Source organism: Lysobacter sp. FW306-1B-D06B, assembly GCF_038446665.1.
Lineage (GTDB): Bacteria > Pseudomonadota > Gammaproteobacteria > Xanthomonadales > Xanthomonadaceae > Lysobacter_J.
This window is the reverse complement of record NZ_CP151802.1, coordinates 792,433-849,333: the sequence shown is the minus strand read 5'-3', so window position 1 is coordinate 849,333 and position 56,901 is coordinate 792,433. Positions and strand designations below refer to the sequence as shown.

Here is a 56,901-nt window from a genome sequence, read left to right as displayed (position 1 = left end):
GGTCAGCGCGCGGCGGCTGGTGGGGTGGCCGCTGGCGGGTCTGGACGGTGGCGAGGGCCGGTTGGCCGAGGCGATGGCCCGGCTCGATGCGGCCGACGCCCCGCTGCGCCTGCGCCGCAACCGCCTGCGCTACGCCGACGGCGAGGAGTGTTTCGCCGATGTTTGGCTGAGCCGACGCGACGACGGCGGCTGGTTGCTGGAGGCGCACCCGGTCGATGAGTTCCCCGGCGACGATCCGGCGCTGCTGCTGCCCTCGGCGCTGTCGGCTTCGCTGAAGGGACTGGCCCATGAACTTCGCAATCCGCTCGCGGGCCTCAAGGGTGCCGCGCAATTGCTCGCGCGGCGCATCGATGCCGACAACCCGTCGGGCGATTCGCGCGAACTGGTGGCGATGATCGGTTCTGAAGTCGAGCGCCTCACCGCGCTGGTCGATCGCCTGCTCACGCCCGCGCCGCCGCGTCCGCATGTGCCGCTCAACATCCACGCCGTGCTCGAACGCGTGCTGCGCCTGGCCGAGAGCGAGGCCGGTTGGGCGGTGCGCCTGGTGCGCGATTACGACCCCAGCCTGCCCGAGTTCGCCGGCGACGCCGACCGTTTGATGCAGTCGGTGTGGAACCTGGTGCGCAACGCGATCGAGGCCGGCGCCGCCAACGTCACGCTGCGCACGCGCGCCGAGCACGCGGTGCGCATCGGCGACGCGGTGCATCCGATGGCGCTGCGGCTGGACATCATCGACGACGGCCGCGGCGTGCCTGAGGAACTCACCGAGCGTCTGTTCCTGCCGCTGGTCTCCGGCCGCGCCGAGGGCAGCGGGCTCGGCCTGGCGCTGGCGCAGCAGGTCGCGCGCGAGCACCGCGGCTCGCTGGCGTACCGCTCGCGGCCCGGCCACACCGTGTTCACCCTGCTGCTGCCGATGCAGGTCGAGGAAGAAGCGACATGAGCAACGCCCGCGTCTGGGTGGTCGACGACGACCGCAGCGTGCGCTTCGTGCTGGCCACCGCGCTGCGCGAGGCGGGCTATCGCGTGGACGGTTTCGAGAACGCCCGCGAGGCGCTCGATGCGCTGGCGCAACGCGGCGCGCCGGACCTGCTGTTCACCGACGTGCGCATGCCCGGCGACGACGGGCTGGTGCTGCTCGACAAATTGAAGGCGCAGGCGCCGAAGCTGCCGGTGATCGTGATGAGCGCCTACACCGATGTCGCCAGCACGGCGGGCGCGTTCCGCGGCGGCGCGCACGAGTTCCTGTCCAAACCTTTCGATCTGGACGAAGCGGTCGAGCTGGCCGCGCGCACGCTCGCCACGATCGACAGCGCCGCGCCGCCGCAGCGCGACACGGCCGCCACGCAGGACGACGCGCTGATCGGCGAAACACCGGCGATGCGCACGCTGTTCCGCGCGATCGGCCGCCTGGCGCAGGCGCCTTTGTCGGTGCTGATCACGGGCGAGACGGGCACCGGCAAGGAGCTGGTCGCGCGCGCGTTGCACCGCGAGTCGCCGCGTGCACGCGCGCCGTTCGTCGCGCTCAACACGGCGGCCATTCCGGCCGAGCTGCTGGAAAGCGAGCTGTTCGGCCACGAAGCGGGCGCCTTCACCGGCGCGCAGCGTCGTCACGTCGGGCGTTTCGAACAGGCGCACGGCGGCACACTGTTCCTGGACGAGATCGGCGACATGCCGCTGCCGTTGCAGACGCGCTTGCTGCGCGTGCTGGCCGAAGGCGAGTTCTTCCGCGTCGGCGGGCGCGAACTCATCCGCGTGGACGTGCGCGTGATCGCCGCGACGCACCAGGATCTGGAAGCGCTGGTCGAAGCCGGCCGCTTCCGCGCCGACCTGCTGCACCGCCTCGACGTGGTGCGCCTGCGCCTGCCGGCGCTGCGCGAACGGCGCGAGGACGTTCCGCGGCTGGCGGAGCGTTTCCTGCATGCCGCCGCGACGCGTTTCGATGCGCCGGCCAAGCGTTTTTCGCCCGGCGCACTGGAACGCTTGATCGCCTACGACTGGCCCGGCAACGTGCGTCAGCTGGAGAACCTGTGCTGGCGACTGGCCGCGCTCGCACCGGGCGAGACCATCGCGCGCGAGGACCTCGACGACGCGCTTGCGGCCACACCAGGCCAGGACGCTGCGCAAACGGGCGGCGATGATGACTGGGATCGCCGCCTGTCGGCATGGGCGCGAGCGCAGCTGGAACTGGGGCGCGACGACATCCATGCGCAGGCACGCGAGCGCTTCGAGCGCGCATTGTTCGACGCCGCGCTGGAACACACCGGCGGGCGCCGTACCGAAGCGGCGGCGCGGCTCGGCCTGGGGCGCAACACGCTCACGCGCAAGCTCGGGCCGGGACGACGACGCCCTTCATGAGGCCATCACGCTGTTCACCGCTGGCCCACTCACCCATCGCTACGCTGCACGCCACCCCGATGCGCCCGCCGCGCATCCGGTTTCCCCATTCGCAACACCGCATGATCGCAAGGAGATGCCGATGAAGACCCCGCTGATGCCCGCCCTGCTCGCCACCGCCGTCGTGGCGCTGTCGGCCTGCAGTTCGTCGGCGCCGACGAAGAGCACGGCACCGGCGGCGCCGGCGGCGCCGGCCGCGCAGTCCACCGCGAAGGCGGCGACGGTCAACCTCGCTTCGGCGTCGGGCAGCCTGGTCAGCGGCAAGCTGAGCATCGTGCCGATGGGCGACGGCGTGCACTTGACGGGCGAGATCGGCGGTTTTTCGCCGGGCAGCACGCATGCCATCCACATCCACGAGAAGGGCGACTGCAGCGCGGTCGACGCCAGCAGCGCCGGCGGTCACTTCAATCCCTCCGCGCAGCCGCACGGCAAGGTCGGCAGCGGCGCGCACCACGGCGGCGACATGGACAACATCGTCGCCAACGCCGAGGGCGTGGCGCAGGTCAACGCGCATGCGCAAGGCGTGACGCTCGGCGGCGGCGCGACCAACGACGTCGCCGGCAAGGCGGTGATCGTGCACGCCTCGCCGGACGATTACCGCACGCAGCCCACGGGCAATGCGGGCGGACGCATCGCCTGCGGCGTCATCACCGTTACGCGCTGAGGCCAGCAAGAAGATGTGACGCGTGAGCGCCGGCCACGGGCCGGCGCCGTACACTCGGCGTTCCCCACTCCGGTGCCTCGCGCCATGTCCACGCTGCGCATCCGCCCCGCCCACGCCCACGATCGCGACCTGCTCGCACAGTGGGCGCAGGCCATGGCGCTGGAAACCGAACACAAGCACCTGGACGAAGCCACGGTGCGCGCCGGCATGGAGGCGGGCATCGCCGATCCGGCGAAGGCGCGTTACTTCATCGCGATGCAGGAATCGGCGGTGGCCGGCCGCGAAACCATCGCCGCACCGGCGGGCACGCTGATGCTCACGCGCGAGTGGAGCGATTGGCGCAACGGTGACTGGTGGTGGATCCAGAGCGTGTACGTGGCGCCGCCGTTCCGCCGCCAGGGCGTGTTCTCCGCGCTGTACCGCCATGTCGAAACGTTGGCGCGGCAGACGCCGGGCGTGGTCGGCCTTCGACTGTATGTGGAGCGCGAGAACACCAATGCGTTCAAGACGTACACCGCGCTGGGCATGGTGGATGCGGGGTACGCGATCCTGGAAGCGGAGTTCGCCAAGCGGCCGTGAGCGGCGCGATGCAAAAGATCGCGCCAACCTGCAAACCCTCCTCGTCGCTGAAGCAGACGAGGAAGTTTCGATCCAGCGCAACCTTCGCGTCGCCGCGACCGGCTATCCTCCGCGTTTACACGCTGAACACGCGTCCGGGCGCACGGTGCGCCGCATGAACCCTGCGGGCCCATGGCCCGACCACTTCCAAGGAGATTGACCATGATCCGCAGCAGCCTGTGCCTCGCCGTCCTTGCCCTGTCGCTCGCGGGCTGCGCGTCGACGACGCCGGCAGCGGGTCCTGCGGCGCCCAGTGGTCTGTGCAATGCCGAAGGTGCGCGCTGGGCGATCGGCTCGGCGGTCAACGACGACGTCGTCAACCGCATCCTGCGCGACACCGGCAGCCGCGACGCGCGCGTGCTGCGCCCGGGGCAACCGGCGACGATGGACTTCCGCGAGGATCGCGTGAACGTCGACGTCAACGACCGCGGCGCAATCACCGGCTTACGCTGCGGCTGAGGCAACGGCGCCACGCGCGCCGATCACGGAAACAGCGCATGTCGCGGCATCGTCATTCGATCGTGGTCCTGGCGCTGATCGCGCTGGTCGGCCTGTGGCTGTGGACCAAGCGCGCCGGCGACGGCGAACTGCGCGCGCCGAACGCGCCCGTCGCGACACAGCGCGCGGACGCGGCTTATCCCGCGTTCCTGCCGGCCGAGGCGCACGCGGCGCTCGACCGCATCGCCAGCGGCGCGACGCACCCGTACCGGCAGGACGGCAGCACGTTCCAGAATCGCGAAGGCCACCTGCCACCGCAACCGCGCGGCTACTACCGCGAGTACACGGTGCCCACGCCCGGCGCGGACACGCGCGGTGCGCGCCGCATCATCGCCGGTGGCGATCCGCCGGTGGAGTACTGGTACACCTCGGACCATTACCAGAGCTTCCGCCGCTTCGAATGGTCGCCACCGAAGGACGCGCGATGAACGCCGTGGACCTGCGCAGCATCCTCTCCGACCCCGAACACAGCGGCGCGTATTTCATCGACGAGCGCGACAGCGAGGGCATGGCGCAGACTGCGGACGCGCTCGGCTTCGCGGTGATGCGCGTGGACCTGGCCGGCTGCGAAGGCAAGACTGACCTGATGGCGCGGCTCGCGCAGGCCGGCGGCTTCCCCGACCTGTTCGGCGCGAACTGGGACGCGCTGTCGGACGTGCTGCGCGACATGTCGTGGCGTCCTGCGCCCGGTTACGTATGGCTGGTCGAGAACGCCGGTGCATGGCGCGAGGCCAACAGTGCCGACTTCGACACGCTGCTGGACATCCTCAACGAGGCCGCCTTCGAATGGTCGCGCGAAGAGGTCGCGTTCTGGGCGCTGCTGCCCTTCCCGGGCGATCAGCTGACGACGCTGGAAGACTGAGGCGCGCTGCTGGTTTGCTGGTTTGCTGTTCCCTTCTCCCATCGGGAGAAGGTGCCCTGGACTTGATCCAGGGCGGATGAGGGGGAACGGGGCGGGAACGCATGAACTCTCAGCGCCTCGCCGCACCGGCGCTCCGACTCATTCCCTTCGTTAGCCCTCACCCCAACCCCTCTCCCGGTGGGAGAGGGGCTTTCATCACCGCGCTTCGACCGCTTCGATCGAAGCCGCCGCGGGCACGCGCGCATACCGCCACGCAATGCCCACCGCCACCGCCAGCAGCACGCCGGCGATCAGGAACGGGGCGCCCGGCAGGTGCACCGGTGCGCGCGCATCGATGAAATAGCCGAAGCTGCCGGCGAACACGACCGGGCCGATGATGCCCGCCAGGCTCACCAGGCTCATCAGCGCGCCCTGGATGCGGCCCTGCACTTCCGGCCCGACCTGTCGCGTGATCAGCGCCTGCGTCGACGGCGCGGCCAGGCCCCATACGGCGGAGATCGGCAGGCCGATCAGGAACACCCAGCCCACGTCGGCGAACCCGTAGATCGCAAAACCCACCGCACCGCAGGCCAGGCCGAGAATCAGCGCGCGGCGCTCGCCCATCGCATGCACGACCTTGCCCACCAGCCCCGCCTGCACGATCACGTTGAGCACGCCGACGATGGCGAGCACGTAGCTCACTTCGCGCGGGCCCCACTGGTACTGGTAGTCGGCGAACAGCACGAACACGCTCGGGTACACGTAATGCGCCAGGTTGGCGATGAACACCACCGCCGCCAGACCGAACACCTGCGGGTAGCGCTTGAGCAGCACCAGCGATCCGAGCGGATTGGCGTGCGACCAGTCGAAGCGCGCGCTGCGGCGCTCCTTCGGCAGCGACTCGGGCAGCACGAACCAGCCGTAGCAGAAGTTCACCAACGCCAGCGCGGCCGCGAACCAGAACGGCAGGCGCAGGTCGATCTCGCCCAGTTGGCCGCCGATCAGCGGCCCGACGATGAAGCCCACGCCGAACGCGGCGCCGAGCAGGCCGTAGCTCTTGGCGCGCTTGTCGGCCGGTGTGATGTCGGCGACGTAGGCGTTGGCCGTGGTGAAACTGGCCGAGGTGATGCCCGAAATGACCCGGCCCACCAGCAACCACGCCAGCGACGGCGCCAGCGCCATGAACACGAAGTCCAGCCCCAGACCCAGGCACGACAGCAGGATCACCGGCCGCCGCCCGAACCGGTCCGACAACGCGCCCTGGATCGGCGAGGTGATGAACTGGATGCCGGCGAACAGGAAGCCGAATGCCGCCACCCAATACGCCGCATGCGCGGTGTCGCCGCCGGCGAACTGCTCGATCAGGTGCGGCAGCACCGGGATGATCAGGCCGAACGAGAGGACGTCGATCAGGATGGTGACGAAGATGAAGGCGAGCGCGGCGCGGCGGCGCGCACCCGTGGCGGGAGCGGTATCGGTCACGAGGGGCCGGGGGCGATCGGGAAGACGGGCAGTTTAGCGCGCTGGCCGCGCGCGCCTCTCTCCGCTGCGTCGACGCATTCCCTCTCGCCTTGCGGCGACCGAAGGGAGTGCAGAGCTGAGAGGAACAACGGCATCGTAGCCCGGGTAAGCGAAGCGCACCCGGGATCGACGTTCCGCAATCCTGCAACGTGCGGGTCCCCGGGTGCGGCCTTCGGCCTTACCCGGGCTACGAAAGGACTGCGTGCGCACCCATCGCGCGAATGGTTTCAACCGTTACCAAACGCCTCCGGATGTCGCGCACCATTCCTCGTCCGATCAATTACTTGTGCCTCCTGACGCGTCCTTGCGCGCGTCGTCCGCAAGACAAATTGCCGCATTGCACAAAGTGTGATTTATTCGGTAGAACCAGGGTGGTGAGGCAGGCCGGACCGCGCGAGCGGACCGTCTTCGTCGTCGCCGGAATCCCCGGTGTGGCGTGTGCCTCAGCCAGGTTCGTTGTCGTGTTTCGCACAGCAACCCAGCGGTGAATCCGCGTTGGAGTGACGATGCAGCAGCAGTACCGTCCCGGCCCAGTCGGTCTCTACGACCCGCGCGATGAGCGCGATGCGTGCGGCTTCGGCCTGATCGCGCAGCTCGACGACGCGCCCAGCCGCGCCATCGTCGATCGCGCGATCGAAGCCCTGGTACGCATGACGCATCGCGGCGGCATCGCCGCCGATGGCCTGAGCGGCGACGGCTGCGGCCTGCTGATCCGCCAGCCGGACGGCTTCCTGCGCGCGCTCGCCCGCGAGGCGAACATCGCGCTCGGCGCGCATTACGCCTCGGGCCTGGTGTTCCTGCCGCACGACGAGGCCGCCGCCGCGCGCGCGCGCGACGAACTGGGCGCGCAGCTGCAACGCGAACGCGTGAGCGTCGCCGGCTGGCGCCAGGTGCCGGTGGACCTGGACGCTTGCGGCGAACTGGCACGGCGCACGATGCCGCGCATCGAGCAGATCTTCGTCAAGCCCGCCGGCGCGTTCGATGCGGCGAGCTTCCAGCGTTCGCTGTTCCTCGCGCGCCGTCGCGCCGAACAGCAGCTGCGCGACCTGCCCGACTTCTATGTCGTCAGCCTGTCCACGGCGAGCATCGGCTACAAGGGCATGGTGCTGCCGAACCGGCTGGCGCAGCTGTATCCGGACCTGCAACGCAGCGACCTGACCGCCAGCGTCGTCGTCTTCCACCAGCGCTTCTCCACCAACACCACGCCGCGCTGGCCGCTGGCGCAGCCGTTCCGCCTGCTCGCCCACAACGGCGAGATCAACACCATCTCCGGCAACCGCGCCTGGGCGCAGGCGCGTGCGCACGTGTGGCGCACGCCGAACCTGGAGCTGACCGAGTTCGACCCGGTCGTCACGCTCGACGGCTCGGACTCGCAGTCGCTCGACAACATGCTCGAACTGCTGCAGGCCGGCGGCATGGACCTGCTCAAGGCGATGCGCATCCTGATCCCGCCGGCGACGCAGTCGCTGGAATACAAGGACGCCGACCTCGCCGCGTTCTACGAGTACTACTCGCTCAACACCGAGCCGTGGGACGGTCCGGCCGGCATCGTCACGGTCGACGGCCGCTACGCGGCGTGCACGCTCGATCGCAACGGCCTGCGCCCGGCGCGCTGGATGCGCACGCGCGATCGCCACTTTCTCATCGCCTCCGAAGCCGGCGTGTGGGAACGCCCGGCGGAGGAGATCGAAGCCAAGGGCAAGCTCGGCCCGGGCGAGATGATCGCGGTCGATCTGTATCTGGGCGAAGTCCTCGACAGCGACGCCATCGACCGCATCAACCGCGCGCGCGCGCCGTACAAGCGCTGGCTCAAGCAGGGCATGACCTACCTGCAGACCGAGCTGATCGATCCCGCGCTGGCCGCCGAACCGTTCGACACCGAAACGCTGACGCGCTTCCAGAAGCTGTTCCAGCTCACCCGCGAGGAACGCGAGCAGGTGCTGCGCCCGCTTGCGGAAACCGAACAGGAAGCCGTCGGCTCGATGGGCGACGACGTGCCGATGGCGGTGCTGAGCCAGCAGGTGCGGCCGCTGTACGACCAGTTCCGCCAGGCGTTCGCGCAGGTAACCAACCCGCCGATCGACCCGCTGCGCGAGGACTGCGTGATGTCGCTGGCGACGCAGCTGGGCCGCGAAGGCAACGTCTTCGTCGACGGTCCGGGCAACGTCAACCACATCCACCTCAACTCGCCGGTGCTGTCGCAGCGCAAGCTGCGGCAGATGCTGGCGATGGAGCAGTACGAACACGCCAACGCGCTGATCCACCTGCATTACGCGCCGGAGGAAGGCCTGAAGGCCGCGATCGAGCGCATCTGCGCCGAAGCCGAAGCCGCCACGCGCGCCGGCAAGGTGCTGCTGGTGCTGAGCGACCGCTATCCCGAACAGGACCGCCTGATGGTGCACGCGCTGCTCGCCACCGGCGCGGTGCACCAGCACCTAGCGCGCGTGGGCCTGCGCTGCGAATCCAACCTCATCATCGAGACCGGCACCGCGCGCGATCCGCACCATTTCGCCTGTCTGCTCGGCGTGGGCGCGACGGCGGTGTATCCCTACCTCGCCTATCAGACGCTGCACGACCTGGGCGTGCGCGGCATCCTCAAGACCAAGCACGGGCAGGTCGCGGAGATCGGCCGCAGCTACCGGCGCGGCATCAAGAAGGGCCTGCTGAAGATCATCTCGAAGATGGGCATCAGCACCATCGGCAGTTACCGCGGCGCGCGCCTGTTCGAGATCGTCGGCCTGGACCGCGAAGTCGTCGACCTGTGCTTCGCCGGCACGCCCTCGCGCATCGGCGGCGCGGGCTTCGCCGACCTGCATGCGGATGCGCAGGAACTGGCCGACCACGCCTGGAACGCCAACGCCCTGCCCGCCATCGGCGGCCTGCTCAAGTACACGCCCGGCGGCGAGTACCACCTGTTCAATCCGGACGTGGTGGTGAGCCTGCAACGCGCGGTCGCCACCGGCGAATGGAGCGACTGGCAACGCTACGCCGCGGCGGTGAACGAACGCCCGACGGCGGCACTGCGCGACCTGCTCGAAGTCGACACCTCGAACACGAACGCGATTGCGATCGACGACGTCGAGCCGGTCTCGGCGATCGTGCGCCGCTTCGACTCGGCCGCGATGAGCCTGGGCGCGCTGTCGCCCGAGGCGCACGAAGCGCTCGCCATCGCGATGAACCGCCTGGGCGGCCGCAGCAACTCCGGCGAAGGCGGTGAGGATCCGGCGCGTTACGGCACGGACAAGGTGTCCAAGATCAAGCAGATTGCGTCGGGCCGTTTCGGCGTCACGCCGGAGTATCTGGTCAATGCCGAGGTGCTGCAGATCAAGGTCGCGCAGGGCGCCAAGCCCGGCGAAGGCGGCCAGCTGCCGGGCCACAAGGTCAACGAGCTGATCGCGCGCCTGCGTTACGCGACGCCGGGCATCGGCCTGATCTCGCCGCCGCCGCACCACGACATCTATTCCATCGAGGACCTGGCGCAGCTGATCTTCGACCTCAAGCAGGTCAATCCGCAGGCGCTGGTGTCGGTGAAGCTGGTCTCGCACGCGGGCGTGGGCACGATCGCCACGGGCGTGGCGAAGGCCGGCGCGGACCTCATCACCGTGTCCGGCCACGACGGCGGCACCGGCGCCAGCCCGCTGTCGTCGATCCGCTACGCCGGCACGCCGTGGGAGCTGGGATTGTCCGAAGCACGCCAGGCGCTGATGTCCAACGACCTGCGCGAGCGGGTGATCCTGCAAACCGATGGCGGCCTGAAGAGCGGCCTGGACGTGATCAAGGCCGCGCTGCTGGGCGCGGAAAGCTTCGGCTTCGGCACCGCGCCGATGATCGCGCTGGGCTGCAAGTACCTGCGCATCTGCCACCTCAACAACTGCGCGACGGGCGTGGCGACGCAGGACGATGCGCTGCGCCGCGACCACTTCACCGGCCTGCCCGAACGCGTGGAGAACTTCTTCCGCCTGCTCGCCGAGGAAGTGCGCTTCTGGCTCGCGCAGCTGGGCGTGCGCACGCTGGGCGAACTCGTCGGCCGCACCGACCTGCTGCGTCAGCTGGAAGGCGACGGCGACCGTCAGCATGGCCTCGACCTGGCGCCGTTGCTGGCCGGCAGCGGTCTCGCGCACGGCGGCCATTGCGGCGCGCCGCAGCCGACGGCCGATGCGACGGGGCTGGCGGCGCAGCTCGATGTCGATCTGGCGGAGATCATCGCGAACAAGCGCGGCGGCGCCTACACCTACACCATCCGCAACACCGACCGCAGCATCGGCGCGCGGCTGTCCGGCCGGATCGCGCGCGTGCACGGCGATCGCGGCATGAACGACGCGCCGATCGCGCTGCGTTTCGACGGCAGCGCCGGGCAGAGTTTCGGCGCGTTCAACGCCGGTGGCCTGCACTTCGAACTGCACGGCGAGGCCAACGACTACGTCGGCAAGGGCATGGCGGGCGGCCGTATCGTGATCCGCCCGCCGCACGGCGCGCGCTACACCGCGCACGAGACGCCGATCCTCGGCAACACCTGCCTCTACGGCGCCACCGGCGGCGAGCTTTATGCGGCCGGCCGCGCGGGCGAGCGTTTCGGCGTGCGCAACTCCGGTGCGACGGCGGTCGTCGAAGGCGCGGGCGACCACTGCTGCGAGTACATGACCGGCGGCGTGGTGGCGGTGCTGGGCCGCACGGGTCTGAACTTCGGCGCGGGCTTCACCGGCGGCATGGCGTACGTGCTCGACACCGAGCGCGATTTCGTCGATCGCTACAACCACGAGCTGATCGACATCCTGCGCATCGCCTCCGACGGTTTCGAGAACCACCGCTCGCACCTGCGCGATCTGCTGGAAGCGCACGTGCAACTCACCGGAAGCGTGTGGGCGCGCAAGATCCTCGACGAGATGCGCGACTTCCTCGGCAAGTTCTGGCTGGTGAAGCCGAAGGCGGCGAGCCTGGAATCGCTGGCGGAGAATTTGAGGAGGGCGGCGTGATGTTCAAGAACCGCACTCGCTTTTGCCCCTCCCCCTGCGTGCAGGGGGAGGTTGGGAGGGGGTACGAGGCGCGCCAGCGCCGAGCTCGCCGCGATGCGGCTTCGCGCCCCCTCCCCAACCCTCCCCTGCAAGCTGGGGAGGGCGCTGAGATGCGGAGGAGTCTGTGAGCAAGATGGACAGCAAGAAGCCCGTGTTCGCCTTCCGCGAGACGCCCCGGCAGATGCCGTCGCGCATTCCGCTGGAGCTGCGTCGCAGCGGCGACTGGAGCGAGCTCTACGGCCGCTTCGGCGAGGCCGAGGCGAAGCACCAGGCCAGCCGCTGCCTGGACTGCGGCAATCCGTACTGCAGCTGGAAGTGCCCGCTGCACAACTACATTCCGAACTGGCTGGAACTGGCGCGCGAAGGCCGCCTGCACGAAGCCGCCGCGCTCGCGCACGAGACCAATCCGCTTCCGGAAATCTGCGGCCGCGTCTGCCCGCAGGACCGCCTGTGCGAAGGCAGCTGCACGCTCAACGACGGCTTCGGCGCGGTCACCATCGGCGCGGTGGAGAAGTACATCGCCGACCGCGCGCTCGCCGAAGGCTGGCGCCCCGATCTGTCCAAAGTGGTCGCGACCGGCAAGCGCGTGGCCGTCGTCGGCGCGGGCCCGGCGGGCCTGTCGTGCGCGGATCGCCTCGCCCGCGCGGGCATCGAGGCGGTGGTGTTCGACCGTTACGAACAGATCGGCGGGCTGCTGCACTTCGGCATTCCCAGCTTCAAACTGGAGAAGTCGGTGCTGCAGACGCGTCGCGAAGTGCTCGAAGGCATGGGCGTGACGTTCCGCCTGGGCGTGGAGATCGGCCGTGATATCGGCATGGATCGCCTGCTCGAGGAATTCGACGCCGTGTTCCTCGGCCTGGGCAGCTACCGTTACACCGACGGCGGACTGCCCGGCCAGGACCTGCAGGGCGTGCTGCCGGCGCTGCCGTTCCTGGTGCACAACGGACGCCTGGTGCACGGCGACGACGAAGCGCAAGGCAAGCCCATCGCCGGCTGGGAAGACCGCGTCGCCCTGCCCGACCTGCACGGCAAGCGCGTGGTGGTGCTGGGCGGCGGCGACACCGGCATGGACTGCGTGCGCAGTGCCGTGCGCCTGGGCGCCGCGCGCGTGAGCTGCGCCTACCGTCGCGACGAAGCGAACATGCCCGGCTCCGCGCGCGAAGTCGCCAATGCGCGCGAGGAAGGCGTGCAGTTCCTGTTCAACCGTCAGCCGCTGGAGCTGCTCGGCGAAGACGGACACGTCACCGGCGTGCGCGTGGCCGAGACGCGCCTGGGCGAGCCGGACGAGCGCGGCCGTCGCAATGCCGAAGCGGTGCCCGGCAGCGAATCGGTGCTGGCGGCGGACGTGGTGATCATCGCGTTTGGCTTCCAGCCCGATCCGCCGGAATGGCTGTCGGCGCAGGGAATCGAGCTGGAAGGCAACGGCCGCATCCGCGTGGCGAATGCGACGGGCGGTTGTGCGTCGCGGCGTTCGACGTCGGCGGCGCTGCCGTTCCAGACGACGAATCCGCGCGTGTTCGCCGGTGGCGACGGCGTGCGCGGTGCAGACCTGGTCGTGACCGCGGCGTATGAGGGTCGTGAGGCGGCGGTGGGGATTGCGAAGTTGTTGCTGGGGTAACGCGGGGCAGGTTGTATCGGCTCAGCCCGCGCCTTCACCTGGCAACGAACACCGTTCGTCCTGAGCGTAGGTGCCGCAGCACCGAAGTCGAAGGATGGACGGGGCGCAGCCTACACGCGCTCATGCCGATGCTTGCCACGCTCCCTGCGTGTAGACGAGAACCACGGGGCGGCGAGTCTGGGTGTAGCAGGCGAAGCGGCCTGCGTGGTGCTCGTCGAGGCGTCGTTCGAGATCGTCGGTGTGTCCGATGTAGAAGCTCGCGTCGGCACAGCGAAGGATGTACATCCAGAACATGAGGCTCGTCCTTGAGCTTGCCGGTCCGTCCATCCTTCGACTTCGGCGCTGCGCGCCTACGCTCAGGACGAACGGGGAAGGGCTGCAGGATGGAAGGATGGAGCGCTCAAGCGCTCAAGCGCTCAACGTCAGTATCCTTTCACCGTTCGTCCTGTGCGTAGCGACGAAGTCGCGGAGTCGAAGGATGAACGGGCCGACCGCCTCACGCCGCCAGTCAGCGCGGGCAGCGGACGCTTACCGCCCCGGCCCCACATCGATGAACTGCAGGAACTCCGCCCGCGTCCGCGCATCCTCGCGAAAACTGCCGAGCATCTTCGAAGTGATCATGCTTACGCCACGCTTGTGCACGCCACGCGTGGTCATGCACTCGTGCGAGCCCTCGATCACCACGCCGACGCCGCGCGGCTGCAATACGTCCTGGATCACCTGCGCGATCTGCGCCGTCATCTTCTCCTGCACCTGCAGGCGGCGGGCGTAGGTCTCCACCACGCGGGCGAGCTTGCTGATGCCCACCACCTTGCCGTCGGGCAGATAGCCCACGTGCGCCTTGCCGATGATCGGCGCCATGTGGTGCTCGCAGTGGCTTTCGAACTCGATGTCGCGCAGCACGATCATCTCGTCGTAACCCTCGACTTCCTCGAAAGTGCGCTTGAGGTAGTCGGCCGGGTCTTCGGCGTAGCCGCTGAACCAGTCCTGGTAGGCCTTGGCGACGCGCTTGGGCGTGTCGAGCAGCCCTTCGCGCGCCGGATCGTCGCCGGCCCAGCGCAGCAGCGTGCGCACGGCGGCCTCGGCCTGGTCGCGGGTGGGCTTGTCGTCATGCGCCATGGCACGGCCTCGTGATGGGGGACGGAAATGCTACTCCACCCGGCGCGAGCGGAGAAAAAAGACGCCGCCGGGCGGGATGAGGCCACGACGGCGCGAAAGGCTGCGAACAGCCGAGGGTCTGGATCCGAGCAACCGGCGACGCCACGCGTGAGGGAGGGGATCGCGTGGCGCCGCCGGCCGTCGGCAGGGGAACGGTCAGCGCGAGGCGACTTCCTCGCGCACTGGAACGCGCGTCGGCCAACCGCCGGCCAGCGCCTTGTACAGCGCGACCGCGGAACTGGCGCTGCGGGTGCGCCCATCGGCGAAGGCTTCCTGCGCGTTGAGCTGGGTGCGTTCGGCATCCAGCACTTCGAACAGGTCGGCGGCACCGGCCTCGTAGCGCACGCGCGCCAGGCGCGCGGCGGTGGCGCTGTCGATGGCGGCCTGCTCCAGATGCTGGTCTTCCACGCGCGCACGGGCATAACGGACCAGTGCGTTCTCGGTGTCTTCCAGCGCGAGCAGCACGGACTGCTGGTAGCGCGCCAGTTCGCCGGCGGCGTCGGCATCGGCCGCGGCCATGCGAGCACGCACGCGGCCGATGTCGAGGAACGACCAGTCGATGCCCAGCGCGACGAACCGCGTCTCGCTGTCGCGTTCGAACAGCGCGCTGCTGTCGATCGCCTGGCTGCCGATCAGTCCGCCGAGCGTGAAGCGCGGGAACAGGTCGGCCGTCGCCACGCCGATGCGTGCGGTGGCCGCATGCAGGCGGTGTTCGGCGGCGATCACGTCAGGGCGGTGGCGCAGCAGTTCGCCGGGCGAACCCGGATCCAGCCGCGACGGCAACGCCGGCAGCGGCTGCACGGGCGTGAGCTCGGCGATCAGCGAGTCGGGCGTCTGCCCGGTGAGCACGGCCAGGCGATGCATCGTCACCGCGACCTGCGCTTCCAGTGCCGGCACACGTGCGAGCGTGGCCTCCAGCTGCGCGCGGGCGCGAGACGTGTCGAACTCCGTGCCGCGACCGGCATCGAAGCGCGCGTTCACCAGGCGCAGCGTTTCGCGCTGGTTCTCGGCGTTGTTCTGGGCGACGCGCAGGCGTTCCTGCAGGCCGCGCAGTTCGACATAGCTGCGCGCGACCTCGCCGACGATGGCGACCTGCAACGCGTCCAGGTCCGACGCGGTGGCCCAGGCTTCGGCGCGCTGCGATTCCACGCCACGGCGCACGCGGCCGAACACGTCCAGCTCCCAGCTGACGTCGGCCTGCACGCTGTAGCTTTCGCCGTCGCGATTGTTGCGCGACACGCCCGGCGCCTGGTCGGCGCTGGCGCGCGAGTCGCTGGCGGTGGCGCTGGCCGTCACGGTCGGGAACCGATCGAGCTTGGCGTTGCGCAGCAGTGCGTTCGCGCGGTCGTAGCTGGCCAGCGCGATGCGCAGGTCGTGGTTGGCGGCCAGCGAATCCTCGACCAGCCGCGTCAGCAGCGGGTCGTTGAAACTGCGCCAGAACTCGTCGTCGGCCTGCGGCGCGGGCACCTGGCTCGATGGCGTATTGCCCGACGAGGTGTCGCCCGACGGCGCCTGCGCCGTGGACGATTCGACGCCGGTGGCGATATCCACCGCGCGCGCATCCGCAGCGGCTTCATCGCGCGCGAACTTCGCGGGCGTGTCGATGTTCGGCCGCACGTAGTCGGGGCCGACGGCGCACGCGGCGAGCAGTGCCGCCGCGACGCCGAGCGTGAGGGAGCGGATCACCATGGCAGCGTTTCTCCGAGGTAGACGAAGCCGCCGGTGCGGCCGTTGTCGTCCAGCAGCGCCATCTCGACGCTGGTCTTCGCGCCGGTGGGCACGTCGATCTCGCCTTCACCGGCGTTCATGTCGGTCTTCACGTAACCCGGATGCACGGCGTTGACCTTGATCGGCGTATCGCGCAGTTCGTACGCCAGGTGCACGGCGTAGGAGTTGATGGCGCTCTTGGATGCGTTGTAGGCGGGGATGATCTTGAAGTCGTAGATCGGCGAGGCCGGGTCGCTGTGCGCGGTGAGCGAGGCGAGCAGGCTGGAGACGATGACGATGCGCGCGGCCGGCGCCTTCTGCAGCAGCGGCAGCAAGGCGTTGGTCGTGGCGACCACGCCGAAGACGTTGGTGTCGAAGGTCTCGCGCCACGCGGTGAGCGACTGCTGCGACGGCTTCGTCAGGCTGCGGTCTTCGGCGATGACGCCGGCGTTGTTGACGAGGATGTCGAGCTTGCCGTGCTTGCGTTCGACTTCCGCGACGGCGGCACCAATGCTGGCTTCGTCGGTGACATCGAGCACGATGGCTTCGACCGGCAGGCCTTCGCCCTGCAGCTTCAGCGCGGCGTCGACGGCCTTGGCGCGATCGCGACCGGCCAGCAGCGTGTGCACGCCGGCCTGGGCGAGCTGGCGCACGGTTTCGAAACCGATGCCACGCGTGCCGCCGGTGACGAGGGCGACCTTGGAACCGTTGGAGGATGAAGCGGACATGGGGAACTCCTGTGGGGATCGCGCGGTGTGCGCGGAATTCGATGCCGGCACGGCGTTGGGCCGTGCCGGCGGTTGCGGATCAGAGGTGGGTGGACGCGTGCGCGACGGCGTGCGATTCGACGGTGGACGGGCCGTGGCTCACCAGCGGGCGGTTCGCCAGCTTGCGCAGCGCGACGTAGAACACCGGCGTCAGGAACAGGCCGAACAGCGTCACGCCGATCATTCCGGAGAACACGGTGATGCCCGTGGCCTGGCGGACTTCGGCGCCGGCGCCGTGCGAGAGCACCAGCGGCACGGTGCCGGCGATGAACGCGATGGACGTCATCACGATCGGACGCAGACGCAGGCGGCAGGCTTCCAGCGCGGCTTCGACGATGCCCTTACCCTGCATTTCCAGCTCGCGGGCGAACTCGACGATCAGGATCGCGTTCTTGCACGCCAGGCCCATCAGCACCACCAGGCCCACCTGCACGAACACGTTGTTGTCGCCGGTCAGGTAGACGCCCAACAGTGCGGAGAGCATGCACATCGGCACGATCAGGATCACCGCCAGCGGCAGCGTCCAGCTTTCGTACAGCGCCGCCAGCACGAGGAACGCGAGCAGCACGGCCAGCGGGAAGACGATCAGCGCCGCCTTGCCCTGCGTGGCCTGCTGGTAGCTCAGGTCCGTCCACTCGATGTCCATGCCGTTGGGCAGCACCTTCTGCGCCAGCTCTTCCAGCTTCGCCATCGCCTGCGCGGACGAGAGCTGGTTGACGTCGGCTTCGCCCAGGATGTCCGCGGCCGGATAGCCGTTGTAGCGGATCACCGGATCGGGGCCGAACGTCTCGGTCACCTTCACCATCGAACCGATCGGCACCATCTCGCCGCGATCGTTGCGCGTACGCAGGTTGGCGATGTCCTCGACGCTGTCGCGGAACGGGCCGTCGGCCTGCGCCACGACCTGCCAGGTGCGGCCGAACATGTTGAAGTCGTTGACGTACGCCGAACCCAGGTAGGTCTGCAGCGTGTCGAACAGCTCCGTCAGCGGCACGCCCTGCGCCTTGGCCTTCACGCGGTCGACCTCGGCGTCGAGCTGCGGCACGTTGGCCTGGTAGCTCGAGTTCGGGAAGCCCAGCCCCGGCGTCTGCGAACCGGCGCCCTGGAAAGCCTGCACCGCGCTCTGCAACGCGCCGTAGCCCAGATTGCCGCGGTCCTCGATGTAGAGCGAGTAGCCCGAACCGTTGCCCAGGCCCTGGATCGGCGGCGGCTGCAGCGAGAAGGCGAAGCCGTCCTGGATGCCGCTGATCTTCGCGCTGAGTTCGGCGTTGATCTCCTCGGCGCTGCGGTTGCGCTGGCCGAAGGGCTTGAGGTTGATGAAGGTCACGCCGTAGTTGGGCGTGTTGCTGAACTGCAACGGATTCAGGCCCGGGAAGGCGACGTCGTTCTGCACGCCTTCGATGGACATGGCGATCTCGCCGATCTTCTTCAGCGCCGCATCGGTGCGTTCGATGGAGGAACCTTCCGGCATCTTGATGCCGGCGATGAGGTAGCTCTTGTCCTGCACCGGCACGAAGCCGCGCGGCACGAGCTGGAACATCAGGCCCGTGGCCAGCAGCAGGCCGGCGTACACCACGAACACCGCGCCGCGACGGCCCAGCACCTTGCTCACGCCGTTCTGGTAACGCTCCGCGGCGGTGCCGAAGAAGCGGTTGAACGGGCGGAATATCCAGCCGAAGCCACGTTCGATGAAGCGGCTCAGTGCATCCTTCGGCGCGCCGTGCGGCTTGAGCAGGCGTGCGGCCAACGCCGGCGAGAGCGTCAGCGAGTTGATCGCCGAGATCACCGTGGAGATGGCGATCGTCACCGCGAACTGCTTGTAGAACTGGCCGGTCACGCCCGACAGGAACGCCATCGGTACGAACACGGCGCACAGCACCAGCGCGATGGCGATGATCGGCCCGGAGACTTCCTTCATCGCCAGGTGCGCGGCTTCCAGCGGCGTGTGGCCGTCTTCGATGTGGCGCTCGACGTTCTCCACCACGACGATGGCGTCGTCCACCACGATGCCGATCGCCAGCACCAGGCCGAACAAGGTCAGCGTGTTGATCGAGAAGCCCAGCAGGTAGAGCGCGGCGAACGTGCCCACCACCGACACCGGCACGGCGATCAACGGAATGATCGAGGCGCGCCAGGTCTGCAGGAACAGGATCACCACCAGCACCACCAGCAGCGTGGCTTCCAGCAGCGTGGTCACGACCGACTTGATCGAGTCGCGCACGAAGATGGTGGTGTCGTAGATCGACTTGTATTCGATGCCCGGCGGGAAGCGCTTGGCGGCTTCGTCCATGCGACGGATGACCTCGTCGCGGATCTGCAACGCGTTGGCGCCCGGCGCCTGGAAGATGCCGATGGCCGCGGCGTTCTGGCCGTCCAGGCGCGCGCGCATCGTGTAGTCGCCGGCGGCGAGTTCGATGCGGGCCACGTCGGACAGACGCACGACTTCACCGTCGTTGCCGCCCTTGAGCACGATGTTGCCGAACTCTTCCGGCTTCTCGAGTCGGCCGCGCGCATTGATCAGCGTGAGGAATTCCGACTTGTTCGGCATGGGCTCGGCGCCGAGCTGGCCGGCGGACACCTGGATGTTCTGCTCGCGCACGGCGCGCAGGACGTCGCTGGCGGTCATGCCGCGCGCGGCGACCTTGTCCGGGTCGAGCCAGATGCGCATGGCGTAATCGCCGCCGCCGAAGGGCTGCGCTTCGCCGACGCCGGGGATGCTGGCGAGCTGGTCCTTCACGTGCAGGCGCAGGTAGTTGCGCAGGTACAGCGTGTCGTACTTGCCGCTGGGCGAGGTGAGATGCACGACCATCAGGAAGACGGGCGACTGCTTCTGCGTCGTCACGCCCTGTCGCCGCACGTCCTCGGGCAGTCGCGCGAGCGCCTGGCTGACGCGGTTCTGCACGCGCACCGTGGCCTCGTCCGCGTTCACTTCCGGGCGGAAGGTGACGGTGATCGACAGCACGCCGTCGGAGCTGGCGACCGACTTGACGTACATCAGGCCTTCCACGCCGCGGATGGATTCCTCCAGCGGCGTGGCGACGGTTTCGGCGATGACCTTCGGGTTCGCGCCCGGGTAGACGGTGCGAACGACCACCGAAGGCGGCACGACTTCGGGGTATTCGCCGATCGGCAGCAGCGGGATCGAGATCAGGCCGGCGGCGAAGATCACGATCGACAGCACTGCCGCGAAGATCGGCCGGTCGATGAAGAACTTGGAAAAGTCCATGTGGGGTTCCTTGTGCGGCGGCTTCAAAACGATGTGTTCAGGCCGCAGCGGTCCTGGGCGATGCGTCACGGCGCATCGCCGATTGGGTTCTGCTTTGTCCCCCTCCTCTGCTCACAGGGGAGGGTTGGGGAGGGGTCGCGAGCCGCATCGCGGCGAGCTCGGCGCTATCGCGCCTCAACCCCCTCCCAACCTCCCCCTGCGAGCAGGGGGAGGGGCAGTCATGTCATGCCGTTACTTCATCGCTACTTGCGGCTGCGGTGCCGGCGCGCCCATCGCGATCACCTTCGGCTGCACCGGCATGCCCGGGAAGAAGACCTTCTGCACGCCGTGCACGATCACCTTGTCCGACGGCGCCAGGCCCGAGGTCACCACGCGCAGGCCATCGATCATCGGCCCGAGCTTGATGTCCTTGCGCGTGGCGGCGTTCTTCTCGCCCAGCACGTAGACGTACTTGCGGTCCTGATCGGTCAGTACGGCCTTGTCGTCGACCAGCATCGCCTTGAACTGCCCGGTGCCCTGCAACTGCACGCGTGCGTACAGGCCCGGCGTGAACATGCGGTCCGGGTTCTTCAGCACGGCGCGGGCGCGGATGGTGCCCGTGCTCGGATCAACCTGGTTGTCAACGAAGTCCACCGTGCCTTCATGCGGATAGCCCTGCTCGGTGGCCAGGCCGACGCGCACCGGGTTCTGCGTCGCCGCGCGCTCGCCCTTGCGGGCCAGTTCCTGGTAACGCAGGAAGCTCTGCTCGTCGCTTTCGAAGTAAACGAACACCGGGTCCTGCGAGACGACCGTGGTCAGCAGCGTGGTGTCGGCGCTGGCGAGGTTGCCCTCGGTCACCAGCGCGCGACCGGCGCGGCCGTCGATCGGCGAACGCACCGTGGCGAACTGCAGGTCCAGGCGCGCATTGTCGAGGGCGGCTTCGGCGGCGCGCACGGCGGCATTGCCCTGCGTGCTGGCGGCGCGGCGGGTTTCGAACTCCTCGCGCGAGATGGCCTTGGCTTCCACCAGCGTCTGCGCGCGCTTGTCCTGCATCTGCGCGAGGCGGGCCTCGGCGCGGGCGCGCTCGACGTCGGCTTCGGCCTGCGACAGGCGCGCCTTGTACGGGCGCGGATCGATGACGAAGAGCACATCGCCCTTCTTCACTTCCTGCCCTTCCTTGTACGCCACCTGGTGGACGTAGCCGGACACGCGCGGACGCAGCTCGACCGTCTCGATCGCGGTGACGCGACCGGTGAACTCATCCCAGCGACTGACGTCCTTGTTGAGCACCTGCGCCACGCTGACTTCCGGCGGCGGCGGCATGCCGGCGCCCGGGTCGGCCTGGCTGCTGCACGCGGTGGCGATGGCGGCCATCAACAGGCCTGTCGCCAGAGCGAGGTAGGGAATCCCGGTATACGACCGGGCCAATTCTTTCCGTGGGGAGGTCATGTCGAACGTTCCTGGTTGTTGTTATCTGTTGAGATCAGGTTCCTGAGCAGCGTGCGCGCGTCCTGTAGACAGCGTGATGGCAGCAGTCCTGCCTGCGCGCTCGGCGGCGCGGTCGCGTCGCCAGGCTCGGGGTCCTGTTGAATCGTCGAATCAGCGGACGCCGGATCGACATCCGCCGCGTCCATCGGCAACGGCAACGCCGTCACTTCGGAAAAGTTCACGACCGCCTGCGCCGGCTGCACGCCCTCGGGCTCGACCAGCGCCAGCGCGCGCTGGCCGACCGCGAGCGCGCTGGGCCACTGTTCGCAGGCGTGGGCGCGATTGAGTTCGGTGCACACGGGGCTGTCGATCGCCAGCAACTGCACGCGCACGCCGATCGTGCGGGCTTCCTCGTGCAGCACGCGCGCGAGCATGCGCAGCGCGGCGGTGGCGATGGAGCGGTGGCCGTAACCGGCCCACGGGCGATCCGCGCCCGGCCCGCCGATCAATACATAGGTGCCGGTGCGTCCGGCTTCGGACAGCAACGGCAGCAGGTGCCGCGCGGCGGCGAGGTGCGGGAGCAGGTCGTCGTCGAGCGTCTGGCGCAGGAACGCCGCCGGATGATCGAGCAGCCGCCCGCGCGTGTCGCTGCCGCACACGGCGGCCACGACACCGCCGATGGGGCGGCCCAGCTTGCGCAGGTCGCGCGCCAGGCGTTCGCCGTCGCCGTCGCTGCTGATCGAGCCGGCGACGACGCTGAGGTCGGCATCGGGGAACTTGCCGCGCAGGCACTGCAGGCCGGCCTTGTCGCGGGCGACCGCGATCACCGGCCGGCCGCTGGCCAGCGCGGCCTCGACCACGCCGCGGCCGACGCCACCGGTCGCGCCGAGCACGACGACGGCGGCGCGGGCGATGCGGCGGCTCTGGGCCGTGTTCTGGGCCGATGCCTTGGCGGCGGGCGTCTTCATTATCGGCCCCAATGTCCCGAATCCGGGATTTTTACTCCCGTGAGCGGGACGGTCTCCGGACGTGTCGCGGCGCGCAGGCCGGCGCTGACCACCGGCAGGACCAGCATCGCGCCGGGCAGCGCCAGCACGAACGCCAGCACCCAGGCGAGCAGCCAGAACTCGTCCGGACCGGCCGCCAGCCCCTGCTGGAGGGCGATCAGGGCAACGCCGACCAGGATCGCCATGGCGATCAGCATGACCGGCAGAAAGGCATATCGGGCTTGGCGGGGGGTGAGCATGGCGGCGGGGGTCGGGGGAGCGTGGGGCAGAGATTAGGCTTGCAATCGGCACTTGATTAGTCCGATTTGGAGGGAATAATTGTCCCGTCATCGGTCCAAATGCGACCGGGTGGTTTGCCCAGTCCGTCTGCCCTCCCCGTCCGCGCCCAAGGAACCCCCCACATGGCCCGCGATCTCAACGACACCCTGATCTTCGTGAAGGTGGTCGAGCACGGAAGTTTCATTTCCGCCGCCCGCGCCCTGCAGCTGCCCAAGACCACCGTCAGCCGCAAGGTGCAGGAACTGGAAACCCGCCTCGGCGCGCAGCTGCTGCATCGCACGACGCGCAAGCTCGGCCTCACCGAAGCCGGCAACATCTACTTCGAACATTGCCAGCGCATCTCGCGCGAACTGGACGAAGCCGAAAGCGCCGTCGGCCAGTTGCAGGGCGGCCCGCGCGGCTGGCTGCGCTTCACCGCGCCCTACTCCGTCGGCATCACCTGGATCGCGCCGCTGCTGGGCGAGTTCCACGCGCGCCATCCCGAACTGCGCGTGGACATGGTGCTGACCAACGAACAGCTCGACATCATCGACAAGGAGCTGGACGTCGCCCTGCGCGTGGGCAACCTGCCCGACTCCAACCTCATCGCGCGCAAGCTGGCCACGTTCCGCACGCAGGTCTACGCCAGCCCGAGCTACATCGCGCGCCACGGCGAGCCGCTGCATCCGGACGATCTGGTGCACCACCGCACCGTGGCGATGCAGAAGTCGCGCCGCAACGGCCAGTACTTCTGGTCGCTCAACGACGGCACGCGCACGGTGGACTATCGCGTCGATCCGGTGCTGGTCGCCAACGATCCCGGCCCGCTCAGCGGTGCGCTGCTGTGCGGCGAAGGCCTGATGCTCGCCGCCGACGTCACCGTGAAGGCGTATGCCGAGCAGGGTTACGTGCAGCGCGTGCTCGCCGGCTGGACCGGCCCGGACTACGAGTTCAACGCGGTGTTCCCCCGCGGTCGCGTGCAGTCACCGAAGGTGCGCGCGTTCGTCGACTTCCTGGTCGAGCGCCTGAACTTCGACGCCGACTACATGCAGGTGCTCTGCCCGAACGTGCGTGCGCGCTACAAGGCGGCGGAGAAGTCCGCAGCCGATGCGATCAACGCCGAGTTGGCGAAGGTCGCCCAGCAGCCCGCAGCCGCGGCCGCAGCAAAGGCCAAGCGCAAGGCGAAGGCGGAAGAGCCTGTGGCGGCTGATGCGCATGAGGAAGAAGAGGATTGATTCCGCCCCCTTCGGGGGCACCTTCTCAGCTCTGCACTCCCTTCGGTCGCCGCGAGGGGAGAAGGAAGAGCAGGGCGCGCGATCACCCCACCTGCAACCGCCACGCCAGCCCCGACACGCGCGAGGCATGCCGTACCAGCGCCGCGCGCAGCACGGGCTCGCTTGCGCACAGGTGCAGTTCGCTTCGCGCGCGGGTGACGCCGGTATAGAGCAGTTCGCGTGAGAGCGTGCGCGCATCCTGTCGCGGAAGCAGCAGCCAGACCGCGTCGAATTCCGATCCCTGCGCCTTGTGCACCGTCATCGCGAAGGCGCCGGTATGCGCCGGCAGCGACGCCGGATGGAAGCCGCGAACACCGTCGCTGCCGCCCGCGAACCAGGCCACCGGCACGCCCGTAGCGTCGTGCTGGACCACGCCGATGTCGCCGTTGAACAGTCCGTGGCGGTAGCTGTTTTCGGTGACCAGCAACAGACGCCCGTGGAAATACGGATCGCGCTGGGTGCCGGCGAGCGCGTCCTCGATGCGCTGGTTGAGCGCAGCCGCACCCTGCGCGCCTTCGCGCAGCGCGGTGAGCAGACGCAGGCCCCGCGCCTGTTCCAGCGCCTGCGCGGGATCGTTCGACGCCATCAGCGCGCGCCACGGGGCCAGCAGTGTTTCGCGCGACGCACCGGCGAGTGGGTCGTGCATGTCTTCGTGGAAGCGCACGCCGGCCAGACCGTCGCGAAGCAGCGCGATCGCGCGATCGGCATCGCCCACGCGCAGTGCATCGGCGAGCGGCGCCAGATCGAGCGACTGCGCCTGGCGGTAACCGCGCTGCAACTGCACGCGATGCCCTGCCAGGGCGCCGCCTTCCGACGCGCCTTCCGGCAGCGGACCCAGCAACGGCGCCAGCGCGCGCGTGAGCGACGCCGGCAACGCATCGCCCTCGCCCGCCGCGTCGGTGATCGCGGCCAGCACGTCACCGGCCTCCACCGAAGGCAACTGATCGCGATCGCCCAGCAGAATCAGGCGCGCGCCGTCGGCCACGGCTTCCACCAGCTTGCACATCAGCGGCAGATCGACCATCGAGGCTTCGTCGACGACGATCACGTCGAACGGCAGCGGATGATCGGCGTCGTGGCGGAAGCGCGGGCTGTCGGGAATCGTGCCCAGCAGCCGATGCAACGTACTCGCCGAGTGCGGCAGTGCGTCGCACCATGCCGGATCGATGCCGTCGAGCGCATGCAGGTGCCCGGCGGCGGCGCGCAGGCTCTCGGCCATGCGCTCGGCGGCGCGGCCGGTGGGCGCGGCCAGCGCGATGCGCGGCGCCGGCTGGCCGGACGACATCGCCTGCGCGATCAGCAGCAACAGCACGCGCGCGATCGTCGTGGTCTTTCCGGTGCCCGGCCCGCCCGTCACCAGCAGCAGCGAACGCAGCAGCGCCAGCGCGGCCGCGCGTGCCTGCCGATCCACGTCGCGCGCATGCGGGAAGAGGATGGCGAACAGCGGCGCGAGCGCATGCAGGTCTGCTGTCTGCGGCGTGGCGGCGGCGATCCGGCGCAGGCCTTGCGCGAGCCTGCGCTCGTACTCGCGATAGCGGCGCAGGTAGAGCAGGTTCTTCTCCAGCACCAGCGGCGCCTGCTCACTGGCCTGTGCATGCGAGGGACTGGCAACCCAGCGCGATGCGCCCAGCACTTCGCGCCACTCCTCCGCATCGGGCCATTCGACGGCGGCGTCGCATACGCGCTGCGGGTTTGACAGATCCAGGCCCGCATGCCCGTGCGCGATCGCCGAAGACGCCAGCGCCGCGGCGACCAGCACACGGTCGTCCGCGTCGCCCGTGTCGCGCCCCAGGCGGCGCAGGCTCTGCGCCAACGCATGGTCCACGGGTCGCAGCGCGCCCTGGCGCAGCAGTGCGTCGAGCAGGCTCATGCGAATGCCTCCTCCGGCGTGGCCACGCCGTGACGGAACAGGCCATCAAGCCCGTCGATCAGCGCGCGCGACGGACGCCATGCGTGCACCCCGGGCGAAGCCGCTGACGAAGCATCCAGGCCCCGGCAGAACAGATAGCGGATGCCGCCGAAGTGCGTGTCGTAGTCGTATGCCGCGCCCATCCGGAACCGCAGCCAGCGGTGCAGCGCCAACGCATAGAGCAGCGCCTGGAGCGTGTATTCGCTGTCGTCCATCGCGGTGGCGAGCGTGTCGCGATCGTAGGCGGGCAGGCGGTTGGATTTGTAGTCGAGCACGTAATACCGGCCGGCGTGCCCGTAGACCAGGTCGATCTTGCCGGTCATGAGTCCTTCCAGCCGCTGGCGGTTGCCGAAGGCGTGACGCTCGCGCAGCAGCTCGTGCTCGTGCAGCAGTGCGAGCAGGCGCGCGACCGGCGTTGCATCGAGCGCGAAATGGAATTCCATTTCGGCCAGGCGCGCATCGTGCGGCACTTCGCACAGTCGCGTGCCCTCGGGCAGCGCGACGGTCAGCGTATGCCCCACCAGCGGCGCCAGGACCGCGACGCCGTCGTCGATGTCCTCGTCCGCATAGCCTTCGCCATGCAGCGCATCGACCAGCGGACGGCGTTCGTCCTCCGGCATTCCGGTCGACAACCATTGCGACCAGGCGCCAAAGTCCACCCGCTCCAGCGCGCCGTGCAGCACGTTGCCGAAGCGGCTGCCGCTGAAGCGCGCGTCGCCGTCGAAGGTGGCGATCACCGGTTCGTCCTGCGCGCCGCCCTCCTCCGCCACCGCACGCGGCGCGGCTTCCACCGCGCCGGTGGCTTCGTTGGCGAGCTGGGTGAAGCTGTAGACCCACCAGTCGCGCGGCACGACGCGGCGCGCGCTGCGGGCGGGCGGAACGGGTTCGTCGCGCTCCCGCGCCAATGCGGCCGGCAGGCGCAGCGGCAAGCTCGGGCGCTGCACGTCGATGGACGCGCCAAGGCGCTGTTCGAGCGCGTCCACATCGCGCAGCATCGGCTCCAGCGGGCTCAACGTGGCATTGGCGAACGGGCCGGTCGCGAGCCACAGCGCATGCCGCGCACGCGTCAGGCCGACGTAGAGCAGGCGCGCGTCCTCGCCGCGTTCCTCGCGATCGTGACGTGCGCGCGCGTCGCTCCATGCGGCGGTGTCCGACGGCGTCGCATCGCTGCGCAGTTGCAGCACGCGGCCGGTGCCGTCGTGGAATTCGCACAGATTGCCGCCGCGGCCTTCGCGTCCGATCGCAACGAAGGGCAGGAACACGAACGGATACTCCAGCCCCTTGCTCTTGTGCAGCGTGAGGATCTGCACGCAGCGCGCGTCGGATTCCAGGCGCAGCTGCTGCGTCTCGTCGCTGTCGTCGTACTCGGCGATGCGCGTGCGCAGCCAGTCGACCAGGCCGTGTTCGCCGATGGCGCGCGTGTCGGCCTCCTGCAGCACTTCGGCCAGTTGCAGCGTGTTGGTGAGGCGACGCTCGCCGTCGGCCAGGGCCAGCAATCGCGGCGCGTGTTCGGCGGCGACGTCACCGAGCATCGCCAGTGGCCCGTGCCGGCGCCAGCGGTCGCGCCAGGCGAGCGCGCGCAGCTGCCAGTGCCGATGCAGGGCGGCATCGTCGTCGAATCGCGCGAGCGTGTCGGCATCCAGACCCACCAGCATCGTCGCCAGCGCGCCGCGCAGGCGCGCGTCGTCGTCCGGACGCAACAGCGCTTCCAGCAGCGCTAGCACGTCGTGCGCTTCATCGGTGGAGAACAGGCTGCGTCGACCGGCCGCCACCGCGGCGATGCCGGCGCGCGACAGTGCATCGCGCATCAGCGTGGCCTCGGCGTGGTTGCGCACCAGCACCGCGATGTCGCCCGATTCCGGCGCGCGTTCGCGGCCGCGCTCGTGCAACCGCGCGCGGCCTTCGCGTGCGTCGTGCAGCAGCGAGAGGATCGCCGCCACGCAGGCTTCTCCCGCGAGTTCGCGCGCCTCGCCCACCAGCCACTGCGGCTTGCGACGGCCATCGTCGGGCGGCGGGAGCACGCTGATTTCCAGGGCCGGTGCGGTGCGGCCGTCGCGCTGGAAGTCGGCATCGCTCACCGCGCCGCCGGCTTCGACGTCGCGGAAGCGGATGCGTTCGTCCTCGAAGGCGCCCTCGCCCGCCTGCTCGTACAGTGCCGCGATCGTGCGCAGCAGCGAAGGACGCGAGCGGAAGTTGCGGTCCAGCGCCGGTGCGCGCTGCGCGCGATCGGCGGCGGCCAGGTAGGTGTGCACGTCGCCACCACGGAAGCGGTAGATGGCCTGCTTGGGGTCGCCGATCAGGAACAGCGCGGGTTCGGCGGCGTCGCCTTCATGCGCGTCGGCCGCACCGAAGATGCGTTCGAAGATCGACCACTGTCGCGGGTCGGTGTCCTGGAATTCGTCCACCAATGCGAACGCGTACTGCGCGCGCAGGCGCTCGACCAGTTGCGCGCCGTGCGGGCCATCGAGTGCGTCGGCCAGGTCGGCGATGAGGTCATCGAACGTCTGCTCGCGGCGCAGGCGCTTGATCGCGGCCAGCCTGCGCGCGGCTTCCTCGCGCACGCGGTGCACGAGTTCGACGCGACGCGAGGCGAGCCAGACACCGCGTTCGCGTGCCGCGTCCAGATACACCTCCACCGCCGCGAACAGCGGCGATTGCGGCGGCTGCAGCGGCGGGCCCTTCTTCGGCTTGTTGGTCTTGTCGGCCAGCATCGCCGGCGTCAGGCGGTCGAGGCGTTCGTGGATCGGCGCGGCGGGATCGTCCTGCAGGCACCATTGCGCCAGCGATTGGCGCAGTTCGGCGATCAGCGTGCGCTTGTAGGTCGTGCCGTTGAGGATCCTGGCGTCGATCGCCGCTTCGATCGAAGCGCAGGCGTCGTGCCCGTGTGCGTGGAACGCGGCGCGCAGGGCCTGCGCGGCGTCGCGAAGGCGCGGCAGCGGGTCATCGGACGGCGGCGGCGGCGCGGGCTGCAGGCGCGGCACGTACAGCAGCTTGCGCAGGTCGCCGGCGAGTTCCTCCGGCGTGCGCCATTGCGCTTGCAGCAGTTCGGCATCGGTGCGCTCGGCGCCGAGCGAACGCCACAGGTCGGTGGCGACGGCATCGACGAGTTCGCGTTCGCTGCCGGTGAGTTCCGGCGCCAGCAGCGGCTGCCCCGCTTCCAGCGCATGCTCGGCGAGCGCACGCGCGCAGAAGCCGTGGATGGTGAAGACCGCGGCCAGGTCCATCTCGCGCGCGGCCTGGCGCAGGCGGCGTGCGAGTGCGAGCGGGTCCTCGACGCGCGCCTGGCGCTCGATCAGCGTGCGCGTCACCGCCGCTTCGCTGTCGTCGTCCAGCGTGGTCGGCATGAGCGCGACTTCGTTCGCCAGCCGCGCGGCCAGTTCCAGGCGCAGGCGCAGGCGTTCGCGCAGTTCCTGCGTGGCGGCCTCGGTGTAGGTGACGGCCAGGATCTGGCCGACGCGCAGGCCGCGTTCGATCACCAGCCGCGTCACCAGCGTGGCCAGCGTGAAGGTCTTGCCGGTGCCGGCGCTGGCCTCGATCAGGCGCACGCCGTCCAACGGCAGGTCGAGGAAGGCGTCGTGCGTGGCGGTTTCGCGGCTCATGCGGCCACTCCGCTGCGACCGTCGGCGACACGTCCGTGCACGAGCGCGTCGAACAGCCGCGTGGCCAGCGCGCGGAAGCGCAGGCCGTCGCGGTCGTCGAGTTCGCCGGCGAACGGATCGCGCCCGCGCAAGGCGAGTTGCACGCCGGGCGTGTTGCCTTCGCCGAAGACCTTGCGCTCGCGGTCGCCCTGCCAGGCTTCGCGCGCGACCTTCCATGCCGCCTGCTCGGCGACTTCATCGCCGTGGGGCATGTCGTACCAGCGCCATGCGGATCGCGCCTGCAAGGGCAGCGGTTCGCGCATGCCCTCGCGGTACAGCGCCAGCAGCTCGCGCAATGCCGCGCGCGCCTGCGGCACCGGAATGGGCGCACGCGTGCGCACGAAAGGCCCCTCCTCCCACAGTGCGAGTTGCGCCAGCGGGCGCGCATCACCCAGCGCGGACAGCACCAGCCAGTCCAGGCCGTGCGCGATCTGCGCCGGTCCGTGCAGCGTGTCCAGGCGCGTGCGCAATGCGCCTTGCGGATAGAGGCGGTCGAGATGGCCGTAGAGGCGGACACCGTCGACGTCGAGCTCGAACGCACGCGTGTCCGCGTCGCCCTGCCGCCACTGGCGCAGCGCTTGCGCGAAGGGCTGCACCTGCGCCTTCAGCGCGCCGAGCAGGCGTTCGCCCAGCGGACCCGATGGCAGCAGCGCGCGTGCGCGCAATCGCGCGGCGAGGTCGTCGGTGTCGTGGTCGGCGCAAGCGTCGAACACGACCTGTTGCAGCTTCCAGCGTTCCAGCCCGTTCGTCGGTGCGGACAGCGGATCCAGGTCATCGAGCGCATCCACTTCGTCCGGCAGGCGCAGTCCCATGCGCTGGCGCAGGAATTGGCCCGGCGGATCGGCGAGGAAGCGCCGCAGCGCGATGAGCGGCAGCTCCGCCGGTGCCTCGATCGCGGGCAAGGCCTCGCCGAACCACGGCGCGGGCGCGCTTCGCGGCGCGCGCAGGGCGTCGGCGGCGGGATGCCACGGCGCCAGGTAGCTGAAGTGCCGCGGCTCCGCGCGTTCGCCGAAGGCTCGCGGCGAGAACGGCTGCAACGGATGGTGCAGCACCAGGTCCGCGCGCGCGGAGGCGTCGTGGTGGTAGTGCGCGGCCGCGTCGAGCAACTCCGACACCAGCACCGACGGCTCGCGCGCGCTGCCGTCGCGCGGGTCGGCACCGAGCCAGCTCAGGTGGAACACCTCGCCCGCCGAGGCGAACAGCTGCAGGAACAGGAAGCGGTCGTCCTCACGCAGCGAGCGGTCGCCGAAGCGGCGCGCGGGCGTGGTGAGTTCCTGCGTCATGCGGTTGAGGCCGCCGGAGGCGTCGCGGCGCGGGTAATCGCCGTCGTTCATGCCCAGCAGGCAGATCACGCGGAACGGGATCAGCCGCATCGGCACCATGCGCGCGAAGCTGACGCCGCCGGTGAGCAGCGGCGCGCGCGTGTCGGATTCCGACAGCGCGGTGCGGAAGTAGGCGCGGGCGACGTCCGGCGCCACGGGCCGGTCGAACTCGGCCTGGCGCGCGCTCTGCGCGAAGGCGTCGACGTGGCGGCGCAGGCGCTCGATCGCGCGCTGGTCGCCGACCGAGCGCGGGTGCTCGGGCAACAACGCGTCGAGCAGCGCGAACAGCGCATCGCGCCATTGCGGCGGCGTCATTGCGCGGCCGAGCAGGCGTTCGTTGCGCGCGAGCACGCGCAGCACGCGGATCAGCGCGTCGAGTGCGTCCAGCGCGCTGCCTTCCAGTTCCGTCCACGGCGCGACGCCGGCGAGGTCGTCGTCCAGGCCGGTGGCGTGGCCGAGCAGCAGCCGGTCGAGCGCGAAGCGCCAGGTGTAGGCGTCGTCGGCGGGCGCGTCGTGGCGCGCACGGTGGTCGGGGTCCAGGCCCCAGCGCGCGCCGGCTTCGTGCAGCCACAGGCGCAGGCGCTCCAGGCCGGCGGCGTCGAGGCCGGCGGCTTCCATCAGCGCCGGGGTGGCGATCAGGTCCAACACTTCGCTCACGCCGAAACGCGCGTCGGGCAGTGCGAGCAGGCGCAGGAAGACGTCGGCCAGCGGCTCGCCCGCCAGTGGGCTCAGGTCGGCCAGCGCATAGGGAATGTAGTCGCGCGTGCCGCCCAGGCCGCCGAACACGGCCTCGATGTGCGGGCGGTACGGATCGATGTCGGGCGCGAGCACGGCGATCTCGCGCGCCTGCAGCGGCGGGTCGAAGCGCGGGTCGTCGAGCAGCGCGCGCAGGCGGTCGTGCAGCACCTGCACTTCGCGCAGACGCGTGTGGCAGGCATGCGCCTGCAGGCTGGGATCGTCGCGATCCACCGACTTGCGCCACGGCCGCGGCGCGCGCCGGTGCAGCAGGTCGCGTTGCAGGCGGCCGAGCAGGCTGTCGCGTTCGGGCGCGTCGTCGGGCAGCGCTTCCGGGTCCGCGTAGCGCTCCTCTTCGGCCGAGGCGTGCACCACGTCGTAGCCGCCGAGCACGGCCATGAAATCGCGGCCGGCCGCGCCCCAGTTGGACAGCAGCGGGTTCTCGTCCTCGCTCTCGGCGGGGTCCTCGCGCAGGCGTTCGGCCCAGCTCGGCAGGTCGCCCCAGTAGCGGCGCGAAGGCGTGGGGACGTGGAAGTGCAGCGTGCCCACGCGCGCCTGCGTGGCGATCACGCGGAGCACGTCTGGCGAGATGTTGAGCGTGGCGAAGGCGAACAGGCGCGCGGGCATGCCGGCCGGCAGCGGCGCGTCGGGCGCGGCGAAGCGCGCGAGGTAGTCGTCGATGCGGCGCGCGCGATGGCGGCGGCCGGCGGCGATGCGGCGCCACAGTTCGGCCTGGGCCTCGTGCGGCTCGCGGCCGGCTTCCCAGTCCAGCAGCCAGTCGCGGCGCCAGGCCTGGTACTTCTCGAAGATGGCGGCGAGTTCGCCGGCCAGCGCCCACGGCTTGAGGGCGTCGTCGCCCGACAGGTACGCCCGCAGCGGCGCGAACGCCCGCCCGCCCAGCGCGGCCGGTTCGCTCAACTGCGCGTACAAACGCCACTGGAGCGCGGCGGCGTCGAGGTCGTCGCTGGCGCCGGGCACGTTGGCGTCGAGGGTCTCGCGCACGAACTCGCCCGGCGTGAGGAAGCGCAGGTTCGCGGCAATGCCGTGGCGCTGCGCCAGCGTCGACTGAAACCAGCGGCGCATCGCCACCTGCGGGATCAGCACCACCTCGGGCGCGAGCAAGGCCTGGCCCGGCACGGGCTCGCGCAGCTGGTTGGCGAACAGCTCCGCCAGCACGTCCAGTGCATTGGAGTAGTAGAGGCGGAAGTCGGAGCGGCCGGGCATCGCCGGTATCTTGCCGGAGTGCGGTCGCGCACGACGAGACGCGTTCTTTAAGGCGTCCCCAAAACCTCCTCGCCATGCTGGCCCTCGCCGTGCAGCGCCGACCCTGCCGATCGTCAGGCGGGCAAAGTGCAGCGAACCTGCGACAATGCCGGTCTTCCGGTTCCCATTCAGCCCTAACCGGCCATCCTGCCAGGCTTCACGGCAGCCGGCCGAACACGCCCCGCGCATGACGAACGAAACCCCCATCGTCAGTCTTCGCCAGCTCCGCCTCGATCGCGGCGGACGCACCGTGCTGCGCGACATCACGCTGGACGTGCCGCGCGGCAGCATCGTCGCGGTGCTGGGCCCCTCGGGCAGCGGCAAGTCCACGCTGCTGGCTGCGCTGACCGGCGAACTCGAACCCACGTCCGGCTCGGTCGAAGTCTTCGGCCAGCCCGTGCCGCAGGGCCGTCGCGCGCTGCTCGAGCTGCGCAAGGGCATCGGCGTGCTGCTGCAGGGCAACGGCCTGCTGACCGACCTCACCGCCGCCGAGAACGTGGCCCTGCCCCTGCGCGCGCACACCAAGCTGCCCGACGCGGTGATCCGCCAGCTGGTGCTGATGAAGCTGCATGCGGTGGGCCTGCGCGCGGTGGCCGATTCGTTCCCGCGCGAGCTCTCCGGCGGCATGGCGCGTCGCGTCGCGCTGGCCCGCGCGCTGGCGCTGGATCCGCCGCTGATGATCTACGACGAACCGCTGACCGGCCTGGATCCGATCGCCTCGGGCGTGGTGATGGAGCTGGTCCGGCGCCTCAACGACACCCTGGGCCTGACCAGCATCGTGGTCACCCATCACGTGCACGAGACCCTGCCTGTCGCCGACCACGCCATCGTGATCGCCAACGGCGGGATCGTCTTTTCCGGCACGCCGGACCAGCTGCAGGGCAGCGACGACCCGTTCGTGCGCCAGTTCCTCAACGGCGAGCCCGACGGCCCGATCGCCTTCGACGCCGCGCCGCGCAACTCGGAGGCCGCCTGATGCCCTTCGTCGCCGCCACCCGCTCCCTGGGTCGGGCCGGGCTGTTCTCGCTGTCCGTGCTGCGGGCGTCCAAGCCGACCGCCGACTTTTGGCGCGAGCTGATTCGCGAGATTTACAAGATCGGCGCACGTTCGCTGCCGATCATCGCCGTTGGCGGCGCGTTCGTCGGCCTTTCGGTGACGCTGTTGGGCTATCGCGCGCTCGAGACCTACGGCGCCACCGCCCAGGTCAGCGCCCTGCTCGGCCTGGGCCTGTACCGCGAACTGGGCCCCGTGCTGACCGCCCTGCTCTTCGTCGGCCGCGCGGGCAGCTCGATCGCCGCCGAACTGGGCCTGATGCGCGCCACCGACCAGATCACCGCGCTCGGCCTGATGGCCATCGACCCGGTCGGCAAGGCCGTGGCGCCGCGCTTCTGGGCGGCGGTGATTTCCGTGCCGCTGCTCACCGCGTTCTTCATCAGCTTTGCCATCGCTGCCAGCTACTTCGAGTCGGTCCACGTGATCGGCCTGGACAACGGCACTTTCTGGCAGGTGCTCAAGGACAGCGTCGACTTCGCCGACGACTTCGTCATGGCCTTCGTGAAGGCGGCGGTGTTCGGCGGCATCTCGGCGCTGGTCGCGGCCTACGTGGGCTACCACGCGGAGCCGACCATCGAGGGCACCTCGGTGGCCACGACCCGCGCCGTGGTGAATGCCTCGCTGCTGGTCCTGATGTTCAATTTCGTGATGTCGGCCTTCCTGTTCCAGTAGCCGGGATTCGGGATTGGAGATTCGGGATTCGTAGAAGCCCGCTCCAGCCTGGTCCGTCACCCTCGCTCTTGCGAATCCCCAATCCCGAATCCCGAATCCCGCCATGACCGTCCGAGCCCCAAGAATCGAATTCGCCGTTGGCGCCTTCCTGCTGCTGGCCCTGGCCTCGCTGCTGGTCCTGGCGCTGGCCTCGACCAATGGCCGCTGGGGCGTGGGCGGCGACACCTACGAGGTGACGGCCCGCTTCTCGACCATCGGCGCCCTGCGGCCCAACGCGCCGATCAAGATCGGCGGCGTGGCGATAGGACATGTCGCCAAGATCGACGTCGATCCCGTCAAGTTCGACACCGTTGTCACCCTGGCGATCAACAAGCGCTACGACAAGCTGCCGGCCGACACCGCCGCCAGCATCCTCACCAGCGGCCTGCTGGGCGAGAGCTACGTGAACCTGGCGCCGGGTGGCGATCCCGAGAACCTGAAGCCCGGCGACGAGCTCTACCTGACCCAATCGGCGGTGGACCTGATCCAGCTGGTGGGCAAGTACATGTTCAGCGGCGGTGGCGCGAAGCCTGCCGACAATGCCGGCCAGGCTCCGGACCCGAACGCCGGCGTTCCCGATTACCTCCAGGGCGAAGCCGCCCCCAAGGAAGAGACCAAGACCCCATGAAGCGCATCCCCCACCGCTCCTTGACCGTTTTCATTGCCGCCGCCCTGGCCGTCGCCGCGCCGGGCGCCGTGCTGGCCCAGGCCGCCGACGCGGCGGCCCCGGCCGCCGCGAGCGCCGCCCCGGCCGGCTCGCCGAGCCAGCTGGTGCTGAGCAATTCGACCCGCATCCTGGCGACGCTGGAATCGCGCCGCGCCGAGTTCACCCAGAACCGCGCCGCCCTGCGTGACTTCATCGCCAGCGAGTTCAACGCGATGTTCGACCGCGACTACTCCGCCCGCCTGGTGCTGGGCGTGCACGGCCGCGGCGCGTCCGACGCCGAAGTGAAGGTGTTCGCCGACGCGCTGGCCGACAGCCTGATGCAGCGTTACGGCTCCTCGCTGCTGGACCTCAACACCAAGCTCAAGGTGCGCGTGAAGTCGGAAACCCCGCTGCGCGGCGGCGCCATCGTCAAGGTGTCCAGCGAGTACCTGCGCCAGGGCAACGAAGCCGTGCCGGTGGACTACCTCATGCGCAAGGTCGGCACGCAGTGGAAGGTGTTCGACGTGATGGTGGAAGGCGTCAGCTTCGTGCAGACCTTCCGCAACCAGTTCGACGCGCCGCTGAAGCAGAAGTCGATCCCGCAGGTCGCCGCCGACATCAAGGCCGGCAAGCTGCAGGCACAGGCGGCCAGCAACTGACCATGGCCGCTGCGACGGTCCGCCAGGACGGTGACACCCTCGCCTTCGGCGGCGTGCTCGAGCGCGCCGCCGTTGCCTCGTTGTGGTCGCAGCTGCGCGCGGCGAAGGCGCGACGGCTCGACCTGAGCGCCGTGGAATCGGTCGACAGCGCGGGACTGGCGCTGCTAGCCGAGCTCAGCGCGCGCCTGGGGATCGTCGAAGTCGTCGGTTCGCCGCCCGGTCTGTCCGAACTGCGCAGCGCGTACCGCCTGGATTCCACGCTCGCCTTCGCCGGCTGAGCCGCGACACTCCGTTCCGGTCGTGGCCGCGGGCCCGGCCGGCCGAGCATTTCCCGAGCCTTTACACTGCGACCCATGCGCCCCCACGCACCCCTCATCGCATTCGTGCTCGCCGCCGCGCCGCTGCTCGGCCAGGCGCAGATCATTACCCGTCCGCTGTCCGGCGCGCAGAGCGAGGAATTCGATCGCTGCATGAAGGCCGCCGGCACCGACGCCGCGGCCGCGCGCAAGTGCGTGGCCGCAACCATCGACGGCGAGACCGGCCGACCGCCGGCCGAGGCCCAGCCGCCGGCGACGCCGACGCCACCGCCGACGGATGAAACGCAGCCGCCCGCCACGCCGGCCGTGCCGCCGCCGTCCGAACCCGTGCCGCCTCCGGTCCCGCCGACCGAGCCGGCCACGACGCCGCCGACGGAGCAGGTGACGCCGCCCGATGCACCGGTGCCGACCGACATCCCGCCCACGCCCGTCGATGTGCCCGAACCGGGCGCCGACGTGCAGGGCGAACCGACCCAGGCCGAGCGCGACTTCGACGACATCTACGGCCAGTACGGCGATCCGAACCTGCCCACGCCGATGGCGCCGCCTGCGGTCTACGACCCGTGGGAGCGCTACAACCGCGGCATGCACAAGTTCAACAATGCGGTCGACCGCACCGTCGCGCGTCCGCTCGCGCGCGGCTACGTGAAAGTGGTGCCGCGCCCGTTCCGCCTGGGCGTCAGCAACTTCTTCAACAACCTCGGCCAGCCGGTGTCGGCGATCAACGCGCTGTTGCAGGGCAAGCCGAAGCAGGCGGGGCAGTCGCTGGGGCGTTTCCTGCTCAACTCGACGCTGGGCATCGGCGGCATCTTCGACCCGGCGTCGGACGCCAAGCTGCCCAACAAGAGCGAGGATTTCGGCCAGACGCTGGGCATCTGGGGCTGGAAGAACTCGCGCTTCGTCGAACTGCCGCTGTTCGGCCCCCGCACGCTGCGCGACAGCTTCGGCATGGTCGGCGACGCGCCGCTGAGCCCGCTGCGCCAGGTCGAGGCCGACCGCGTGCGCATCCCGCTGCAGGGCCTGCAGCTGGTGGACGTGCGCGCGCAGCTGCTGGCGACCGACAGCTTCCGCGAAGGCGCCGAAGACGACTACACGCTGGTGCGCGATGCGTGGATCCAGCGCCGCAACTACCAGATCTTCGGCGACCGCATGCGCGATGAAGACCAGTCGCTGCCGGATTACCTGCGCGACGACACCAACCCGCAGGTGCCGGTGGATGCGATGCCGGTGATGCCGACGGACGGCAGCTGAGTGCGGCCCTTACTGTCGCGATGAAATGCGAAAGCCCCGGTGGAAACGCCGGGGCTTTTCTCTTGAGGACGGGCTTGTGCAGCGCGGCCGCGGCGGCTCGCTTACACCGTCATTCCATCTACCGTCACCGCACCTACCGTCATCCCGCGAAGGCCGGGATCCAGGCCGTCACGCTTTCGGACTTCTGTACGGAATGACGGGAAGGGCAGGGCGCAGACGGATGCCGCGCCTCAATCGCCCGATCCCGACCGCTCCAGCGTCAGCGGAAGCACCTGTTCGTCCGGCGCCAGTTCGGCCGACAACGCCTTCTTCCCCTTCACGCCAAGCTCGACGAGTCGGCGCGCGCGCGGGATCACCGCATGCGTCGATTCCGACAGCTTGTTGCGCGCGTTGACGAAGGAGGTGTTGGCTTCGTTGAGCTTGCGGCCCACCTGGTCGAACTCCGTCAGGAAGTTCTGCAACGCGTCGAGCACGCGGCCGCCAGCGTCGCTGATGTCGATGGCCTGGCGCTGGATCTTGTCGCGCGTCCACAGGCGCTCGATCACGCGCAGCACCGCCATCAACGTATTGGGCGAGGCGAACACGATGCCGCGCGCGAACGCGTCCGTCTGCAGCGCAGGATCGGTGCCCAGCGCGGCCGACAGCGCGCCTTCGATCGGCACGAAGGCGACGGTGACTTCCAGCGCCGAATCGCCGACGGCCTTGGGGTAGTTCTTGTCGGCCAGGTCCTTCATGTGCTGGCGCAGCGCGACCGCGTGGCGCCGCAGCGCGTCCTCGTGCTCTTCCGGGGTCTGCGCGTTCATCGCCTGCTCCCAGTCGATGAGGTTGACCTTGCTGTCGACCACGATGCGGCGGTCGCCGGGCAGGCGCACGACCACGTCCGGACGCAGGCGACGGCCTTCGTCGTCCTCGCTGGAGGCCTGGCGATCGTAATGCGTGCCGTCTTCCAGCCCGGAACTGCGCAGCACGCTTTCCAGCATCAGCTCGCCCCAGTCGCCGCGCACCTTGGCGCTGCCCTTGAGCGCGCGCGTCAGCGCCGACGCCTGCGCCGCCATGCCCTGGTTGAGCGTCTTGAGCTCGTTGACCGCGCCGGCAAGCGAGGCGCGCTCCTTGGCTTCCTCGCCGTAGACGGTGTCCACGCGCGTGCGGAATTCGTTGAGCTGGTTGGCGAAGGGCTTGAGCAGCGTCTCGAAGTCGGTGCGCGACTGCTGCGTGGCGGTGCGCACGTTGTTCTCGAACTGGGCGCCACGTTCCTCGAAGGTCTTGCCGGCCAGTTCGGCGAAGGTGGCCGACAGCTTCGTCTGCGCGGATTCGAGGAAGCCCTTGATCTCGGCCTTGGCCTGCTCGGCATGGGCGAGGTTGGCTTCGGTCTGCGCGGAGCGCTCGCGTTGCAGTGCCAGTTCGGCGCGCAATTGCGACAGTTCACCGCGCTCGGCGTCCAGGCGGGCGCGCAGGTCGGCCAGCTCAGTGTCGCGGGCGCGCAGGTTGGCGTTGAGTTCCGCCGCCGCCGTGCCGTGCCGCTCCGCGCGGGCCTGTGCTTCGCCGCACTCCTGCGCCAGTCGCGAGAGATCGCGCTCGCGCGACGCCAGGTCGGCGTCGCGCTCGGCCAGCCGCACGGTCAGCGCGGACAGTTCGATCGCCTTGGCGCGCTCGGCTTCGCGCAGCGCGGACAGCTCCGCGGCGTTCGCGCTATCGCCCTGGCCGCGCGAGAGCCGCGTCAGCTGCCAGGCCACGTAGGCCAGCATGAGCACGATGACGGCGCCCGCCGCGTAGATCAGCGTGTCCATGGAAGGTTGGCCTCGTGCGGTTCGATACAGGGTCCAGTGTATCGGTGCGCGTCTCAATGGGTGAGACGCGCCACGCGTAGCGAAGCCGCGTCAGTCCACCACGCGGCAGAACACCGCCTTGAGGTAGCGCGATTCCTGCACCTGCGCGAGCCACGGGTGGTCCGCACCGGCGCCCGCGACCTTGAGCACCTGCACCGTGCGCCCGGAATAGAACGCGGCGCGACGCAGCATGTCGAGGAACTGGTCCTCGGCGACCAGGCCGGTGCACGAGAACGTCGCGAACAGGCCGCCCGGCTTCACCACGCCCAGCGCCAGCTTGTTCATGTCCAGGTACTTCTTCAGCGCGGGAATGACCTGCTCGCGGTCGCGCGTCATCTTGGCCGGGTCGAGGATGACCACGTCGTACTGGTCGCCGCGGATGCCGGCGTCGCGCAGCCACGGGAAGATGTCGGCCTGCACGAAGCGCGGGCGCACGTTGTTGAGCTTGGCGTTGCCCTTGGCGATTTCGATCACGTCGGCGTCGATGTCCACGCCGGTCACTTCGGAGGCGCCACGCACGGCCGAGTACACCGCGAAACCGCCGGTGTTGCAGCACAGGTCGAGCACGGTCTTGTCCTTCACCTGCTGCGACAGCCACTCGCGGTTCTCGCGCTGGTCGGCGAAGAAACCGGTCTTGTGCGCGCCGGCCGGGTCGGCGCGGAACTTGATGCCGTATTCGGTGATGACCGCCGGCGGTACGGCTTCGCTGCCGCGGAAGTCGAAGGATTCCTGCTTCTGCACGTGCTCGTCGGCAAAGCTGTAGAAGCGGCAGCCGGGGAACTGCGCCTTGAGCGCCTCGTAGATCCACTCGCGATGGCGGAACATGCCGGCGCTGAAGAACTCCACCACCAGCAGGTCGCCGTAGCGGTCCACGACCAGACCGGAGAGCCCGTCGCCCTCGCTGTGCACCACGCGCCAGGCGTCGCTCACCTCGTCGAGCTTGAGCACGTCGCGGCGCAGCGAGACGGCCGCGGCGATCTTGCGGGCGAACCAGCCGGCGTCGACCTCGACGTCCGGGTTCGCTTCCAGGATGCGCACGGCGATGCGCGAGTGGCCGTTGTAGAAGCCGCGGCCGATCCAGTCGCCCTCTACGCCCACGACATCGACGATGGCGCCGGGCTTGGGCCGCTGGGCGGGCTTGTCGACGAGGCGCTGGAAGATCCAGGGGTGGGTGGATTTCCAGGCGTTCTTGAGGCGTACGGTGGGGAGTTCGGCGTTCATCCGGGCATTTTACGTGCGCGCCGTCGCATCCGGCCGCATCGACCCGTCGACGGGACGAATCGGCCCGTCCTGGCCGGCTTGCATTCACGCCCGGCGGTCGCAATGTGCTCGGTATGCACCTGCCCACGCCCGAAGCCCTCCCCGACACGCCCGAGCAGCGAAAGGCCGACAAGCGCCGCTGGCTGCGCGCCTTCAACCTCAGCCTGGGCTTCGTCCTGCTGCTGTTCGCGGTCTTCACCGCGCAGGGGCTGTTCGACGTGGCCGCCTGGACGGTGCAGCCGTGGTCGGTCGAGGGGCTTCTGGGCATCCTCACCGCGCCGCTGCTGCACGGCTCCTTCGAGCACGTCGCCGCGAACGCGAGCGCCTTGCTGATGCTGGGCACGCTGGCCGGCGGCCTGTACCCGAAGGCCACGATCCGCGCGCTGCCGCTGCTGTGGCTGGGCTCGGGCCTGGGCGCGTGGCTGCTGGGCGATCCCGGCACCCGCCACCTGGGCGCGAGCGGCCTGACCCACGGCCTGATGTTCCTGGTGTTCGTGCTCGGCCTGCTGCGCCGCGACCGCGCCTCGATCGCAGCCGCGATGCTCGCCTTCATGTTCTACGGCGGCATGCTGCTGACGATCCTGCCGCGCGAGCCGGGCGTGTCCTGGCAGGCGCACCTGGGCGGCGCGGTCGCGGGCGTCTTCGCCGCGTGGCTGCTGCGCCGCACCGACCCGCTGGCGCCGCGCAAGCGGTACAGCTGGGAGGACGAGGAGGAGGGCACGATCGCGCCGTTGTCGGATGAGCTGGAGCCGCCCCGGCCGGATGACGTCCCCGTGCTGTGGCACCGTCCGTCGACAACCCGTGGCGTGGTGAGGCGACTTTCGGACAAGTCCTAGGGTTTCCCCAGGGGGGCGTCGCTAGATTGCGCATTCCCTTCCTGCCCCCCGTGCTTGTGCATGAGCGAGAACCTCTACGCGCCGCCCGCCGCGCCGCTCATCGATCCGGCCCCGCTTGCGACGCAAGGCAACGAATTCTTCGTCGTCAGCCCCAGGAAGTTCCTGCTGCTGTTCGTGACAACGCTCGGCATGTACCAGCTCTACTGGTTCTACATGCACTGGGCGCGGTTCCGTACGGTGAACCGTCAGAAGATGCTGCCGATCGCGCGCGCCGCCTTCAGCATCTTCTTCACCCATGCCCTGACCCGGCAGATCGACAACCGCCTGCGACGCGATGACCGGCCCTACCCGTGGTCTGCTTCGGGCGTGGCGACCGTGTATGTCGCCCTGGCCGTCACGATGAACATCTTCGACCGCCTGGCATTCCGGGAGATCGGTTCGCCGATCACGGACCTGATCGGGATGGCGCTGGTGCCCGTGCTGGCGGTGACGGGAGTGCGGATCCAGAAGGCCGCCAACCTCGCTTGCGGCGACCCCGAGGGCGAGTCGAACCAGCACCTGACCTGGGCCAACTGGATCTGGCTGGTCATCGGGGCGCTGTTCTGGATCCTCTGCCTGTTGGGATTCTTCCTTCCCGAGTGATGGCGGGTGCCTTGAGGCACTGGCATGGGAGGTGCGGGATGTTAGCGTCGCCGCTAACCAGACACCGGGTCGTTCCATGCGCCGCCTCACGCTGATCAGCCTCGCCCTCGTCCTCGCGGCATGCCAGCGCGAGCAAGCGTCCACCGCACCGGCCAATGCGCCGGTGAAAGAGACTTACGACGCCTCCGCCAGCGCCGACGCGCGCCGCATCGAGGCCGATGTGCGCTTCCTCGCCGACGACCTGCTCGAGGGCCGCGAGGCCGGCACGCGCGGGTACGACCTGGCCTCGCTCTACGTCGCTCAGCGTTTCCGCGCGATCGGGCTGGCACCCGCGGGCGATGACGCAAGCTTCTTCCAGCGCGTGCCGATGCTGCGCGGCGTGCGCCAGGCCGACGGCAACGCACTGGTGATCGTGCGCGACGGCCGCGAGCGGGCGTTGGCCTTCCGCGACGACTTCCTTCCCGGCATCAACTTCAACGAAGCGCAGGCGAGCGTGGAAGCGCCGGCGGTGTTCGTGGGGCAGGGCGTGCACGCGCCGGAACTGCAGCACGACGATTTCGCCGGCGTGGACGTGAAGGGCAAGATCGCCGTGATGTTCAACGGCGCGCCGGCGCGCTTCGACAACGATCGTCGCGCCTTCCATTCTTCCTCGCGCACCAAGGCGGAGGAGTTGGTGCGACGCGGCGCGGTCGGCATCGTGGTGGTGCAGACCGACGACGAGCAGAAGCAGTCGCCGTGGACGCGTACCGCCGGAAACTGGGACCGCCCCGGCATGCGCCTGCGCGGCGAGGACGGCAAGGGCATCGACACGTTCCCGCAGCTGCGCGTGACGGCCACGGTCTCCACCGCACAGGCCGATGCGATGCTGTCCGCGGGCGGGCATATGGCGAAACAGCTCTTCCAGGACCTGCGCGACGGCAAGCTGCGCGCGTTCGACCTTCCCGGGACGCTCCGCCTGGCCGCGCATACGGCGATCACGCCGGTGGATTCACGCAACGTCGTCGCCCGCCTCGACGGTAGCGATGCGGCGCTGAAGAACGAACACGTCGTCTTCAGCGCCCACCTGGACCATGTCGGCATCGGCGCGCCCGTCAACGGCGATGCGATCTACAACGGCGCGCTCGACAACGCGCTGGGCATCGCGGTGATGCTGGAAGCCGCCAATCGCCTGGCCCACGATGCGGCGCCGCCGAAGCGCTCGGTGCTGTTCGTCGCGGTGACGGCGGAGGAGAAGGGCCTGCTCGGCGCGGAGTGGTTCGCGCGCCATCCGACGGTGCCCGCCGGCTCGCTGGTCGCCAACGTCAACATGGACATGCCGATGCTGCTGGCGCCGACGAAGGACGTGGTGCCGATCGGCCTGGAGCATTCCACGCTGCAGCCGCTGGTGCAGCAGGCGGCGAAGGAGATCGGTGTGTCGCTGTCGCCGGATCCGTCGCCGGAGGAAGTGGTGTTCGTGCGCAGCGATCAGTACGCCTTCATTCGCGCGGGTGTGCCGGCGGTGTACCTCGATGGCGGCTACACGGGCGTGGACGGCGATGCGAAGGCGATCCAGGACGCGTTCCTGCGCGATCGTTATCACCAGCCCGGCGACGATCTCACCCAGCCGATCCAATGGGCCGACGCGGCGCGACTGGCCAAGCTAAACGCGCGCATCGGCCAGCTCATCGCCGACGCACCGCAACGGCCGGTGTGGAACGAGGGCGATTTCTTCGGCGAGAAGTTCGGCAAGGCGGCTGCTCGATGATCGAAAGAGCCAGGTGTTGCGCTTGAGCCTGACGGCCTTGCACCCCTGGTTCGGGCAGCGCTGCGAGACGCTGCTGCGGTCCCGTCCCTCGTTGCGAGGCGGGTTGATTTGGACCGCGGCGTTCGCGGGCAGCGCCGGGCTGCTGATGGCGCTGGGTGCGTCGCCTGCGGGCTTCGCGAGCGGATGTCTGCGGCTGATCGCCACATGGCCCTTCACGAGCGCGATTGTCATTGCGCTGGTGATCGAGACCGTGGCGTCACGCCGGCTTTCACTCCTGGCTTGCGAGCTTCGCTCGGGATGGTTCGCGGCGCTGCCGATCTCGTCGCTGCGCGTTCGCATGACGCTGTTCGTCGTCGCCATCGGATACGGGCTGATCGGGCTGGGCGCATGGTCGGCCGTGATGGTCGCGGCGTGGTTCGATGCAAGCCGCTTCGTTTCGGGCTCGATGTTGCCGAGCATGACGGGACTCACGGCCGGTATCGGCATCGGCCTTTGGCGTTCGTTGCGCCCGCCGGCCACGGACCGCACGCATCACGCCGGTCGCCGCGAGCCTTTGTTCACCCGCGCGTTCGTGACAGACGCGTCGCTTGCAGGCGTGTCGCAATGGCAACGTCGTGCCGTCGTCCTGCGCTGGCGGCGAGGGCAGGGCGGGCACTTCTGGATCGTCGGTTCGATGTTCCTGCTGCTGCCCGATCGCTTGGGCCTGAAGCTTGCGACGGGCGCTGTGTTGATGGTCGTGTCCTGGCTCTGGGCCAGTCTCGCATTGCGCATGAGCCTGGACGTAGCCGGCGAGGCGCGTCAGCTGCTGCGTGCCACGCCGATCCAGGCGCATGACGGACGCAGGGCAGCGGTGGGCTATCCGTTGATCGCGCTTGCGTGCGCAACGGCGATCGCCTTGCTTGGCAATCTCGTGCTGGGATTTTCCTGGATGCGCATGGTGTGCTGGTTGACCGCGCTGGCGCTGACCTGCCTTCCCGCCGCGTGGCGTCTGCGGCATGCCAGCGGGAGCGCAGGCCGATGAGCGCGCTGCACGTCGAGGCCCTGCGCTACAGCATCCATCGCCAGCCGATCCTGCGCGGCATCGATCTCGTCCTGGCGCCGGGCGAGTTCGCCGCGCTGATCGGACCCAACGGCGCAGGAAAAACCACGCTCATGCAGTGCCTGTCGGGCGTGACCGCAGCCGATTCCGGCCGCGTCCGGATCGGTGGACACGATCTGGTCGCCGATCCCGTGGCGGCCAAGCGCCTGCTCGGAATGTCGATCGATCCGGCCCGCCTTCCACCGCTGCTCAGTGTGCGCGAGTGCCTGCGGCTGTTCGCCGGTGCGCGCGACCTGCCCAGGATTCCTTCGGCGACGTTGGCCTTGTGCGAGGCGCTTTCGCTGACGCCCATGCTCGACCGCTGGATCGGGCATTGCTCGCTGGGGACCCGGCAGAAAGTCGGCATCGTGCTGGGATTGCTCGGTGAGCCGCCGTTGCTGATCCTGGATGAACCGCTCAATGGTCTGGACCCACTCAGCGCCTACGCGTTGAAGGAGCACCTGCGGCGGTTGACGGGCGAACACGGAACGGCGGTGCTGCTGGCTACGCACGCGCTCGACATCGCCGAACGCTTCATCAACCGTGCGATGCTGATGGTGGATGGCACGATGCATCACGACTGGTCACGCCAGGAGTTGAAGGCCATCCGCGACGATCCGGACCGTTGCCTGGAACAGGCGATGGTCGAGGCGATGCGATGAGGAGGTCGCGATGAAGATGCTGGGCCTGATCGGCGGCATGAGCTGGGAATCCACCGTGCCGTACTACCGCTTGATCAATCAGACGGTGAAGGAGCGGCTCGGCGGGCTGCATTCGGCGCGGCTGCTGCTGTACAGCGTGGACTTCGCGCAGATCGAGAAGCTGCAGCATGCCGGTGATTGGGATGCAGCGGGCGAGGTGCTCGCCGACGCGGCGCGTTCGTTGAAGGCCGGCGGTGCGCAGCTGCTGGTGATCTGCACGAACACGATGCACAAGGTCGCCGACGCGGTGGAAGCCGCCAGCGGCCTGCCGCTGCTGCACATCGCCGATGCGACGGGCGAAGAGATCCGGCGTGCAGGGTTGCAACGCGTCGGCCTGCTGGGCACGCGTTTCACCATGGAGCAGGATTTCTATCGGAAACGGTTGATCGAACGGCACGGGCTGGAGGTGCTGGTGCCCGAGGCCGACGAACGCGAGATCGTCCACCGCGTGATCTACGACGAGCTGTGTCAGGGCGCCATCCGCGAAGAATCCCGCGCGCAGTACCGGCGCATCATGGCCGCGCTGGTCGAACGCGGTGCGCAGGGGATCATCCTGGGCTGTACCGAGATCGGTCTGCTGGTGGGGCAGGGCGATGCCAGTGTTCCGCTGTTCGACACCACGGCGCTGCATGCGCGCCACGCGGCGCTGGCGGCGTTGGCCGAGTAGGTCGTTGGCGCGCTGATGGCGCGCGAAACATCACGTCATTCCAACGAAAGCTGGGCTTCGCGGGAATGACGGTGAGGTCGTTTGCCGGCGTGGGAGTGCCCCCGCGTTGCGGGCCTGGGTCCCGGCCTTCGAGACGATGTTTTCCCGGCGTACCAGTGACCTCCCGCCCATGCGTCGCCAACCGCCGCCGCTACACTCGCCGCTTCCGACTTCCGCAGGACTTCCCCCATGACCCAGTGGTACTTCGTTTCCGCCGGCAACAGCCAGCGCGTCGGTCCGCTCGATGCCGATTCGGCGCAGGCGCACGCGCGCAGGCATCCTGATGACCTGTGCTGGCGCGAGGGCCTGTCGGGCTGGCAGGCGGTGAAGTCGATGCCCGAATTCGCCGAAGCCACCGGCGTGCAACCCGCGCACGTGCCACCGCCGACGCCGTCCGCGGCCGGCCGGCGCAGCGACGACATCGACTTCCGCATCGTCGGCAACGACATGCAGTTCGTCGAAGTGGAACTGGACCCGGGCGAGTGCGCGATCGCCGAGGCCGGCGCGCTGATGTACAAGGACGCGACCATCCAGATGGACACCGTGTTCGGCAACGGCCAGCACACGGGGCAGGGCGGCGGCCTCATGGACAAGATCTTCTCCGCCGGCAAGCGTGTGCTGACGGGCGAGAGCCTGTTCACCACGATGTTCACCCACGCCGGAACCGGCAAGGCGCGCGTGGCCTTCGCCGCGCCGTACCCGGGCACGGTGCTGGCGATGAAGCTGGACGAACACGGCGGTCGCCTGATCTGTCAGAAGGACAGCTTCCTGGCCGGCGCGCGCGGCGTGTCGGTGGGCATCGCCTTCCAGAAGCGCATCCTCACCGGCCTGTTCGGCGGCGAGGGTTTCATCATGCAGAAGCTGGAAGGCGACGGCTGGGTGTTCGTGCACGCCGGCGGCACCGTGATCGAGCGCGAACTGCGCGCCGGCGAGCGCCTGGACGTGGACACCGGCTGCGTCATGGCCTACCACCACACCGTGCAGATGGACGTGCGCGCGGTGGGCGGCATCAAGAGCATGCTGTTCGGCGGCGAGGGCATGTTCCTGGCCACGCTGACCGGCCCGGGCAAGGTGTGGCTGCAGTCGCTGCCCTTCTCGCGCATGGCCGGGCGCATGCTCGCGGCCGCGCCGCAGGGCGGCGGGCAGAATCGCGGCGAAGGTTCGGTGCTGGGTGGACTGGGCCGCATCCTGGACGGCGACAACAACTTCTGAGGACGGTGCGATGAGCGACTACTCCGGCACGCCATTGGCGAAGAAGCTCGGCTTCCGCGATGGCGCGACCGCGTGGACGCTCGCCGCACCGGAGCACTACCGCGCATTGCTGGATCCCCTGCCGCCGGGCGTGCGCTTCGTCGCGCGACTGGCGAAGGGCGTCGACATCGCCCATGTGTTCTGCCGCGAACGCGCCGAGCTGGCCGATGCCCTGGGCAAGTGCCGGAGCACGCTTGCGCCGGACGCGACCGTGTGGGTGTCGTGGCCGAAGAAGGCCTCGAAAGTCCCCACCGACATCACCGAGGACACGGTGCGCGAGGTGGCGCTGCCGCTGGGCTTCGTCGACGTGAAGGTCTGCGCGGTCGACGAGGTCTGGTCGGGGTTGAAGCTGGTGGTGCGCAAGGAATTGCGTTGAGCGTGTGCGCCGGAACGTTCGCCGCTGCGCGGCCTCGCTACCCCTCGCCAGTGCTCCCCTGAAAGCAAGGCAGGACGTTTGGGCGGACGGGCGATGAATGCTCGCCCAGCCTTCCATCGTTCCGCCAAATCCGCCCCGCTATCGCGCCTTGTGCCACGTGTATCCTGCGCCGCTGACCGCCCATCCATCCCACGCCATCGTGACCATGAACCCGCTCCGTTCCCTGCGCCCCGTGCTGCTGGCCTCGCTCGCCGTCCTGCTGGGCGCGTGTGGCGGTGAAGCAGTCAAGCCGACGCCACCGCCGTCCCTCTCGGCTCCGCCCGTGCAGGCACCGAAGGTGCGCATCGGCGTCGCGCTGGGCGGAGGCGCGGCGAAAGGCTTCGCGCACATCGGCGTGATCAAGATGCTGGAGGCCAACGGCTTCCAGCCCGAAGTCGTCTCCGGCACCAGCGCCGGCAGCGTGGTCGGTGCGCTCTATGCCAGCGGCATGGACGCCTTCGCCATGCAGAAGCAGGCCTTCGCGCTGGACGAGGCGTCCATCCGTGACGTCAGCCTGTTCTCCGGCGGCGTTGTGAAGGGGCAGAAGTTGCAGGACTACGTCAACGAGCTGGTCGGCGGCAAGACGATCGAGCGCATGCGCAGGCCGTTCGCGGCCGTGGCGACCAACCTGGAAACCGGCGACCGCACGGTGTTCGTGCGCGGCAACACCGGCCAGGCGGTGCGCGCGTCCAGCAGCATTCCGGGCGTGTTCGAGCCGGTGGCGATCGGCAAGTTCCACTACGTCGACGGCGGCGTCGTCAGCCCGGTGCCGGTGGATGCGGCGCGCCAGCTGGGCGCGGACCTCGTGATCGCCGTGGACATCTCCAGCAAGGCCAGCGGCAAGAACCCGGGCAGCATGCTGGGCAACGTCAACCAGTCGATCACGATCATGGGCCAGAGGCTGGGCGCGCAGGAACTCGCGCGTGCGGACGTGGTGATCCGCCCGAGCGTCAACGAGATCGGCCCGGCCGACTTCGAACAGCGCAACAACGCGATCATGGAAGGCGAGCGCGCCGCGCTGGCGGCGATGCCGCAGATCCGCGCGAAGGTGGCGCAGTGGCAGAAGGCGCGCACCGACGAGGCGAACGCGACGCGACGCGCCGCCGAACTCAAGGCCGAACAGGCCAAGCTGCGCGCGTTCTGCGAAGAGGAAGACCGCAAGTGGCTGTCGAAGCTGCGCCGCGATCCGCAGTGCAAGGCGCTGGCGGATCAGGGCGTGCTGTCGAACTAAGTGCGCTTTCGTAGCCCGGGTAAGCGAAGCGCACCCGGGGTGAAGGTGTGATGCGTCCCCGGGTGCGGCCTTCGGCCTTACCCGGGGCTACAGGCTCTTCAGGCCGCGTCGGTATTCAACACCAGCGGCGCCGCCTTGCGCGGCCGGCTCGGGAACGCGTGGCGCACGATCCGCCAGATCACCTGGCCGAACTGCTTCGGCAACGAACCGGTGTTGTAGTGCTGGCCGTAGCGCGCGCAGATCTCGCGCACCGTCGGCGCCACTTCGGCGTAACGGTTGGCCGGCACGTCCGGGTAGAAATGGTGCTCGATCTGGTGGCTCAGGTTGCCCGAGAGCACATCGATCAGGCGACCGCCGGAGATGTTCGACGAGCCGCGCAGCTGGCGCAGGTACCAGTGGCCGCGCGATTCGTTGCGGATGCATTCCTTCGGGAACGTCTCGGCGTCCGTGGTGAAGTGGCCGCAGAAGATGATCGTGTAGGTCCACAGGTTGCGGATCACGTTGGCCACGACATTGCCCAGCAGCACCGGCAGGAAGAACGGGCCGGCCAGCGCGGGGAACACGACGTAGTCCTTCACGAGCTGCCGCCCCATCTTGCGGCCGACCGGCACGAACTTGCGCCACATCTGGCGGTGCGTGATCTTGCCGGCGATCCAGCGGCCGAGCTTGAGGTTCTGGATCGCCACGCCCCACTCGAACAGCACCGCGAACACCACCGCGATCACCGGCTGCGCCAGGTAGTACGGGCGCCAGCGCTGTTCCGGGAAGATGCGCAGCAGGCCGTAGCCGATGTCGTCATCCAGGCCGCGCACGTTGGTGTAGGTGTGGTGGCGGTAGTTGTGCGTGTAGCGCCAGTTCTCGGCGGTGCCGACGATGTCCCACTCGTAGCTGCGGCCGTCCAGGTGCGGGTCGCGCATCCAGTCGTACTGGCCGTGGATGACGTTGTGGCCCAGCTCCATGTTCTCGAGGATCTTCGACAGGCCCAGTACCACCGCGCCCAGCACGCACAGCGGCCACAGCAGCGCGGGTGCGAACAGCAGCGAGAATGCGCCGACGTAGAGCAGGCCGCGACCGGCGACTTCGCTCCAGCGCACCCAGGCGACGATGCGCCGGATGTAGTTGGCGTCGCGCTGGCCGAGCGTGGCGACGGTGCGGGCACGCAGGGCGTCGAGCTCTTCGCCGAAGCGGTCGAGTTCGGCAGGGCTGAGGGCGCGGTTGCGGGACGTCATGTCGGGGGGCTCACAGATCGAGTTCGAGATCGCCGGCGGCGGCGTTGATGCACAGGCGCAGCGCCGAAACGGGTTCGGTGCCGACCTTGCCGGTGTTGAGGTCGCGCGTGACGCCGGCGGACTTGCCGCAGGCGCAGGTGTTGCAAATGCCCATGCGGCAGCCCGAGGCGGGCTTGAGGCCCTGTGCCTCCAGCGCCGTCAGCAGCGGCTGTCCGCGCGGCACGGTGAGTGTGCGGCCGCTGCGTTTCAGTGTGATGAGCGCTTCGCCGGTGTCTTCGAGCGAGACCTGCGGCGGCGTGAACGCCTCGGCATGGAAGCTGCGCGCCTGCGTTCCGGTCACCGCGCGCGCGGTCTCGACGAAGCCGCGCGGACCACAGGCGTAGACGTGGCGCTGCTCCCCGTCGGGCACGAGCGAGGCGAGCTGCGCGACGTCGAGGCGACCGGTCGGTGCACCGTCGGTGTCGGATTCGCGCGTGAGGATGCAGTGGACTGCGAAGTCCGGGTGCGCATCGGCCAGCGCCAGCAGTTCGTCTGCGAAGCACAGTTCATCGCGCGTGCGCGCCCAGTACAGCAGCGTCAGTGGCGCGGGCATACCGCGCCGGGCGTGTTCGCGCACCAGCGACATCAGCGGCGTGATGCCGCTGCCTGCGGCGAGGAACAGCCAGCCGGCCTCGTTCGCCTGAGGCCAGGTCATCTCGCCGAACGCCGGCCCGACGCGCAGGACGTCGCCGACGCCGGCGCGTTCGAACAGATGGACGCTGAGCTTGCCGCCTTCGATCCGCTTGACGGTGATGGCGAGGCGGCCGTCATCGCGCGGTGCGTCGCTGAGGCTGTAGCTGCGCGTGACCGCGACGCCGTCGATCTCGACGCTGATGTTCAGATGCTGGCCCGCGTGGAAGCCGCGCCAGTGACGGTTGGGCTTGAGCACGAGGGTGACGGCATCGCGCGATTCGACGCGACGCTCGACGATGCGGGCCAGCGGGCGGTCCCAGGTCCAGGTGCGATCCAGGCGGGACGCCCAGAAATCGAACACGCTCGGGGCGACACAAGCATTCAGTAGGCGCCGCAGACCACGCGGACGCTTCGGGGGACGGACGACGGCACTCATGACTGGCACTATACAGACAAGCGCACAGATGTCTATACGACTGTATATTGAGTCCCCGATATGATGTTCAGTCATCCGCCGCCGTGCACGCCCTCGTGAGCCCACAGACCCAGTTCCACGCTGAATCCGAGCACGCGGCAGCCCGAAAGGGCGCGATCTCGCGCGAGGACCTGCTGGCCGCGGCGCTGAAGCTGATCGGCCCGCACCGCAGCGTGTCCACGCTGAGCCTGCGCGAGGTCGCACGCGAAGCCGGGATCGCGCCGAACAGCTTCTACCGGCAGTTCCGGGACATGGACGAGCTGGCCGTGGCCTTGATCGACCTGGCCGGCCTGTCGCTGCAAAAGATCATCGACGCGGCCCGCCTGCGCGCGGCCAGGGACCGCAGCGCGGTGCGCGGCGCGGTCGAGGCGTTCGTGGAGCAGCTACGCGCCGACGACCAGCTGCTGCACGTGCTGCTGCGCGAAGGCACCGCCGGCTCGGACTCCTTCAAGCACGCCGTGGACCGGCAGCTCAGCTTCTTCGAAGAGGAGCTGCGCATCAGCCTCATCCAGATCAACGCCGCGCAGGGCGTGGTCCTGCGCGAGCCGGCGCTGGTGGCCAAGGCGATCACCCGCCTGGTCTTCGCCATGGGCGCCACGGCCATGGACCTGCCGCGCGAGAAGGACCCGGAGCTGGTCCGTCAGCTCACCTTGATGGTTCGCATGATCATCGCCGGATCCCGGACGTTGGCGACAGAAAACGGCCTAAACCCGACCTGATCGCCTCAGCGCGCGGGCAACGGCACGCCGCTCAGGGCCTTCACGGTCCTCAGCACAAAACTGGAATTCACGTCCGCCACGCCGGCCTGGTTGAGCAGGCGGTCGAGCAGGAACCGCGAAAAATGCTCCAGGTCCTGCACGACGATCTGCAGCAGGTAGTCCATGTCGCCGGTCAGGGCATGGCAGGCGACGACCTCGTCCCACTGGTTCACGAAGTCGCGAAAAGCGGCGATCGCGTCGGCATCGTGCCGTGAAAGCTGCACGCGGACGAAGGCCTGGAGCCCGAGGCCCAGGCGCTCGGGATCCACTTCGGCCCGATAGCCCGAGATCACCCCCTCCCGCTCCAGCCGCTGCACTCGTCGCAAGCAGGCGGAGGCGGACAGGTGCACGCGTTCGGCCAGTTCGGCGTTGGTCAGGCGGCCCTGGCGCTGGAGTTCGGCGAGGACGAGCAGGTCGGTGCGATCGAGGTCGACGGCGGGCATCGGATTGCGTCAGTTCGTTATTCGACGCAATGATCTTGCGCCTAAGCCCATCATGCGCGCAACAACGCAAGCCCATTGCGCGGCGAGGCCGGTAAAGTCGAATTTCGACACAGGAGCGCCGCATGAACCTCGGAACCCCCTCGCGCGTGGAACACCAGCTCACCGACAAGGGCTACGTTCCGGTGTACACGACGGCGGTCGTCGAGCAGCCGTGGTCCTCTTACAGCGCCACCGATCACGAGGTGTGGAGCACGCTGTTCAAGCGCCAGCGCGAGATCCTGGTGGGCCGCGCCAGCGACGAATTCCTGCGCACCCAGGAAGCGATGGGCATGACGCCCGACCGCATCCCCAAGTACGAAGACCTCAACCGCCTGCTGCGCAAGGCAACGGGCTGGGAGCTGGTCGGCGTCGAGGGCCTGCTGCCGGAGCTCACGTTCTTCGATCATCTCGCCAACCGCCGTTTCCCGGTGACGTGGTGGATCCGCAAGCCCGAGCAGCTGGATTACCTGGCCGAGCCGGACCTGTTCCACGACCTGTTCGGCCACGTGCCGCTGCTGATGAATCCCGTCTTCGCCGACTACATGCAGGCCTACGGCCGCGGCGGCGTGAAGGCACACGGCATCGGCCCGGAAGCACTGGTCAATCTGACGCGCCTGTACTGGTACACGGTCGAGTTCGGCCTGATCAAACAGGACGACGGCCTGCGCATCTACGGCAGCGGCATCGTGTCGTCGAAGGGCGAATCCATCCACTGCCTGGAGAGCGCCGCGCCGAACCGCATCGGGTTCGACCTGGAGCGCATCATGCGCACGCGTTACCGCATCGACACCTTCCAGAAGACCTACTTCGTCATCGACACCTACGAGCAGTTGATGGACGCGACGCGACCGGACTTCACGCCGATCTACGAGCGACTGGGGCAGCAGGAATCCATCCCCGCCGGCACCGTGCTCGCCACCGACACCGTGTTCAACCGCGGCACGGGCGAGGGCTGGGCGACGGATGGGGATGTCTGAGGGCGCTGGCGTTCCGTAGGGTCGAAGCCGTCATCCCCGCGAAGGCGGGGATCCAACTTCCAGGCGAACCACGCTCGACGGAAAGCTTGAGGTAGTTCGCCGTGGATGGTGCGGCCGTTCGGCAGCCCAAAAGCCCCGCCTTCGCGGGAATGACAGCATGGGCACTCCAGCGCATCTCTCAAAGGTCGTCCCAGCGAACGATGGCACCTCACGGCCGCGCCAGCGCCTCCATCCCACGCTGGATCTCCACGCTCGCACGACGCTCCTGTTGCAGCAGCTGTTTGGCCAGCGCGCGCGCGGCCACGCGCAGCTCCGGCACGGCCGTGATTTCCCACAACTGCGCTCGCAGCAGCGGGCCGAGCGCATAGAGCCCGCGCACGGGCAGCCCACTCCCGTCCAATGCTTCGAAGCGCGGTGAGGCTTCGATGCCCAGCCCCAGCGGATCGGCGGTGATCAGCCCGGAGTCGCGAAGCTGCGCGATCAACGGATGACTCGTGCGGTCTACATCGGTGTCGAAGCCGGTGGCGCGGATCACCACATCGAACTCTTCGCGGCTGGCGTGCGAGAAGCCGCGCTCGCGGATCAGCACTTCGACCGCGTCGCTGGTACGCCGCGCACGCAACAGCCGGCCCGCGCGCACGCGCAGGCGACCGCGCGTGCGCAGCTCCTCCAGCTCGTGCGCGAGCGTTGGTGCAAGGCGGTGACGCAACACCTCCCAATGCGAGCGCAGGTGACGCAGGAAACGCGCACGCTCCGGCGTGGCCAGGCCGCGCCAGAAGCCCTGCAGGTACGGACGCAATGCATCGATCAGGCTGCGCCAGTCGGGGACGATCGGCGTCAGCGCGCGCAGGGCGCGCACCAGTTCCGGCAGATCGTGCGTGTTGATCGCGTGCAGCACGGTGGGCGGCAATGCGATCGGCGCCGCCGGTTCGTCCGTGTGCGACTGCGGCAGAAGACCATGACGCGACAGCGCGGTGATCGGCCCGCGATGGCCGCGCCGGTGCAGCGTGGCGACCACGTCGGCCATCGTCAGTCCCGTGCCGATGATGAGCACGCGCTGGTTGGGCGCGATGTGGTCGATCGCGCCAATGCCGTCCAGCCCGTTCTGCCACGGCCAGGCGACGTAGCTGGGATGCACCGCCAGGCGCGGCCCGATGCCCGCCAGCGGCTGCGGCGGCAGCGCGCCGACGGTGAGCACGACGCGATCGCTGAGGAAATCCGAACCGTCCGCCAGATGCACGCGGAACGCGCTGCCTGCGCGATCGATCGCGATGGCTTCCTGCGGGATTCGATTGAAGCCGGCCAGCGACAGCTGCGCCGCCGCCTGCAGGCGCGAATGCAGGTACTCGCCATAGACCAGGCGCGGCAGGAAGCTGGTGCGTGCACGCTCGGTCAGATTGAGCCAGTCGGCGAACTCGCCGGGATGATCCGCCGTCGCACCCAGATCGCGTGCGCGCACGTTGAGCAGATGCTCCGGTCGCGCCTCGCCGTAGGCCACGCCTCGGCCGAAGCTGTCGGACACCCCGACCAACTGGATGTCCACGCCGGCGGGTGCGGCGCGGGCCAGTTCGGTGGCCAGCGCGCATCCGCTGAAGCCCGCGCCGATGATGCTGATCCGCATGTCGTTTCTCCCGGGGTCGTCGTGCGCCTATTGGTAGGCGATCGCCGGACGGCGGAAGTAAACGGTGGGTTATGCGGCCGCGTGTTTCACGCAACGCTTCGTCAGTGCTTCATAACCGATCGGAATCTGTCCTTCACGCGCCCTGCGCGCGCGCCGTTGCCGGCCCCGGCGCGCGGGTGGCACGCGGCTTCCAGCGGCGGTCGAGCAGCACCTTGGCGACGATCGCCAGCGCCAGCGGACCGAACCACGCGGCGTAGTGGAGCGCGGTGCCGTTCACCGACGGCAGCAGGCGCGGCAGGCCGATGCCGAGGAAGGCGATGTGCGTGGCGATGCGTTGCCGATCATCGCGGTGTAGTGCTCGCTCATCCACCAGCGCGGCGTCGTGCCGAGCGTGGCGTGGCGCAGCCGGCGGCGCAGCATGTCCGCGCCGGTGAACAGGCCTACCGCCGAGAAACCGATCAGCAATGCCGCGCCCACCTTCAGGCCCAGCACGAGCACGCCCGCGCCGGACAGCAGCGACAACACGGCGAGCGAGACATAGACCGGCCCCATAAAGCGCGCCGCGGACGCCTTGTCGCGTATCGCGCGCCACGACACCCACACGCCGGTCGAAGTGATGACGACCAGATACCCAAGGAACGCGGAGGTGACGACGACGTGCCCGTCCATCCAGCGCGCAATCGCCATCGGCGCGGCGGTCAGGATGATGCCGACCATGGCCAGCAGATAGACACGGCCCGCGCCGCGGTGCGCCGGCGTGCCCTTGCGCAGCAGGCCGGCGGTCCAGAAGGTGATCAGGGCGATGACGCCCACCAGCACATGCACGGCAACCAGCAGCTTGTACGCGGTCATGACGGCGATTCCTGTCGCTGCGTCCTGTGCGGACGTTGACGACACGATGCGCGCCGGCCGCGACGCATCGCAGTGCCCGCCGTCATCCCGCCGACCTGCCGGAAGTCACTTCCTGCATCGGCGGCATTGCGGTGGCGCAGCAGCGGCCGCAGCATGGCGGCATGAACGAACGCGCCCGCCAGGCCCTGCAACCGCTCAATTTCGCCGCCGCCGCCACGCTGCTGGCGGTGGGCTATGGCATGCAGTACGAACTCCAGGGCGCGCGGATGACGCTGGCGTGGGTGCTGCTCGGCCTCACCATGCTGAGCATCCTCGCGCTGGACTGGCTGCCGCGTCGGCCGGTGGCGCGCGCGCTCCTGTACGCGTTGCAGGCGGCGATCGCCTACACGCTGATCGCGCTGGCGCCGCGCCTGGGCATCGCGCCGGTGCTGCTGGTGGTGCTGATCGCCGAGTTGGCGATGGAGTATCGGCCGCGCGTGGTGGTCGCGTTGGCGCTCGCGCTCAACGCGGGCCTGTACTTCGCGCTGGAGAGGGGCGGCCATGCCGCGCCGCTGTTGCAGCTGTCGTTGTATATCGGCTTCCAGTCGTTCGCCGCATTGACCACGCACTACGCGCGCAGTGCCGAGTTGGCGCGCGACCGCCTGGCCCTGGTCAACGCCGACCTGCTCGCC

At 69.3% G+C, this 56,901-nt stretch carries 48 protein-coding genes (2 of these 48 cut by a window edge); 28 read left to right on the top strand and 20 right to left on the bottom strand.

What is annotated here, in order from left to right:
- The 7 genes from AAFF32_RS03890 to AAFF32_RS03860 form a co-directional block, all read left to right on the top strand.
- Positions 1-940, top strand: partial view of an ATP-binding protein gene (locus tag AAFF32_RS03890; RefSeq protein ID WP_216964791.1) — the 3' portion only. It extends 125 nt beyond the left edge of the window; the window shows 940 of its 1,065 coding nt (coding positions 126-1,065); the start codon falls outside the window, past its left edge; the stop codon is at positions 938-940.
- Complete coding sequence (gene ntrC / locus AAFF32_RS03885) at positions 937-2,355, top strand: nitrogen regulation protein NR(I) (RefSeq protein ID WP_342316545.1); 1,419 nt, start codon at positions 937-939, stop codon at positions 2,353-2,355. Before AAFF32_RS03890 ends, ntrC begins: the two co-directional genes overlap by 4 nt.
- Positions 2,356-2,470: 115 nt before the next feature.
- Complete coding sequence (locus AAFF32_RS03880) at positions 2,471-3,058, top strand: superoxide dismutase family protein (RefSeq protein WP_342316544.1); 588 nt, start codon at positions 2,471-2,473, stop codon at positions 3,056-3,058.
- 84 nt (positions 3,059-3,142) lie between these two features.
- Entirely contained in the window at positions 3,143-3,637 is a 495-nt protein-coding gene (locus AAFF32_RS03875) for a GNAT family N-acetyltransferase (RefSeq protein WP_254200763.1), read from the top strand.
- Positions 3,638-3,838: 201 nt separating this feature from the next.
- Positions 3,839-4,135, top strand: coding sequence for an I78 family peptidase inhibitor (locus AAFF32_RS03870; protein WP_216964797.1), 297 nt, complete (start codon positions 3,839-3,841; stop codon positions 4,133-4,135).
- A 38-nt stretch (positions 4,136-4,173) separates the two neighbouring features.
- Positions 4,174-4,602: a ribonuclease domain-containing protein gene (locus tag AAFF32_RS03865; protein WP_216964799.1), complete on the top strand. Its 429-nt coding sequence runs from the start codon at positions 4,174-4,176 to the stop codon at positions 4,600-4,602.
- Positions 4,599-5,036 carry a barstar family protein gene (locus AAFF32_RS03860; protein WP_254200766.1) on the top strand — a complete coding sequence of 146 codons (438 nt, stop codon included), beginning with the start codon at positions 4,599-4,601 and terminating at the stop codon, positions 5,034-5,036. Before AAFF32_RS03865 ends, AAFF32_RS03860 begins: the two co-directional genes overlap by 4 nt.
- A gap of 195 nt (positions 5,037-5,231) precedes the next feature.
- Here AAFF32_RS03860 and AAFF32_RS03855 read toward each other — a convergent pair whose 3' ends face one another.
- Positions 5,232-6,497, bottom strand: coding sequence for a TCR/Tet family MFS transporter (locus AAFF32_RS03855; RefSeq protein WP_216964801.1), 1,266 nt, complete (start codon positions 6,495-6,497; stop codon positions 5,232-5,234).
- Between the two features lie 545 nt (positions 6,498-7,042).
- Here AAFF32_RS03855 and gltB point away from each other — a divergent pair.
- A complete protein-coding gene (gltB, locus tag AAFF32_RS03850; RefSeq protein WP_342316543.1) occupies positions 7,043-11,509 on the top strand; it encodes a glutamate synthase large subunit in 4,467 nt (1,488 codons plus the stop codon).
- Between the two features lie 172 nt (positions 11,510-11,681).
- Positions 11,682-13,166, top strand: a complete 1,485-nt coding sequence (locus tag AAFF32_RS03845) for an FAD-dependent oxidoreductase (RefSeq protein WP_342317211.1) — start codon at positions 11,682-11,684, stop codon at positions 13,164-13,166.
- 120 nt (positions 13,167-13,286) lie between these two features.
- Here AAFF32_RS03845 and AAFF32_RS03840 read toward each other — a convergent pair whose 3' ends face one another.
- The 8 genes from AAFF32_RS03840 to AAFF32_RS03805 all read right to left on the bottom strand — a co-directional run bounded on the left by AAFF32_RS03840 (position 13,287) and on the right by AAFF32_RS03805 (position 22,677).
- A complete protein-coding gene (locus AAFF32_RS03840; RefSeq protein ID WP_342316542.1) occupies positions 13,287-13,460 on the bottom strand; it encodes a GIY-YIG nuclease family protein in 174 nt (57 codons plus the stop codon).
- A 234-nt stretch (positions 13,461-13,694) separates the two neighbouring features.
- Complete coding sequence (gene folE, locus AAFF32_RS03835) at positions 13,695-14,285, bottom strand: GTP cyclohydrolase I FolE (protein ID WP_216964805.1); 591 nt, start codon at positions 14,283-14,285, stop codon at positions 13,695-13,697.
- A 195-nt stretch (positions 14,286-14,480) separates the two neighbouring features.
- On the bottom strand, positions 14,481-16,013 hold the full coding sequence (locus AAFF32_RS03830; protein WP_342316541.1) for an efflux transporter outer membrane subunit: 1,533 nt from the start codon (positions 16,011-16,013) through the stop codon (positions 14,481-14,483).
- Positions 16,007-16,759, bottom strand: a complete 753-nt coding sequence (locus AAFF32_RS03825) for an SDR family oxidoreductase (protein WP_216964809.1) — start codon at positions 16,757-16,759, stop codon at positions 16,007-16,009. The genes AAFF32_RS03830 and AAFF32_RS03825 overlap by 7 nt, the downstream gene beginning before the upstream one ends.
- A gap of 79 nt (positions 16,760-16,838) precedes the next feature.
- Positions 16,839-20,024, bottom strand: coding sequence for a multidrug efflux RND transporter permease subunit (locus AAFF32_RS03820; RefSeq protein WP_342316540.1), 3,186 nt, complete (start codon positions 20,022-20,024; stop codon positions 16,839-16,841).
- Between the two features lie 231 nt (positions 20,025-20,255).
- Positions 20,256-21,377, bottom strand: a complete 1,122-nt coding sequence (locus AAFF32_RS03815; protein ID WP_254200770.1) for an efflux RND transporter periplasmic adaptor subunit — start codon at positions 21,375-21,377, stop codon at positions 20,256-20,258.
- Positions 21,378-21,448: 71 nt separating this feature from the next.
- Positions 21,449-22,399, bottom strand: coding sequence for an SDR family oxidoreductase (locus AAFF32_RS03810; protein ID WP_342316539.1), 951 nt, complete (start codon positions 22,397-22,399; stop codon positions 21,449-21,451).
- Positions 22,399-22,677, bottom strand: a complete 279-nt coding sequence (locus tag AAFF32_RS03805) for a hypothetical protein (RefSeq protein WP_216964816.1) — start codon at positions 22,675-22,677, stop codon at positions 22,399-22,401. The genes AAFF32_RS03810 and AAFF32_RS03805 overlap by 1 nt, the downstream gene beginning before the upstream one ends.
- Positions 22,678-22,839: 162 nt before the next feature.
- Between AAFF32_RS03805 and AAFF32_RS03800 the strand changes: the two genes are divergently transcribed.
- Entirely contained in the window at positions 22,840-23,931 is a 1,092-nt protein-coding gene (locus AAFF32_RS03800; RefSeq protein ID WP_216964819.1) for a LysR family transcriptional regulator, read from the top strand.
- An 82-nt stretch (positions 23,932-24,013) separates the two neighbouring features.
- Here AAFF32_RS03800 and recD read toward each other — a convergent pair whose 3' ends face one another.
- From recD to recC, 3 genes are read right to left on the bottom strand one after another with little or no spacing between them, the layout of a single operon-like run.
- Positions 24,014-25,840 carry an exodeoxyribonuclease V subunit alpha gene (recD, locus tag AAFF32_RS03795; RefSeq protein WP_342316538.1) on the bottom strand — a complete coding sequence of 609 codons (1,827 nt, stop codon included), beginning with the start codon at positions 25,838-25,840 and terminating at the stop codon, positions 24,014-24,016.
- A complete protein-coding gene (gene recB / locus AAFF32_RS03790; RefSeq protein ID WP_342316537.1) occupies positions 25,837-29,478 on the bottom strand; it encodes an exodeoxyribonuclease V subunit beta in 3,642 nt (1,213 codons plus the stop codon). Before recB ends, recD begins: the two co-directional genes overlap by 4 nt.
- On the bottom strand, positions 29,475-32,798 hold the full coding sequence (gene recC / locus AAFF32_RS03785; RefSeq protein ID WP_342316536.1) for an exodeoxyribonuclease V subunit gamma: 3,324 nt from the start codon (positions 32,796-32,798) through the stop codon (positions 29,475-29,477). Before recC ends, recB begins: the two co-directional genes overlap by 4 nt.
- Positions 32,799-33,024: 226 nt before the next feature.
- Between recC and AAFF32_RS03780 the strand changes: the two genes are divergently transcribed.
- From AAFF32_RS03780 to AAFF32_RS03755, 6 genes are all read left to right on the top strand, one after another.
- Positions 33,025-33,813: an ABC transporter ATP-binding protein gene (locus AAFF32_RS03780; RefSeq protein WP_216964824.1), complete on the top strand. Its 789-nt coding sequence runs from the start codon at positions 33,025-33,027 to the stop codon at positions 33,811-33,813.
- Positions 33,813-34,562, top strand: coding sequence for an MlaE family lipid ABC transporter permease subunit (locus tag AAFF32_RS03775; RefSeq protein WP_342316535.1), 750 nt, complete (start codon positions 33,813-33,815; stop codon positions 34,560-34,562). The genes AAFF32_RS03780 and AAFF32_RS03775 overlap by 1 nt, the downstream gene beginning before the upstream one ends.
- Positions 34,563-34,665: 103 nt before the next feature.
- Positions 34,666-35,229: an outer membrane lipid asymmetry maintenance protein MlaD gene (gene mlaD / locus AAFF32_RS03770; RefSeq protein WP_216964827.1), complete on the top strand. Its 564-nt coding sequence runs from the start codon at positions 34,666-34,668 to the stop codon at positions 35,227-35,229.
- Entirely contained in the window at positions 35,226-35,906 is a 681-nt protein-coding gene (locus tag AAFF32_RS03765) for an ABC transporter substrate-binding protein (RefSeq protein WP_342316533.1), read from the top strand. Before mlaD ends, AAFF32_RS03765 begins: the two co-directional genes overlap by 4 nt.
- Before the next feature lie 2 nt (positions 35,907-35,908).
- On the top strand, positions 35,909-36,184 hold the full coding sequence (locus AAFF32_RS03760; protein WP_216964832.1) for an STAS domain-containing protein: 276 nt from the start codon (positions 35,909-35,911) through the stop codon (positions 36,182-36,184).
- A gap of 75 nt (positions 36,185-36,259) precedes the next feature.
- Positions 36,260-37,474, top strand: a complete 1,215-nt coding sequence (locus AAFF32_RS03755) for a VacJ family lipoprotein (protein WP_342316532.1) — start codon at positions 36,260-36,262, stop codon at positions 37,472-37,474.
- Between the two features lie 230 nt (positions 37,475-37,704).
- Here AAFF32_RS03755 and rmuC read toward each other — a convergent pair whose 3' ends face one another.
- Positions 37,705-39,261, bottom strand: coding sequence for a DNA recombination protein RmuC (gene rmuC / locus AAFF32_RS03750; RefSeq protein ID WP_342316530.1), 1,557 nt, complete (start codon positions 39,259-39,261; stop codon positions 37,705-37,707).
- Between the two features lie 90 nt (positions 39,262-39,351).
- Positions 39,352-40,521: a class I SAM-dependent rRNA methyltransferase gene (locus AAFF32_RS03745; protein ID WP_216964836.1), complete on the bottom strand. Its 1,170-nt coding sequence runs from the start codon at positions 40,519-40,521 to the stop codon at positions 39,352-39,354.
- A gap of 113 nt (positions 40,522-40,634) precedes the next feature.
- Here AAFF32_RS03745 and AAFF32_RS03740 point away from each other — a divergent pair, with 113 nt between their 5' ends.
- From AAFF32_RS03740 to AAFF32_RS03700, 9 genes are all read left to right on the top strand, one after another.
- Positions 40,635-41,396 carry a rhomboid family intramembrane serine protease gene (locus AAFF32_RS03740; RefSeq protein ID WP_342316528.1) on the top strand — a complete coding sequence of 254 codons (762 nt, stop codon included), beginning with the start codon at positions 40,635-40,637 and terminating at the stop codon, positions 41,394-41,396.
- Between the two features lie 60 nt (positions 41,397-41,456).
- Positions 41,457-42,038 (top strand): hypothetical protein, encoded by a 582-nt coding sequence (locus AAFF32_RS03735; RefSeq protein WP_342316527.1) that lies wholly within the window; start codon positions 41,457-41,459, stop codon positions 42,036-42,038.
- Positions 42,039-42,114: 76 nt separating this feature from the next.
- Entirely contained in the window at positions 42,115-43,782 is a 1,668-nt protein-coding gene (locus tag AAFF32_RS03730; protein ID WP_216964842.1) for a M28 family metallopeptidase, read from the top strand.
- A gap of 22 nt (positions 43,783-43,804) precedes the next feature.
- Positions 43,805-44,803 carry a hypothetical protein gene (locus tag AAFF32_RS03725; protein WP_342316526.1) on the top strand — a complete coding sequence of 333 codons (999 nt, stop codon included), beginning with the start codon at positions 43,805-43,807 and terminating at the stop codon, positions 44,801-44,803.
- The gene (locus AAFF32_RS03720) at positions 44,800-45,522 is read left to right on the top strand and encodes an ABC transporter ATP-binding protein (protein ID WP_342316525.1); all 723 of its coding nucleotides are present in this window, start codon (positions 44,800-44,802) and stop codon (positions 45,520-45,522) included. Before AAFF32_RS03725 ends, AAFF32_RS03720 begins: the two co-directional genes overlap by 4 nt.
- Before the next feature lie 10 nt (positions 45,523-45,532).
- Positions 45,533-46,228: an aspartate/glutamate racemase family protein gene (locus tag AAFF32_RS03715; RefSeq protein WP_342316524.1), complete on the top strand. Its 696-nt coding sequence runs from the start codon at positions 45,533-45,535 to the stop codon at positions 46,226-46,228.
- A 228-nt stretch (positions 46,229-46,456) separates the two neighbouring features.
- Positions 46,457-47,479, top strand: coding sequence for a TIGR00266 family protein (locus AAFF32_RS03710; RefSeq protein ID WP_216964849.1), 1,023 nt, complete (start codon positions 46,457-46,459; stop codon positions 47,477-47,479).
- Positions 47,480-47,489: 10 nt separating this feature from the next.
- The gene (locus AAFF32_RS03705; RefSeq protein WP_342316523.1) at positions 47,490-47,894 is read left to right on the top strand and encodes a DUF3052 family protein; all 405 of its coding nucleotides are present in this window, start codon (positions 47,490-47,492) and stop codon (positions 47,892-47,894) included.
- Between the two features lie 205 nt (positions 47,895-48,099).
- The gene (locus tag AAFF32_RS03700) at positions 48,100-49,164 is read left to right on the top strand and encodes a patatin-like phospholipase family protein (RefSeq protein ID WP_216964854.1); all 1,065 of its coding nucleotides are present in this window, start codon (positions 48,100-48,102) and stop codon (positions 49,162-49,164) included.
- Between the two features lie 98 nt (positions 49,165-49,262).
- Here the strand turns inward: AAFF32_RS03700 and AAFF32_RS03695 are convergent, their stop codons facing one another.
- Both AAFF32_RS03695 and AAFF32_RS03690 read right to left on the bottom strand, forming a co-directional pair.
- The gene (locus tag AAFF32_RS03695) at positions 49,263-50,393 is read right to left on the bottom strand and encodes an acyl-CoA desaturase (RefSeq protein ID WP_342316522.1); all 1,131 of its coding nucleotides are present in this window, start codon (positions 50,391-50,393) and stop codon (positions 49,263-49,265) included.
- Between the two features lie 10 nt (positions 50,394-50,403).
- On the bottom strand, positions 50,404-51,426 hold the full coding sequence (locus AAFF32_RS03690) for a ferredoxin reductase (RefSeq protein WP_342316521.1): 1,023 nt from the start codon (positions 51,424-51,426) through the stop codon (positions 50,404-50,406).
- A 170-nt stretch (positions 51,427-51,596) separates the two neighbouring features.
- On the opposite strand from AAFF32_RS03690, the gene fabR reads away from it, so the two are divergent.
- Complete coding sequence (gene fabR, locus AAFF32_RS03685) at positions 51,597-52,259, top strand: HTH-type transcriptional repressor FabR (protein ID WP_216964860.1); 663 nt, start codon at positions 51,597-51,599, stop codon at positions 52,257-52,259.
- A 5-nt stretch (positions 52,260-52,264) separates the two neighbouring features.
- On the opposite strand, the gene AAFF32_RS03680 is transcribed toward fabR, so the two are convergent.
- The gene (locus AAFF32_RS03680) at positions 52,265-52,741 is read right to left on the bottom strand and encodes an Lrp/AsnC family transcriptional regulator (RefSeq protein WP_216964862.1); all 477 of its coding nucleotides are present in this window, start codon (positions 52,739-52,741) and stop codon (positions 52,265-52,267) included.
- 122 nt (positions 52,742-52,863) lie between these two features.
- On the opposite strand from AAFF32_RS03680, the gene phhA reads away from it, so the two are divergent.
- Positions 52,864-53,757, top strand: a complete 894-nt coding sequence (gene phhA, locus AAFF32_RS03675; protein WP_342316520.1) for a phenylalanine 4-monooxygenase — start codon at positions 52,864-52,866, stop codon at positions 53,755-53,757.
- 208 nt (positions 53,758-53,965) lie between these two features.
- On the opposite strand, the gene AAFF32_RS03670 is transcribed toward phhA, so the two are convergent.
- From AAFF32_RS03670 to AAFF32_RS03660, 3 genes are all read right to left on the bottom strand, one after another.
- Positions 53,966-55,378, bottom strand: coding sequence for an FAD/NAD(P)-binding protein (locus tag AAFF32_RS03670; RefSeq protein ID WP_216964866.1), 1,413 nt, complete (start codon positions 55,376-55,378; stop codon positions 53,966-53,968).
- A gap of 133 nt (positions 55,379-55,511) precedes the next feature.
- On the bottom strand, positions 55,512-55,655 hold the full coding sequence (locus AAFF32_RS03665) for a hypothetical protein (protein ID WP_342316519.1): 144 nt from the start codon (positions 55,653-55,655) through the stop codon (positions 55,512-55,514).
- Positions 55,652-56,230 carry a hypothetical protein gene (locus AAFF32_RS03660; RefSeq protein ID WP_342316518.1) on the bottom strand — a complete coding sequence of 193 codons (579 nt, stop codon included), beginning with the start codon at positions 56,228-56,230 and terminating at the stop codon, positions 55,652-55,654. The genes AAFF32_RS03665 and AAFF32_RS03660 overlap by 4 nt, the downstream gene beginning before the upstream one ends.
- Positions 56,231-56,391: 161 nt before the next feature.
- Between AAFF32_RS03660 and AAFF32_RS03655 the strand changes: the two genes are divergently transcribed.
- Positions 56,392-56,901, top strand: the start of a protein-coding gene (locus tag AAFF32_RS03655; RefSeq protein WP_216964870.1) for a histidine kinase. 597 nt of this gene lie beyond the right edge of the window; only the first 510 of its 1,107 coding nucleotides appear in the window; its start codon is at positions 56,392-56,394; the stop codon falls past the right edge of the window.

Bases quoted from the DNA above. Each gene is read 5' to 3' on its own strand.
- ntrC (WP_342316545.1), top strand. From the start codon at position 937: ATGAGCAACGCCCGCGTCTGGGTGGTCGACGACGACCGCAGCGTGCGC.
- AAFF32_RS03880 (WP_342316544.1), top strand. From the start codon at position 2,471: ATGCCGATGAAGACCCCGCTGATGCCCGCCCTGCTCGCCACCGCCGTC.
- AAFF32_RS03875 (WP_254200763.1), top strand. From the start codon at position 3,143: ATGTCCACGCTGCGCATCCGCCCCGCCCACGCCCACGATCGCGACCTG.
- AAFF32_RS03870 (WP_216964797.1), top strand. From the start codon at position 3,839: ATGATCCGCAGCAGCCTGTGCCTCGCCGTCCTTGCCCTGTCGCTCGCG.
- AAFF32_RS03865 (WP_216964799.1), top strand. From the start codon at position 4,174: ATGTCGCGGCATCGTCATTCGATCGTGGTCCTGGCGCTGATCGCGCTG.
- AAFF32_RS03860 (WP_254200766.1), top strand. From the start codon at position 4,599: ATGAACGCCGTGGACCTGCGCAGCATCCTCTCCGACCCCGAACACAGC.
- gltB (WP_342316543.1), top strand. From the start codon at position 7,043: ATGCAGCAGCAGTACCGTCCCGGCCCAGTCGGTCTCTACGACCCGCGC.
- AAFF32_RS03845 (WP_342317211.1), top strand. From the start codon at position 11,682: ATGGACAGCAAGAAGCCCGTGTTCGCCTTCCGCGAGACGCCCCGGCAG.
- AAFF32_RS03840 (WP_342316542.1), bottom strand. From the start codon at position 13,460: ATGTTCTGGATGTACATCCTTCGCTGTGCCGACGCGAGCTTCTACATC.
- folE (WP_216964805.1), bottom strand. From the start codon at position 14,285: ATGGCGCATGACGACAAGCCCACCCGCGACCAGGCCGAGGCCGCCGTG.
- AAFF32_RS03830 (WP_342316541.1), bottom strand. From the start codon at position 16,013: ATGGTGATCCGCTCCCTCACGCTCGGCGTCGCGGCGGCACTGCTCGCC.
- AAFF32_RS03825 (WP_216964809.1), bottom strand. From the start codon at position 16,759: ATGTCCGCTTCATCCTCCAACGGTTCCAAGGTCGCCCTCGTCACCGGC.
- AAFF32_RS03820 (WP_342316540.1), bottom strand. From the start codon at position 20,024: ATGGACTTTTCCAAGTTCTTCATCGACCGGCCGATCTTCGCGGCAGTG.
- AAFF32_RS03815 (WP_254200770.1), bottom strand. From the start codon at position 21,377: ATGGCCGCCATCGCCACCGCGTGCAGCAGCCAGGCCGACCCGGGCGCC.
- AAFF32_RS03810 (WP_342316539.1), bottom strand. From the start codon at position 22,399: ATGAAGACGCCCGCCGCCAAGGCATCGGCCCAGAACACGGCCCAGAGC.
- AAFF32_RS03805 (WP_216964816.1), bottom strand. From the start codon at position 22,677: ATGCTCACCCCCCGCCAAGCCCGATATGCCTTTCTGCCGGTCATGCTG.
- AAFF32_RS03800 (WP_216964819.1), top strand. From the start codon at position 22,840: ATGGCCCGCGATCTCAACGACACCCTGATCTTCGTGAAGGTGGTCGAG.
- recD (WP_342316538.1), bottom strand. From the start codon at position 25,840: ATGAGCCTGCTCGACGCACTGCTGCGCCAGGGCGCGCTGCGACCCGTG.
- recB (WP_342316537.1), bottom strand. From the start codon at position 29,478: ATGAGCCGCGAAACCGCCACGCACGACGCCTTCCTCGACCTGCCGTTG.
- recC (WP_342316536.1), bottom strand. From the start codon at position 32,798: ATGCCCGGCCGCTCCGACTTCCGCCTCTACTACTCCAATGCACTGGAC.
- AAFF32_RS03780 (WP_216964824.1), top strand. From the start codon at position 33,025: ATGACGAACGAAACCCCCATCGTCAGTCTTCGCCAGCTCCGCCTCGAT.
- AAFF32_RS03775 (WP_342316535.1), top strand. From the start codon at position 33,813: ATGCCCTTCGTCGCCGCCACCCGCTCCCTGGGTCGGGCCGGGCTGTTC.
- mlaD (WP_216964827.1), top strand. From the start codon at position 34,666: ATGACCGTCCGAGCCCCAAGAATCGAATTCGCCGTTGGCGCCTTCCTG.
- AAFF32_RS03765 (WP_342316533.1), top strand. From the start codon at position 35,226: ATGAAGCGCATCCCCCACCGCTCCTTGACCGTTTTCATTGCCGCCGCC.
- AAFF32_RS03760 (WP_216964832.1), top strand. From the start codon at position 35,909: ATGGCCGCTGCGACGGTCCGCCAGGACGGTGACACCCTCGCCTTCGGC.
- AAFF32_RS03755 (WP_342316532.1), top strand. From the start codon at position 36,260: ATGCGCCCCCACGCACCCCTCATCGCATTCGTGCTCGCCGCCGCGCCG.
- rmuC (WP_342316530.1), bottom strand. From the start codon at position 39,261: ATGGACACGCTGATCTACGCGGCGGGCGCCGTCATCGTGCTCATGCTG.
- AAFF32_RS03745 (WP_216964836.1), bottom strand. From the start codon at position 40,521: ATGAACGCCGAACTCCCCACCGTACGCCTCAAGAACGCCTGGAAATCC.
- AAFF32_RS03740 (WP_342316528.1), top strand. From the start codon at position 40,635: ATGCACCTGCCCACGCCCGAAGCCCTCCCCGACACGCCCGAGCAGCGA.
- AAFF32_RS03735 (WP_342316527.1), top strand. From the start codon at position 41,457: ATGAGCGAGAACCTCTACGCGCCGCCCGCCGCGCCGCTCATCGATCCG.
- AAFF32_RS03730 (WP_216964842.1), top strand. From the start codon at position 42,115: ATGCGCCGCCTCACGCTGATCAGCCTCGCCCTCGTCCTCGCGGCATGC.
- AAFF32_RS03720 (WP_342316525.1), top strand. From the start codon at position 44,800: ATGAGCGCGCTGCACGTCGAGGCCCTGCGCTACAGCATCCATCGCCAG.
- AAFF32_RS03715 (WP_342316524.1), top strand. From the start codon at position 45,533: ATGAAGATGCTGGGCCTGATCGGCGGCATGAGCTGGGAATCCACCGTG.
- AAFF32_RS03710 (WP_216964849.1), top strand. From the start codon at position 46,457: ATGACCCAGTGGTACTTCGTTTCCGCCGGCAACAGCCAGCGCGTCGGT.
- AAFF32_RS03705 (WP_342316523.1), top strand. From the start codon at position 47,490: ATGAGCGACTACTCCGGCACGCCATTGGCGAAGAAGCTCGGCTTCCGC.
- AAFF32_RS03700 (WP_216964854.1), top strand. From the start codon at position 48,100: ATGAACCCGCTCCGTTCCCTGCGCCCCGTGCTGCTGGCCTCGCTCGCC.
- AAFF32_RS03695 (WP_342316522.1), bottom strand. From the start codon at position 50,393: ATGACGTCCCGCAACCGCGCCCTCAGCCCTGCCGAACTCGACCGCTTC.
- AAFF32_RS03680 (WP_216964862.1), bottom strand. From the start codon at position 52,741: ATGCCCGCCGTCGACCTCGATCGCACCGACCTGCTCGTCCTCGCCGAA.
- phhA (WP_342316520.1), top strand. From the start codon at position 52,864: ATGAACCTCGGAACCCCCTCGCGCGTGGAACACCAGCTCACCGACAAG.
- AAFF32_RS03670 (WP_216964866.1), bottom strand. From the start codon at position 55,378: ATGCGGATCAGCATCATCGGCGCGGGCTTCAGCGGATGCGCGCTGGCC.
- AAFF32_RS03660 (WP_342316518.1), bottom strand. From the start codon at position 56,230: ATGACCGCGTACAAGCTGCTGGTTGCCGTGCATGTGCTGGTGGGCGTC.